The organism is Actinopolymorpha cephalotaxi, from assembly GCF_013408535.1.
Classification (GTDB): domain Bacteria; phylum Actinomycetota; class Actinomycetes; order Propionibacteriales; family Actinopolymorphaceae; genus Actinopolymorpha; species Actinopolymorpha cephalotaxi.
The window spans coordinates 2,122,675-2,179,321 of record NZ_JACBZA010000001.1 but is presented as its reverse complement, the minus strand read 5'-3'; the positions used below and the strand labels follow the sequence as shown (position 1 = coordinate 2,179,321).

The following is a 56,647-nucleotide window of genomic DNA, read 5'->3' as shown; positions in this document are numbered from 1 at the left end:
AAGTGGGTCGAGCTCCCCGTGCCCGGCGACCAGCCGGACGCGTTCGACCAGTGGGTCGAGCACATCGGGCAGGGCACCCGGCCGACTGCCAACGTCGAGATGGGCGTCGACCTCACCCGGCTGATGGAGGCCGCGAACCACTCGGTCGCCGTCGACGGGCCGGTCCGCATCGACAGCGTGACCGGCTGAGCACCCGAGCGCCTGAACCGCTGAAACCGAACCTTCCCCTGACCCCGAGCTGACCCGGACGAGAAGTCCGGACGAGCGGAGATCGGCAGCGTCGCCGAGATCCCGTACATCCCGACCGAAGGAAACCCTGTGAGAACAGACCGGCCGGGACCACGTGTCAACCCGCAGTTGCTACCAGGAGGATCTCCCCTATGACCGTGAACGTCGGGCTCATCGGCTGTGGCGGCATCTCCAACCCGCACGTCCGTGGCTACCTCGAAATCCCCGACCGGGCGAAGGTGACCGCGGTCGCCGACGTGGTCGAGGAGAACGCCCGCACCCGCGCCGAGCAGGTGGGCGGTGCGCAGGTCTTCTCCGACTACCGCGACCTGATCGCCACCGCGAATGTCGACGCGGTCGACATCTGCCTCCCCCACCACCTGCACGCGGACGCGATCCTCGCCGCCGCCGAGGCCGGCAAGCACATCCTGTGCGAGAAGCCGCTGTGCATCACCACCGACGAGGCCGCCAAGATCACCCAGGCGGTCAAGGACAACGGCGTGACGCTCATGTGCGCGCACAACCAGTTGTTCATGCCGCCGGTGGCGAAGGCCCGCGAGCTCATCCAGAGCGGTGCGCTCGGCAAGGTCTACGAGCTGCGGACCACCGACAGCTTCTTCAACCGCGGCCTGAACGCCGACATGGGCTGGCGCGGCAGCCTGCAGACCGCCGGTGGCGGCGAGCTGATCGACACCGGCTACCACCCGACGTACCTCCTGCTCCACCTGGCCACCGCCGAACCGTCGGAGGTCGTGGCGATGACCAGCCGGCACCGGCTGGAGATGGAGGGCGAGGACTCCGCCCAGGTCATGGTGCGCTTCGCCGACGGCAGCGTGGGCACCATCGTCACCAGCTGGGCCTACCAGCCGGCGGCGGTGACCGAGAAGTTCTCCGTGGTGGCGGAGAAGGGCACGCTGTGGAGCGACGGCAAGACGCTGAACCACCGCACCACCGACGGTGAGCTCACGACGGTGGAGTTCCCGGAGGTGCACGCGTTCTCCGCGGAGATCGCCGACTTCATCACCTGCGTCACCGACAAGCGCCGGCCGATCAACACCGAGGTCGAGGGTGTGCACGTGCTGAAGGTCATCCTCGGCGCGTACGCCTCGGTGAAGGAGAAGCGGGTCGTCACCCTCGCCGACCTGTGAGCCGAGGGTAAGGCGAAACGGCGTACCTAGGTACGTACGAAGGACCGAACGAGGCCCGGCCCACTGCGAAGCGGACCGGGCCTCGTCGCGTTCGGAGGCCCTGCTCAGAGCCGGGTGAGCCGGCGGGCGTACCAGTCGGTGCGGGCCTGCGGCTCGACCGGCACCACCTGCACCCGCGCGCCGAGCACCGTGAGCCCGCTGGGGCGGGACAGCACCGGCTGGAGGTAGGCGGTCACCACCTCCGGCAGGTCCTGCGCGAGGCGGGACACCCGGTGCAGCAGGTCCTCCAGCGCGGCGACGTCGGCGTGTTCGCCGCCCCGGTGGCCGAACAGCAGCGGGGCCGCGCGCACCTCCCGGACCATCTCCGCCGCGTCGACGTCGGTCAGTGGCGGGATGCGGTAGGCGAGGTCGCCGAGCAGGTCGGTGGCCACACCCGCCAGGCCGAACGACACGATCGGGCCGAACATCTGGTCCTCCGCACACCCGATCACCACGGGTACGCCCGGCGCCGCCATCTGCTGCACCACGAACCCGGCCCGCTCCGGCTCGCCGATGGTGCCGGCCATCGTCGCCCAGGCGTCCCGCATCTCCACCTCGGTGTCGATGTTGCGCCACACGTCGGCCATGTCGGGACGCTGGCGCAGGTGCGGCGCGGTCGCCTTCAGGACGACGTTCCAGCCCAGGCGTTCGGCGGTGGCCACCGCCTCGTCGGCGGACCCGACGGGGTACGCCGGCCAGATGTCGATGCCGTAGCAGGCCAGCAGGTCGTCCAGGTCCTTGCCCTCGACGTCGCCGCCGTCGGGCCGGTCGGCCAGCACGCCCGCGACGATGGACCGGGCGCGGTCGTCGTCGATTCCTTCCAGCGGAGGGATCCGGCCGCGCGGGCTGGCCCGCCACCGGGCGTACGCGGTCACCTTGGCCAGCGCGCGCACGCCGGCGTCGGGCGACGGGTAGGAGGGTACGGAGCCGCGAACGGCCACGCCGTCCTCGTCGTAGCGGCGCAGGGGTTCGGGTACGCCCTGGCTGCCGAGGAACGTCACCACCACCGGCTTGGTGCACTCCCCCGCCACCCGGGCGATCACCTCGGCCACGTCGGCGCCGTCGCGGTCGACCGGGGAGACCCACACGGCCAGGACGGAGTCGACCTCCTCGTCGTGGATCACCTCACCGAGCGCGCGCTCGAAGTCCTCCGCGGTGGCGTCGGGCGGCAGCGCACCGGCCTGCCGGACCACCGTCAGCCCGGCCTCGGCGGCGGAGTCGGCGGCCAGCATGCCGAGGGAGTCGGAGTTGCCGACGATGGCGAGGTCGCCCCCGGCGGGCAGCGGCTGGTACGCCAGCACCTGGGCGACGTCGAGCATCGCGTCCAGGGTGTCCACCAGGATCACCCCGGCCTGGCGGAACATCGCGTCGACCGCGGCCTGCGGCACGGTCGTACGGTGCACGGTGTGGCCGATCGGCACACCCTGGGTGAACCGGCCGGACCGCACCGCCACCACCGGTTTGGTCTGCGCCAACCGGCGGGCCACTCGGCTGAACTTCCGCGGGTTGCCGATCGACTCCAGGAACAGCAGCACCACCTCGGTCGCCGCGTCCTCGCCCCAGTACTGCATCAGGTCGTTGCCGGACACGTCGGCGCGGTTGCCCGCGGACACGAACGTCGACAGGCCGAGACCCCGCCGGGCCACCGTCTCCAGGATCACCGAGCCCAGCTCGCCGGACTGGCAGAAGAAGCCGACCGCACCGCGCGCCGGCACCACCGGCGACAGGGACGCGTTCAGGCACAGATCGGGCGAGGTGTTGATGATGCCGAGCGCGCTCGGGCCGATCACCCGCAGGCCGTACGCCCGCGCCAGCCGCGCAAGCTTGCGTTGACGTTCGCGCCCCTCCCGCCCGGTCTCGGCGAACCCGCTGGAGACGACCAGCAGGCCGTGCACCCCCTTGGCCGCGCAGTCGATCACCACGTCGCGGACGGCGTCCGCGGGAACAGCCACCACCGCGAGGTCGATCTCGCCGGGAACGTCGAGCAGGCTGCCGTACGCCGGCACGCCGGCCACCGCGCGCGCGGTCGGGTTCACGGCGTACACCGGTCCGGTGAAGCCGCCGAGCACGAGGTTGCGGACCAGCGCCTGGCCCACCTTGTCCCGCGACCGGCTGGCGCCGACCACCGCGATCGAAGCCGGGGTGAGCAGGCGTTCCACCGAGCGGGCCTCGGCCCGGTGTTCGCGCGCACCCATCACCGCCATGCTCATCGACGTGGGCTCGATCTCCAGGGCGAAGGTGACAACGCCGTCCTCCATGTCGCCGGTCACCTCATAGCCCGCCTCCCGGAAGACCACGGCCATCCGGCGGTTCTCCGGCAGCACCTCGGCGGTGAACTTCTCGATGCCGTTCTCCCGGGCGGCCTGGGCGAGGTGCTCCAGCAGGACGCTGCCCACTCCCCGGCCCTGGTGCGCGTCCTGCACCAGGAACGCCGCCTCCGCCTCCCGCGGACCGATCCGGTCGTAGCGGGCCACGGCGATCATCTCGTCGCCGACGGTCAGGATGAACGCCACCCGGTCGCGGTGGTCGACCTGGGTGAAGCGTTCGACGTCGCGCGCGGACAGGTGGGGGTACGGCGCGAAGAACCGGTAGTACTTCGATTCGTCGGACACGCGTGCGTAGAAGGCCACCAGCAGTTCGGCGTCGTCGGACCGGATCGGCCGCAGGAGGGCCGTACCGCCGTCGCGGAGCACGACGTCGGCCTCCCAGCGGGCGGGGTACGGCAGGTCGGCGGTCACAGGAACGAATGTAGCCGCGGTCCATTTCGCCCCGGTTCGGTCGGGGTCGGTCGGGGTCGATCGGGGTCCCGTCCGAACCGGGGTCCGGCCGGGTCGGCTCATGAACGTCCCGCTGGGGACAACGACCTCGCACCGATGGTTGCCAACTTTGGTTGACAACCATCGGACGTCAACCTAGATTGACACCGTGCCGGACACACTCGTGGACACGCTGCGGGCGAAGGACCCACTGGAAGCGCTGGGCCAGATCGCCGCGCTCGAGCGCCAACTCGACGCCGAGACCGAGATCCAGGTCCGCCGGGCCCGGGTCCAGGGCTGCTCCTGGGAGGTCATCGCCGCCGCGCTGGGCGTCAGTCGCCAGGCGGTCCACAAGCGGTTCGCCGGCCGCGCCGGTCTGCTCAGACGCAAGCACAAGTAGGGGGAACGATGCCCGGACGGCCTCGACCACGATCCCGCCGCGTGGGGCATCCGCCGCGCCGGCGAGGGGGCCTGCTCTCCCGGCTGCGCAGGCGCCGGGAGTCCTTGCCTCCGGGGCCGTCAGGGCCGGGCGGACCGCCTGACGCGGGGCCACCGCCGGCCGGGGTACGCGAGCCGCGCCGGCCGGGACCCGCCCCCTCCGCGATGAGCGCGGCAGCGGGTGAGCCGCGCGACCAGTTCGTCGACCTCGCGCCCGACCAGCGCTGACCTTCGGCACGGTCGGCCGGCCGACAGGCACCACCTCCGGCGAGCGCCCGAGGCCCGGACGAGCTTCCGTCAGACCGAACGCGGCCGCCGCGCCGGGTTGGCCACGTCGTCCTCGGTGAGGCCGGTGTTCGCCAGGATGTCGGCGAAGTGGGTCTCGATCGTCTTCTGCACCTGGGTGGCGTACTCCTGCGGTGGCGTACGGCGCTGCAGGACGTTGGTGAACAACGCCTGCAGAAGCTGGGTGGTACGCCCGCCGCCGGGGCCGTTGACCCAGAAGCTGCCGTACGCCGGGCCGGCGATGCCCTTCTGCTGGACCTTTCCGAGCAGGTCCGCGATCTCCCGGGGGTACTCGATGCCGTTCACCATCGGCGGGCCGGCCGGCGCGAGTTCGTGCGCGTCCGAGGTGCCCTGCAGAAACGCGGTGTAGCCCGGTTTGGACAACCAGAACATCAGGAAGTCCATCACCATCTCGGTGTGCTCGGGTTCCTTCTCCACCACTCCGAGGTGATAGCCCGTGGTGCCCTCGGGCGGGCGGGGCCGCGACTCGACCAGCGGGCCCTCCATCGGCGGGAACTCGAAGACGTCCCAGTCGAACGGCTCCAGCTTGCCGGCCTTGATCCCGAGCTTCTTGGCCCGGGTCTCGGTCAGCGACTGAAGGTCCTTGTGCAGCAGGGTCAGCGACCACGAGCCGTCCACGAGCATCGCGGCCTTGCCCTGGACGAACGGGAGGTACTGGTCGGTGTAGGCGAAGAAGTCGCCGTTCGAGTACTGCGGGAAGACCCTGATCAGGTTGGTGACCAGCTCGACCATCGCCGGTGTGTCGTACCGCAGCGTCTTGGCCTTCAGCGCCTGGTAGAACCGCTGGGCGCTGTAGGTGTACTTCGCGTGCAGCGCCGGGTCGTTGGCGTCGTAGTCGAAGTCGCCGTCGAGCTCGGGGTTCCAGTTCCAGTCGCCCGGCTGTGAGCGCGCGGCGGTGGACCAGGAGGGGTGGTACTGGTCGAAGTAGACCGAGCAGATCCAGCCGGGAAGGATGTAGTCGAAGTTCGTCGACAGCGGAATGTGCCCGGCCCGCTTGAGCTTCGCACTGACCTCGACGACCTCGCGCCAGTTCCTCGGCGGACTGACGTTGGCCGCGGCGAAGATCTCCTTGTTGTAGTACCACAACAGGTGCAGCTGGTCGGTGCCGAGCTGCGGCCGGGTGCCCTCGGCGGTGAGCTCGCGGTACTTTTCGAACGCGTAGTCCTTCTCCCAGGCATCACCGGTGTAGGGGTTGACCTGCGCGCGGTACTCGTTGAAGTCGACGAAGCCGCGGAAGTCCGGCGCGTAGCCGCTGGTGACGATGTCCGGCCCGACCCGGTTGGCCGACAGCTGGGTGCCCAGCCAGCGCTCGTACGCACCGGAGTCGGCGTAGTCCTTGGTCTGCCAGGAGATCCGCACGTCCGGCTGGTGCTCGCGGTAGGCCCGGGTCAGCGCCTCCTGCGCCGCCTTCGGCGGATTCTCCAACGAGGCAACGGTGATCTGGCCGCGGTAGCGCGCGGCGTCGTCGGCTCGCTGGCGGGTCGCGGGGTTACCGAACGGCCGGCCGTCGTCACCGGTGCAGCCGGCCAGGACGGACGCCACCGTGGGAGCGGACACCCCGAGGGCCAGCGAACGCAGCAAGAAGGCGCGCCTACTCGAGCCGGACATGCACTGCCTCCCTGACGGTTCCGGCGCCCACACTACCGGTGGGCTTCCGCCACCCGGCCGGAAACTCCGAGCCCGGGCGGGCGCAGGATTTGTGTCCGGCCGCGGGGCGTGGCCCGGTCCACATCTGGTATCCGTCCTCCGGCTCATACCCCGGGCGCATGCCCCCGGCTCGGTCCCCGGTTCGGTCCCTGGCTCGGGCCCGGGAATCACCGTGCGACGAGCAGCACCTCTGCGCCGACCGGACGGTAGCCGGCCGCCAGCAGCGTCCGGACCGACGCGGCGTTGCCCGGTGACACCTGCGCCCACACCGCGCCGGCGCCGGGCGGCAGCAGGTGGCGGGCCGCGAGGGCCAGCGACCGGCCGAGTCCGCGGCCCTGCCGGTCGGGCTCGACCTCGAACGCCATCTCCCACCGGCCGGCCAGCCCGCGGCCGACCAGGACGAGGCCGCCGTCCGCGGCGTACACGCGTACGTCGTCGCGGTAGCGGTGCGCCCGGCGTACGCGGGGATGGCCCGAGTCGGTGATCTCGGTCAGCTCCGGTAGCCCCGTCAGCTCCGGCGACGGCCGACCGGGCAGTGGGCCGGCCAGCATCATCTGGTCGAGCGCGCCGATCCGGCGGCCGGTGTACGCGGCCAGGGCGGACAGGAACGCCGGCTTCATCGGCGCCCCCAGGTCGGTGGCACCGGAGCCGTCGGAGCCGTCGGAGCCCTCGGAGCCCTCGGAGCCCTCGGAGCCCTCGGAGCCCTCGGAGCCGTCGAGTACACCGCGCACCCACTCGGGCGATACGTCCGCGGCGACCACCGTGTGCGCGGTGAAGGCGACCACCGCCGCGGTGCGTCCCGGTGGCTGCGGCAGCACCCGGAAGGTGCCGTCGGGCGGTGGCCACTCGGCGCGCTCGACCCGGGCGAACAGGTCGCCGAGCGAGCGACCGGCAGGGAGGCCGGTGTCTCCCGGGCCTTCCCGGGGAGGTTCCGCGCGGCGTCCGGAGGGACCTGGTGGGGGACCTGATGAGGGACCTGGTGGCCGGGTGTCCGCAGTCACGGGTCCATCCTGTCCCATGCACTCCGTCGGGTTGGGCCCCGCGACCCTCGTACTCCTCCCGGTCCTGGCCGGCCTCGCCGCGCTGCTGTCCAGGCTCGGCGGCCTGGGCCACCAGCGCGCCCTCCCGCTCGCCGTCGGCCGCGCGATCGTCCAGCTCGGTGCGGTCGGCCTCGTGGTCGGCTTCGCGCTTTCGTCGTACGCCGGGACGCTCGCCTTCCTCGTGCTGATGGCCGGGGTGGCGACCCTCACCAGCGCCCGCCGGCTGCGCGGCCTGCCGGACGCCTGGGCACGGGCCGGCGCGGCGATCGTCGTACCCGCGGTACCGGTCCTCGTCCTCCTCCTGCTGACCCGCAGCGTCCCGACGAACCCGGCCACCCTCCTCCCCCTCGGCGGCATCCTGGTCGGTGGGGCGATGTCTGCCACCACCCTCGCCGGGCGGCGGGTGCTGGCAGAGCTCCGCGGCCGCTGGGGCGAGGTCGAGGCGGCGATGACCGTCGGGCTGACCCCGCGGCAGGCGTACCGCGAGATCGCCGGGCGGGCCGGGGCGGACGCGCTGCTGCCCGCGCTCGACCAGACCCGGACGGTCGGCCTGGTGACCCTGCCCGGCACGTTCGTGGGGATGGTCCTCGGCGGCGCCCCGCCGCTGCGGGCCGCGGCGTTCCAGCTGGTCGTACTGGTGTGCCTGCTGGCGGTGGAGGCGGCCTCGATCGTGCTGGTCACCGAGCTCGTCGCGGCGGCCGCACCGTTCCCCCGGCCGGCGCCCTGACGGCAGACGCCGGCGACCGGGGCTGACGGCAGGCGCAACGAGGAGGGCCGACGACGGGGTGGGCTGACGGGGGTGGGCCGACGACGAGCGGCCGCCGCCCGCGAGTCGCTGTGTGGCACTGTCGGTGGTGGGTGGCACGATTCTTCGAGGACCCCAGCCACCTGGTTCGGCCTCACCAAACCTGAGGAGTGCACTTCCGTATGGCCCGTCGCAAAGCCACGCTGCCGCCCCCGGACGACTTCGAGGAGCAGATCAGCGACATCGACGTCGGCGACGAGATGCGGACCAGCTTCCTCGAATACGCCTATTCGGTGATCTACACCCGAGCGCTGCCCGACGCCCGCGACGGCCTCAAGCCGGTGCAGCGGCGGATCCTCTACACGATGTCCGACATGGGGCTGCGCCCCGACCGCCCGCACGTCAAGAGCGCGCGGGTGGTCGGTGAGGTGATGGGTAAGTTGCACCCGCACGGCGACTCGGCGATCTACGACGCGCTGGTCCGGATGGCCCAGTCGTTCGCGATGCGGGTGCCGCTGATCGACGGCCACGGAAACTTCGGCTCCCACGACGACAGTCCCGCCGCGATGCGCTACACCGAGTGCCGGATGGCGGCGCCGGCCCTGGCGATGACCGGATCCCTGGACGAGGACGTGGTCGACTGGAAGCCCAACTACGACGGCCAGGAGAGCGAGCCGCAGGTCCTGCCCGCGGCCATCCCCAACCTGCTGGTCAACGGCGCCTCCGGGATCGCGGTCGGCATGGCCACCAACATGGCGCCGCACAACCTGGTCGAGGTGATCCAGGCGCTCCGGCAGCTGATCAAGAAGCCGAGCTCGAGCCTCGACGACCTGATGCGCTACGTCCCCGGCCCCGACCTTCCCACCGGCGGCAAGATCGTGGGCCTGGCCGGCATCCGGGACGCCTACGAGACCGGCCGGGGCGCGTTCAAGATGCGGGCCACCGTCCGGATCGACAACGTGACGCCGCGGCGCAAGGGCCTGATCGTCACCGAGCTCCCCTACAACGTCGGCCCCGAGCGGGTGATGGAGCGCATCAAGACGCTCGTCCAGTCCAAGAAGCTGCAGGGCATCTCCGACCTGAAGGACCTCACCGACCGGGCGCACGGACTGCGGCTCGTCATCGAGATCAAGAACGGCTTCCACCCCGAGGCGATCCTCGAGCAGCTCTACAAGCTCACGCCGATGGAGGAGTCGTTCAACATCAACAACGTCGCCCTGGTCGACGGCCAGCCGCGCACGCTCGGACTCAAGCAGCTGCTGGAGGTCTACCTCGGCCACCGCTACGACGTCACCCGGCGGCGTACGACGTTCCGGTTGAACAAGGCCTCCGACCGGCTGCACCTGGTCGAGGGCCTGCTGCTGGCCATCATCGACATCGACGAGGTCATCCAGATCGTCCGCGGCAGCGACGACGCCGGGCAGGCGAAGGACCGGCTGATGACCGTCTTCGACCTCACCGAGATCCAGACGCAGTACATCCTCGACATGCAGCTGCGCCGGCTGACGAAGTTCTCCCGCATCGAGCTGGAGAAGGAGAAGTCCACGCTGGAGAAGGAGATCGAGGAGCTCACCGCGATCCTGGAGGACGAACGCCTCCTCAAGCGGCTGGTGTCGGGCGAGCTGACCGAGATGGCCAACGCCTACGGCTCCGAACGCCGCACCGTGCTGCTGGAGTCGTCCGGGCACGCCGTCACCAGCACCGTCCCGCTGGAGGTAGCCGACGACCCGTGCTGGGTGCTGTTGTCCTCCACCGGGCTGATGGCCCGCACCACCGGTGACGAACCGCTGCCGACCGAGGGCGCGCGTGCCAAGCACGACGTTGTGGTGTCCGCCGTACGCGGCACCGCCCGCGGCCAGGTCGGCCTGGTCACCAGTGGCGGACGGCTGGTACGGCTGAACGTGCTCGACATGCCGGCGCTGCCGCCGACCGCCCATGTCCCCAACCTCCAGGGTGGCGCGCCGCTGAGCGAGTTCGTCTCGCTGGACAAGGGCGAACGCGGCGTGTGCCTCACCACCCTCGACCCCGACTCCCCCGGCCTCGCGCTGGGCACCGCCGCCGGCGTGGTCAAGCGGCTCGCACCCGATCACCTGGCCAACCGTGACGCCTGGGAGGTCATCACCCTCAAGGCGGGCGACGAGGTGGTCGGTGCGACCGAGCTGCGTACCGGTGCGGAGGACCTGGTCTTCGTCACCAGTGACGCCCAGCTGCTGCGGTTCGCCGCCGACGCCGTACGCCCGCAGGGCCGGACCGCCGGCGGGGTGAGCGGGATCCGGCTCGGCGCGAAGGCCCGGGTGGTCTTCTTCGGCGCCGTGCCCGCCGACCAGGAAGCCGTCGTCGTCACCGTGGCCGGCTCGACCTCCGCGCTGCCCGGGATGGACGGCGGCTCACTCAAGGTCGCCCCCTACACCGAGTACCCCCCCAAGGGACGCGCGACCGGAGGGGTGCGCTGTCACCGGTTCCTCAAGGGCGAGGAGGTCATCCAGCTCGCCTGGGCCGGGCCGGCACCCGCGCGGGCCGCCACCGCCGCCGGTGCGGCGGTGCCGCTGCCGCCCGCGACCGGGCGGCGGGATGGCTCCGGCGAGCCGTCCACCAAGCCGATCGCCGCCATCGGCGGCCCGCTCACCTGACGCGGATCCGGCCCGGCCACTCGCCCGGGCCGGACCCACTCCTCACGCCCGGCCCGCCGAACGAGATCGGCTCGCGTGCCCGGCCCGTCCGTCAGGACCGGGCCGTGGCGCCGCTCCACCGCCGCCCCACCCAGGTGGCCAGCCACAGCACCAGACCGATCGCGAGCAGCACACCCGCGATGGCGTACTCCTGCGGGTCGCGCCCGCTCCACGGTGTGGCCAGGTAGGCGCAGCAGACGATCCCGAGCACCGGGAACACCGTCGGCGCACGGTAGTGCCGGTGCTCCACCTGGTCCCTTCGCAGGACCAGCACCGCGGCGTTGACCAGCGTGAAGACACACAGCAGGAGCAGCGCGGTGGTACCCCCGAGCTGGCTGACCCCGCCCCACGTGGCCAGGCCGATGGCAAGCACCGAGGTGAACACGATGGCCGCCCACGGCGTGCGCCGGGTGCGGTGGACGACGCCGAGCGCCCGGGGAACGATCCGCTCCCGGGACATGCCGTAGACCAGGCGGGACGCCATCAGCATGTTGATGAGCGCGGAGTTCGTCACCGCGAACAACGCGATCAGTGAGAAGACCGCGAGCGGCAGCCAGTCGGCGCCGACCCGGACCACCTCCAGCAGCGGGCCGTCGGACCCGCTCAGGGTGTCCAGCGGGACCAGGCTGGTCGCGATGAACGCCACCAGCATGTAGATGACACCGGTGATGGAGATGCCGATGAACAGCGCCCGCGGGAAGACCCGTTGCGGGTTGTGGGTCTCCTCCGCCATGTTGACCGAGTCCTCGAAACCCACCAGGGCGAAGAACGCCAGCGCCGCGCCGCTCACCACCAGGCCGAACGGGTTGCCGTCGGAGTTGAACTCGAACGACCTGCCCGGTTCGCCGACTCCCCGAAGAATCGCGATCGCTCCGATCACGATGATGAACAACAGGCCGGACACCTCGACGCAGGTCAGCACGACGTTGAGGCGTACCGACTCCGACACTCCCCGGAAGTTGATCAGCGCGAGGACGACCAGGAACGCCACCACCACCAACAGCGTCGGCACGTCGACGAACTCGGTGAGGTAGTCACCGCCGAACGTTCGGGCCGCGGCACCGGCCGAGGTCAGGCCCGAACACATCACCGCGAACGCGACCATGAACGTCAGGAAGTGAATCCCGAAGGCGCGCTGGGCGTACAACGCCGCTCCGGCCGCTCGGGGGTACTTGCCGACGAGCTCGACGTAGGACGTCGCAGTGAACATCGCCACCACGAACGACAGGCCGAACGACATCCACGCGGCTCCCCCGACCTCACCCGCGACCTTGCCGGTCAGGGCGTAGATGCCGGTGCCGAGGATGTCGCCGACGACGAAGAACAACAGAAGCTTGGGGCCGATCGCCCTGCGGAGTTCGGGCTCGGCGTCGGTGTCGGAGGTGACGCTGGCGGAGCTTGCGGAGTCCGGCACGGTGGTCCCCCTTCTCGTGGGATGACCACCGTGCCCGATCGGTCGCGCCGCGTAAAGGGCCCGTAAAGGCTTTCGCCGCCGGGTCAGGCGCCGGCGCGGCGGTGCGGCACCCGGCTCAGCCGCCGCACCGGCACGGATCAGGCGTCGATGCGGGCGTCGTCCAGCTCGTAGGCGTTCGCCACCAGGAACTCCCGCCGGGGTGCCACGTCGTTGCCCATCAGCAGGTCGAACACCCGGTCTGCCTCCTCCGCTCCCGCCATGGTGATCCGGCGCAGCGTGCGGTGCCGGGGGTCCATCGTGGTCTCGGCGAGCTGGTCGGCGTCCATCTCCCCCAGCCCCTTGTAACGCTGGGGCGGGTTCTTCCAGCGGACGCCCTTCTTCTCCAGCTGGACGCAGGTGCGTTGGTACTCCTGGTCGGAGTAGGTGTAGAGGAACTTGCTCTGCCCCTTCTTGGGGTTGGTGAGCTCGAACCGGTGCAGTGGCGGGACGGCGGTGTAGACCCGGCCGGCCTCGACCAGCGGCCGCATGTAGCGCCAGAACAACGTGGCCAGCAGGCACCGGATGTGCGCGCCGTCAGAGTCGGCGTCGGCCATGAAGATGATCTTGCCGTAGCGGGCGGCGTCCAGGTCGAACGTACGCCCCGATCCCGCACCGACCACCTGGATGATGGCCGCGCACTCGGCGTTCTTCAGCATGTCCGAGACGGACGCCTTCTGGACGTTGAGGATCTTGCCGCGGATCGGCAGCAGTGCCTGGAACTCCGCGTTGCGGGCGAGCTTCGCGGTGCCGAGCGCGGAGTCGCCCTCGACGATGAACAACTCTGTGTTGTCCGCAGAGGTCGAACGGCAGTCGGCGAGCTTGGCCGGCAGCGCCGACGACTCCAGGGCGCTCTTGCGCCGCTGGGCGTCGCGGTGCTGGCGGGCCGCGAGCCGGGCCCGGGCGGCGGAGGCGACCTTCTCCAGGACCGCGCGCGCCTGTTGCTTCTCGCCCCGCTTGGAGGAGGTGAGGAACGCCTTGAGCTCGTTGCGGACGACCTGGGACACGATCTTCGCCGCCGCCGGGGTGCCGAGCACCTCCTTGGTCTGGCCCTCGAACTGCGGCTCGGCCAACCGGACGGTCACCACCGCGGTGAGCCCCTCCAGGATGTCGTCCTTGGTGACGTCGGGCTCGCTGGCCCGCAGGACGCGGGTGGCCTTGAGGGCATCGTTGAACGTGCCGCCGAGCGCGCGCTCGAAGCCCTGCACGTGAGTGCCGCCCTTGGGCGTGGAGATGACGTTGACGAACGAACGGATCTCCGTCTCGTATCCGGTGCCCCATCGCACCGCGACGTCCACGGCGAGGTCCCGCTCGACGTCGCTCGGGGCGAGATGGCCCTGGTCGTCGAGCACAGGGACGGTCTCGGTGAAGTGACCCCCGCCCTGCAGCCGGAGCACGTCGGTCACGCCCTCGTCGGTGGCCAGGAACTCGCAGTACTCCGCGATGCCGCCGTCGTGCCGGAAGCTCTCCTCGCGGACCTCGGCCTCGCGCTCGTCCCGGACCACCACCTCCAGGCCGGGCACCAGGAAGGAGGTCTGCCGGGCCCGGGTGACGAGCTCGTCGAAGACGAACGTGGCGTCCTTGGTGAAGATCTGCCGGTCGGGCCAGAAGCGCACCCGCGTCCCCGTCGTACCCCGCTTGACCCGGCCGATCTTGGCGAGTCCGGACCCCTTGGAGAAGGACGCCCGCGGCCCGTCGTCGGAGAACGTGCCCGGCACGCCGCGACGGAAGCTCATACCCCACTTCGCGGGCGAGCGGTCGACCTCGACGTCGAGCCGGGCGGACAGCGCGTTGATCACCGACGCGCCGACGCCGTGCAGTCCGCCGGAGGCGGTGTAGGAGATACCGCCGAACTTGCCGCCGGCGTGCAGCCGAGTGAACACGACCTCGACGCCGGACAGCTTGGTCCGGGGCTCGATGTCGACCGGGATCCCCCGGCCGTCGTCGCGTACCTCCGCCGACCCGTCGGCGTGCAGGATGACGTCGATGCGGCTGCAGGCGCCGGCGAGCGCCTCGTCGACGGCGTTGTCGATCGGCTCCCAGAGACAGTGCATCAGTCCCCGGGTGTCGGTGGACCCGATGTACATCCCCGGCCGCTTGCGCACCGCCTCGAGGCCCTCGAGAACCGTGAGGTGCTGGGCGGTGTAGCCGGAGTGGTCCAGGTCCGCGGGCCGAGTCAACCGACGACTCCTCTCCGTGTCGATGCAGGTGCTTTCAGTGGCATCCGGCCGCAGTGCTGGAAATGGCCGCCGATGCGAATGTCAGGCTACCCAGGGCCTCCGACAGTGGCCCACTCCCACGCCGCCGACCGCCGGTCGTGATCTTCACGTGTCCGAATCCTCCTCCTCTCGGAGGAAAGTCCGTTCCGTGCCGCCGGACTCGTCGCCTCGGCCGCTGTGACGTTGACCACAGCACCGAGGGGCGAAACGGCCCGATGACGCTGCCAAAGGTCCCGTACCTCGCGGGACCGGGCCGGGCGCGTGCGCCGATCGCGCAGTACGTTGGCCACATGGCACATGTCCTGGCCGGCGAGGTCGTCGGACTCTGCGGGGCAAAACCCCGGGAGCGGGAACACCGTGCACCTGGTTTGATGTTGCTGGAGTGGAGTCCCCGACGGATCGGAGTGAAGATCACGTGACTGCTGCAGTTGTTACACCGCTCTCGGCCGCGGACCGCTGCGACCGCTGTGGCGCCCAGGCCTACGTCAGGGTGTCCCTCGCGTCCGGCGGTGAGCTGCTGTTCTGCGGACACCACGGACGAGAGCACTCGGAGAAGCTCCGGGAGGTCGCGTCCGACATCCACGACGAGACCAACCGGCTCGCGGCGGACAACCCCAACTAGGAACAGTGCCGTGTGCGGCGACTAGGCCGCACACCTCCCACAGATGTGAACGAGCCGGTCACCCTCCAGGGTGACCGGCCGTTTCACGTCCGGAGGCGTTTGCCGGACCACCGCCCGTCCGGGACCGGTCGCACCCGGACCCGCGTGGATCTTCTCCGGCCACGCTTTCCCGGCCATACTCGGCGTCGATCAGCGCGGAGCGTTCCGGCGGTCGGGCCGCCCGCGCGGCTCGGGGAGGACGCCGCCATGGCCCGCTGGAAGCACACCGCCGTCCCGCTCCTCCTGGCCCTGTCGATCGTGGGCGCCACTCCCGCGCTGGCCGCCGAACGGCCGGCCACCGTCCGTACCACCGCTCTGACCGCCGTGCAGCCGTCCGAGCACGCCGACGCCCAGGCCGGGGAGCAGTCCATGAGCAGCGCCACTCTCCCGGCCGAGCGGCAGACCCTCCTGCGCTACGCCCGGGACACCTGGCGGTCCTTCGACGCGATGGTCGTCCCGGCCACCGGGTTGCCGGCGGACTACATCGGCGGCGACCTGGCGCCCGGCTCCCGCAGCGGCTACACCTCTCCGACGAACATCGGCGGCTATCTCTGGAGCACCGTCGCCGCCCGGGACCTGGGCGTGGTCGGCGCCAAGGAGGCCGACGACCGGGTGCGGCAGACGCTGGACACTCTCGGCCGGTTGTCCTTCCACGAGTCGTCCGGCATGTTCTACAACTGGTACGACCCGGCCACCGGCGCCGTCCTGCGCAAGTGGCCCGAGGACGGCAACACCGTCCACCCGTTCCTGTCCTCGGTGGACAACGGCTGGCTGGCCGCCGCCCTCATGGTGGTACGCGGCGCGATGCCCGCCCGTGCCGCCCAGGCCCAGCACCTGCTGGACCGGATGGACTTCGGCTTCTTCTACGACCCGCAGGGCAGGGGCGCCGACTTCCCGGCGGGGCTGCTCCGCGGCGGCTTCTGGGACGAGGAGCCACCCGGCTGCTCGGTGACCGGCAACTACCGCGGCCGCGGCCCGGACGTCTGGTACACGTGCAACCACTACGACATCCTCAACTCCGAACCCCGGATCGCGAGCTACGTCGGCATCGCGATGGGACAGATCCCGGCGAAGCACTACTACGCCCCGTACCGCACCTTCCCGGCCTCCTGTGACTGGAGCTGGCCGGAACAGCGACCGGCAGGCTTCTCCACCAGCTACCTCGGCGTACCGGTGTTCGAGGGGTCCTACGAGTACCGCGGGCTGCGGTTCGTGCCGACCTGGGGCGGCGACATGTTCGAGGCGCTGATGCCCGCGATGTTCGTGCCGGAGGAGCGCTGGGGACCGCGCAGCTGGGGCGTCAACCACCCGGCGTACGTGCAGGGGCAGATCGAACACGGGCTGAACGACGCGAAGTACGGCTACTGGGGCTTCTCCCCCGCCAGCGACCCGCGAGGCGGATACGCGGCGTGGGGGGTGGACGCGATGGGGATGGACCCCACCGGCTACCCCTCCGACATCGAGGGCACCGACGTCGACCTCGGCTACGAGGGCTGCCGGCCCGCCCAGCCGACCAAGCCCTTCGGGGACGGCGTGGTGACCCCGCACGCGTCCTTCCTCGCCCTGCCCTACGCCCAGCACGCGGCGGTGGACAACCTCCTCCGGCTGGAGCACGACTTCGACTCCTACGGGCCGGGCGGGTTCTATGACGCGGTGGCGGTACGCAGCGGCACGGTCGCGCGGAGGTACCTCGCGCTGGACCAGGCGATGGTTCTCGGCCCGATCGGCAACGCGCTGAGCCACGACGACATCCGGGGGTACTTCTCCCGTGGGCAGGTGGAACGCGCGATCCGGCCGTTGCTGGCACGGGAACGCTTCAGCGCCGGACGATCCGCCGGCACGGGCAGGTGAGGTGACCCCACGGACGTGGGGTCACCTCAGGTGAGGTCGAGGTAGTCGCGCAGCACCTGCGAGCGCGACGGATGCCTCAGCTTCGACATCGTCTTGGACTCGATCTGGCGGATCCGCTCGCGGGTCACGCCGTAGACCTTGCCGATCTCGTCCAGCGTCTTGGGCTGGCCGTCGCCCAGGCCGAAGCGCAGCGACACCACGCCCGCCTCGCGCTCGGACAGGGTTTCGAGGACGGAGTAGACCTGCTCCTGCAACAGCCTGAACGCCACCGCGTCGGCCGGCACCACAGCTTCGGAGTCCTCGATCAGGTCACCGAACTCCGAACCCCCATCGTCACCCAGCGGGGTGTGCAGCGAGATCGGCTCCCGGCCGTACTTCTGGACCTCGATGACCTTCTCCGGGGTCATGTCCAGCTCCTTGGCCAGCTCCTCCGGAGTGGCCGCCCGGCCGAGGTCCTGCAGCATCTGCCGCTGGACCCGGGCGAGCTTGTTGATCACCTCGACCATGTGCACCGGAATGCGGATCGTGCGTGCCTGGTCGGCCATCGCGCGGGTGATCGCCTGCCGGATCCACCAGGTGGCGTACGTCGAGAACTTGTAGCCCTTGGAGTAGTCGAACTTCTCCACCGCACGGATCAACCCGAGGTTGCCCTCCTGGATCAGGTCCAGGAACCCCATGCCGCGGCCGGTGTAACGCTTGGCCAGCGACACCACGAGGCGGAGGTTGGCCTCCAGCAGGTGGTTCTTCGCGAGGCGGCCGTCCTCGGCCAGCCACTCGAACTCCGCGACGAGGTCCTCGGGAGGCGGTCCGGCCTCACCGCCGAGCTTCTCCTCGGCGAACAGGCCGGCCTCGATCCGCTTGGCCAGGTCGACCTCCTGCGCGGCGTTCAGCAGGGAGACCCGGCCGATCAGCTTGAGGTAGTCCTTCACCGGGTCGGCGGTGGCACCGGCGACCATCACCTGCTGCTCGGGCTCGTCGGCGTCGTCGTCGGCGAGAACGAAGCCCTCTTCGGGAGCCGCCTGCCCGGCTTCACCGCTGGTCCCGGCTGCAGCCTCAGGGCCGGACTCGGGACCGGCCTCGGGACCGTTCTTCGGGCCGGCCTTGGTGCTGTTCTTGACCTCGGTCCTGCTCTGCGCGGCCACGTTCCTCCTTCGGTCGAGCCGGCACCCGCGGGGGCGCGGCAATGGACTGACGCGGATACGACGGTGGCCAGTAAGCCGAACGCCCCGTACTCCTGAGCGGGTACGGGGCGGAAGAGCGTCCAAGATCGCAGAGTCTACCGGCTGGGACGCCGGAACGCACAACGCAGGACCCGGGCCGCCACCCGGCCCGGGTCCTGCGCAGCGTAGGTCGAGCGTCAGTCGAGATAGTCGCGCAGAACCTGCGAACGGGACGGATGCCGCAACTTGGACATCGTCTTGGACTCGATCTGGCGGATCCGCTCGCGGGTCACGCCGTAGACCTTGCCGATCTCGTCGAGGGTCTTGGGCTGGCCGTCGGTGAGCCCGAACCGCATGGAGACCACGCCAGCCTCACGCTCACTGAGCGTGTCCAGCACGGCGTGCAACTGCTCCTGCAGGAGCGTGAACGAGACCGCGTCGGCCGGAACGATCGCCTCGGAGTCCTCGATCAGGTCACCGAACTCGGAGTCACCGTCCTCGCCGAGCGGGGTGTGCAGCGAGATCGGCTCCCGGCCGTACTTCTGGACCTCGATGACCTTCTCCGGGGTCATGTCGAGTTCCTTGGCCAGCTCCTCCGGGGTGGGCTCGCGGCCGAGGTCCTGCAGCATCTGCCGCTGGACCCGGGCGAGCTTGTTGATCACCTCGACCATGTGCACCGGAATGCGGATCGTGCGGGCCTGGTCGGCCATCGCGCGGGTGATCGCCTGCCGGATCCACCAGGTCGCGTACGTCGAGAACTTGTAGCCCTTGGTGTAGTCGAACTTCTCCACCGCGCGGATGAGGCCGAGGTTGCCTTCCTGGATCAGGTCCAGGAAGAGCATGCCGCGGCCGGTGTAACGCTTGGCCAGCGACACCACGAGGCGGAGGTTGGCCTCCAGCAGGTGGTTCTTGGCCTTGTGGCCGTCCTCAGCGATCCACTCGAACTCGGTCACCAGGTCCGCGGGAGGCGCTCCGGCCTCGCCGCCGAGCTTCTCCTCGGCGAACAGGCCGGCCTCGATCCGCTTGGCCAGCTCGACCTCCTGCTCGGCGTTCAGCAGGGGGACCTTGCCGATCTGCTTGAGGTAGTCCTTCACCGGGTCGGCGGTGGCGCCGGCGACCATCACCTGCTGCTCGGGCTCGTCGGCGTCGTCGCCCTCGGAGAGGACGAACCCCTCCTCCTCCAGCTCAGGGTTGAACTCGGCGTCGGTGTCGGCCTCACCCTCGGTCCCGGCGTCGCCGCCGGCCTTGCCGGACACGGCCTTCTTGCCCTTGGCCCCGACGGCCTTCTTCGCGGTCTTGGCACCGGCGCGCTTGGCAGCGGGCCGGGCGGTCACCGCGGAGACCTCGGCGTCGGGGGTGCTCCCGGCGGCGAGTTCGGCCTCGGTGGGCTCGGCGGCCTCGGGCGCCTCGGTGGACAGCTCGGTGGGCTGGGCCACGTCGCCGACAGCGGCCACCTTGGCGGCGGCCGGAGGCGTGGTGGGGGCTTCCTTGACCTTGCGGGTCTTGTGGGCCGGAGCAGCGGCCGGCTTGGCTGGGGTCGCGGCGCTCTGGGTGACAGCGGCGGCCCGGCGAGAGGCGGCCGCGGCCACCCGCTTGCGGGTCGTCTGAGTTGTGGAGTCGACCGACACGGTCACACCTTCCTCACCGAGGTACCGCAGCAGGTGAGCCCATTGGGTCTTGTCGATACCGACTTCCTCACACGCGCCACGCACCTCCTCGGCGGTGACGTGCCCACGCTCGCGACCTTGGTCGACGAGTCGCTGGACTTCCGGGCTGTCAAGAAGCTGGGCATTCCGGGACGTGCGGGACGACACGACCTTCCTCTCGTCGTACTAGTGGTGAGAGTGACCGGGACACCGGGCAAGTGCGCAAGAGAGCATTCTGACATGCTCTCGGCCAGATGCACGCACGGCACCTGGTAGGGATTGTCAGGATGACTTCGCGGCACGAGTGCGCCTCACGCGGTCGGGCCCGGATGCTCGATGTTCCAGCATACGTCGGCCTCCAAATGACACATTTCCCCCGCACTCCCCGGGCCGTGTGTGCTCGCAGACTGTATGCCCGCGCCGTGGCACGGGAAATCCGCCCCGGGGTGACTCTGCTGGTGTGATGTCCGACAGCCGGAACCCGCGGCCGGGGGCCGACCAGACGAGCCTGGCCTTCGCCCCCTCAGACGTCGGGGTCGGCCTTGACCGCCAGCACCGGGCACGAGGCGTCCAGAAGAATTCGCTGGGCGTTACTGCCCAGAATCAACTTTCCTACCGGCGAACGCCTGCGGAGACCGATCACGATGAACTCGGCGGCCACCTCGTCGGCGACCGCGATCAGGTCGTCGGCCGGCTCGGCGCCCTGCCCCAGTTCGCGGTACTCGTAGCCCAGTCCGTGCGCGTCCAACTCGGCGCGGACTCCGGCAACGGCCTCGTCGGCCTCCACGGCGCCCTGGGCGCCGGCGCCCTGGGCGTTGACCACGACGAGTCTGGCCTGGCGGAGTTTGGCCTCGGTGGCGGCACGGCGGAGGGCGGCACGCCCCTCCGGTTTGTCGACGTATCCGACGACGATCGCCGACATCGGGGCACCTCCGAGGACCGGTGGGGCGGAACGGGATCTTGGAGCGGCACCGGACTGCACCAAGGCTGGGACAGGCCGGCGGGGATCACTCCTGGTGCCGGACGCTACTACAGCCGGGTTGTGGATGACGGCAACCGGGGATCATGCCGTACGGGCAAGGTTGCCACCATGACTCCCCCGCCGTCCGCCGTGCCGCCCTCGGCACCTGTTCCGGACGGTTCGGGGACGGGTTCCCCGCACCCTGATCTGGCCAGACTGGTCACCGCCTCGGTGTGGATCCTGCGGGGGCAGACGCGTAGGCAAGCGTTCGCGCCGACGGCCCGGATCCTGCCGCTGGATTCCACGGGAGCTCCCGTCGGCGACCCCTCCACCAACCTGCTGGCGGCCACCGCGGGTGAACCCGACCATGCACTCCGGGTCGACCTCGCCGTGGCCGGGCTGGACCGGGTGCTGACCGATGATCCGGGTGCCGAGGCCGCCGCGGACCCACACCGGCCGCGCCGCCGAGCCGCCCTCCTGACGGTGCGGCCCGGTCCGCTGGAGAGTCTCGACGGCGACCACGCGTGGTCGCGCGCCTGGCTGGTGGCCTGCGCGATCGTGGGGGTGCACCCGGATCCGGTCTACGTGGCGACCCGGATCGGGTGGTTCGACCTGACCACACCGTCAGCCCCGGTGGTCGTGCCGCGGCTTCGAGGGCCACAGGCACGGGACTTCGGTCGCGGCCCGCGCTGATGGAGCCGGGGTGACGGAGTGGCGGGACGAGAGGCTGTCGGTGACGCGGCCGGTGGCGTGCCGGGGGCGTCCGGGCCACCGGCCGGCGGCTCTCAGGCGGTCAGGGGCGGAGCGGCTACTCGACGGCCACGACCTGCTTCCGGCGCGGCGCCTCGGTGCCCGAGCGCCGAGCGGCGGAACGTGACGACTCGGTGGTGCCGCCCCACACGCCGTAGGATTCGGGACGCTTCAGGGCGTGTTTCTGGCATGGTGTACGGACAGGGCACTGGTTGCAGACGGCCAGGGCGCGTGCTTCGCGGGCCAGCCGCTCGTGCTGGGACTCACCCTCCGGTCCGTAGAAGAGTTCGGACGGCTCGTCACAGCACGCCGCTTGCTCGTGCCACTCCAGGAACGGCTCGACGACAATGAGGCGCCGTCCGCCTGGACGGGTGGATCGCTGTCTGATGGGCATGGTCACCTCCTTCTCGGAGTTGTGACGTCTCACAACACTCCACGGTTGCCTGCCCAGGCGAACTCATCAAATTTATGTGCGCAGCACAAAGTCGGGGTGCGCGGTGCTGGTGGTCGCCCCATCGGAACTACGGGTTCGCGGGGTGCCACGATCGACCGACCGGGCCACGGGCCCAAGACGGTTGGCGACGCGGTTTACGACTCGGGCCACGGGCCCGACACGGTTGGCGACGCGGTTTACGACTCGGGCCACGGGCGCGACACGGTTGGCGACTCGGGCCACGGGCCCGACCCGGTTGGGAACGACAGGGTTGGCCTGACGCGCCCGTGAGTCTTCGGTCAGTCGAGCGGCCAGGTGTGCACGGGTGCGTTGGAGCGCATGTGCTCGACGTACCGGGCGGTCATCGCCCGCAGGGCGTCCAGTCGGGAGAGTCCACTGCCGTCGTACAGCCGGTGGAACACCGCCGCCTGCCACTCCGCCCCGTTCCGGCCGGTACGGCAGCGCTGCTCGATCACGCCGAGCAGCCGATCGCGATCGGCGGGGTCGACCCCCCAGCGGTCCAGGCCTTCGTACGCCAGCGGCAGCAGTGTGTCCAGGGTGAGCTCGGCCGCCCCGACCTCACCGAGTCCGGGCCACTGCAGCCGGGCACCGATGCCCTCGCGCGCGCCACACAGGAAGTTGTCCTCGGCCGCCTCGAAGGAAAGCCGGGACCACACCGGCTGCTCGTCCGCGGCCAGGCGGCGGACGAGACCGAAGTAGAAGGCGGCGTTCGCCATCGTGTCGACGACGGTCGGCCCGGCGGGCAGGATGCGGTTTTCGATCCGCAGGTGCGGGCGCTCGTCGGCGACGTCGTAGACCGGGCGGTTCCAGCGGTAGATGGTGCCGCTGTGCAGGGAGAGCTCGGCCAGCCGAGGTGTACCGCCCCGGTCGAGGACCTCCAGCGGATCCTCGTCGGCGAGTTCGGGCAGCAGCGGCGAGAAGTAGCGCTGGTTCTCCTCGAAGAGGTCGGTCACGGATTCCAGCCAGCGTTCGCCGAACCACACCCGCGGGCGGACCCCCTGCTCGGTCAGCTCGACGCTGCGGGTGTCGATCGACTGCTCGAACAGCTTGATCCGGGTCTCGCGCCAGAGCTCCTTCTGGAACAGGAACGGCGAGTTGGCGCACACGGCCACCTGTGGGCCGGCGATGGCCTGGGCCGCGTTCCAGTACGCCGGGAAGGCACCCTCGCTGACCTCCACGTGCAGCTGGGTGCTCGTGCACGTCGACTCCGGCACCACCGAGTCGCTGGTCAGCTCGAGCTTCTCCACGCCCTCGAGTCCGATGCGGATGTTCTCTCCCCGCTCGGCGATGATCTGCTCGTTGAGCATCCGGTAACGGGTCTTCGGCGAAAGCGTCTCCGCGCCCATGTGGTCCGGTGTCACCGTCGGCAGGATCCCGACCATCACCAGCTCCGGGCCGACGGCCCTGGCCTTGGCGCCGGCGGTCTCCAGGCGGGTCAGCAGGTCGTCCTCGAACTCCCGCAGTGCGCTGCCGCGTAGCCGGCGCGGCTCGACGTTGATCTCGACGTTGTACTGGGCGAGCTCGGTCTGGAACGACTCGTCGTCGATCGCGGCCAGCACCTCGCTGTTGGTGAGAGAGGGGTCACCGCGCTCGTCGACGAGGTTGAACTCGATCTCGAACCCGGTGAAGGGCCGCCGGACCTCGAACCGGCCTTCTTCGGACATTCGTACGAACGCTCGCAGGCATCGCCGCAGCTTGTCGCGGAACAATGCCCGGTCCTCAGGGCTGAACGAGCGGGGCTTGATGTCCTGGCCCATCGACTTCCTCTCCCAAGGGGGCTGGCCTTGCCGGAGCCTCGTACCGAAACCTATCTGCCGCGGGGACCGATCGCTCAACCAGGAGCGAGCGAACCGCCGGTCACCGGCCGGCCCGCTCGGAGCGCTCATGGCCCTCATGGCCCGACCGGTGGAGGCTCCCACGCCTCGGGCGGGATGCCGCACCGCAGGACCTGCTCGATCAACCGCGCCATGGAGTAGTCGGGGTCGCAGGCGTGCACCCGCTCGAGGGCACAGCGAGCCAGCGCGCCCTGTCCCTGGAGCCAGGCGGCGAACGCCAGCAGCGCCGCGGCGGCGACGTCGTGGGGCGGGACCGTGCGCCGGACGACCTCGGACCAGAACTCGACATGGCGGTCCGCGGACTCCCTGGTGATCTGTGACCAGAATTCGTCTCGTACGGCGACATCGCACACCTCGACGGCGATCCGCGCCATCTCCTCGTCGGTCAGCCGCTCACCTCCCCCGGCCCTGGCGAACAGCCGGGCCACCAGGCCGGCTCCGTCGTGCCCGCCGAGGTCGGCCGCCCGGGCGGAGACGACCCGCGCGAGGGCCTGCTCGGCGGCCACCCGCGCGGCGCCCGACGGCGGCGCGACCGTTCGCCGGAACTCCTCCTGCCCGGCGAGCGCCACCTCTCCCCTGTAGATCGACCGTGCGGTCAGCGGATGGGAGGCGAGGTCGTAGGGCTTTCCCTCCGGCGGGCAGCACACGGGGTCGGCGCAGACATCGGACCACCAGCGGGTCCCGTCGGCGACGATGGCGTCCAGGACGGTCACGTCCACGTCGGCGAACGCCGCGACCGCCGCACGCAGCGCAGGGGTGGCCCGTGCTCTCGAGGCGGTGTAGGCGACCAGGAGGCAGTATCGAACCTCGCGCCCGAAGACCAGGCAGGCCAGGCGGTCACCGGCGGCTCGCAGCTCCTGCGGGGTGAGATCGGGTTCGGGCAGGTCGGCCCGGGCGGTGAGGGTCAGCTCCCGGTCCTCGTCGAAGGTCAGCGTGACCAGGCTGTCCTCCGGGTGGAACCCCACGAGGAACGGAATCTTGGCGAGGACGTCCTCCGGGCCACGCAACGTGAGCCGGTCGGTACCGGTTGGTGTTCTCATGCCGTCGAGCGTGTCAGCGGCGTCGCCACCCCGGCATTGTCGTGACCGGTCCTGGGGACATCCGCGCCGATCCGGTGGCTGTGGACGAGAACCCGGCAGCCGTTCGGAGTGTCCGCGCGGGTTGGCAGGATGGCGGAGTGCGCAGCGTGCCCAGCATCGTCCACCTCGACCTCGACGCCTTCTTCGCCGCGGTCGAGCAGCGCGACAAGCCCTCACTGCGCGGGAAGCCGGTCATCGTCGGCGGGGTGGGCACCCGCGGTGTCGTGGCCACCGCGTCGTACGAGGCCAGGGTGTTCGGAGTCCGGTCGGCCATGCGGACCGCCGAGGCCAGGGCACGCTGCCCGCACGCGGCGTACCTCACCGGGCGGTTCGCCGCCTACCGCATCACCAGCCGCGCGGTGATGGCCGTTCTCCGGGAGGTCTCCCCACTGGTCGAGCCGGTCTCCCTGGACGAGGCCTACGTCGACCTGGCCGGCGACGCGAGCCGCGACCTGTCCGTGGCCGGGGTCGAGGAGCTGGCCGCGGCCCTGAAGGAGCGGGTACGCGAGGTCACCGGCGGGGTCACCGCCTCCGTAGGGGCGGGCACGTCCAAGCTCGTCGCCAAGATCGCCAGCGACCTGCGCAAACCCGACGGCCTGCTGGTGGTGGAGCCCGGCACGGAGACCGACCTGCTCCATCCGATGCCGGTGGGGCGCATCCCCGGCGTCGGCCCGGCCACCGCCGAACGGCTCCGCCGCATCGGCGTCCACACGGTGGGCGAACTCGCCCGCGCCGGCGAGCCGGACCTGGTGGCGGCACTCGGCCGGGCACACGGGCACGCACTCGCACGGCTCGCGATGGCCGAGGACGACCGTGCCGTCGTTCCGCTGCGGGAGTCGAAGTCGATCAGCGCCGAGGACACCTTCGAACACGACATCGTCGACCCGGCCATGCTGGCGGTCATCATCGACCGGCTCGGCACCCGGGTGTCCGAACGCCTGACCCGCGAACGCCTGTCCGGGCGCACCGTGACGGTGAAGATCCGGCTGTTCGACTTCACCACCTACACGCGGTCGGCCACTCTGGCCGGGCCGACCGACGACGTACGGGTGGTCAACCGGCTCGCCCGCCGCCTGCTGGCCGAGGTGGACACCTCCGCGGGAGTACGCCTGCTCGGCGTCGGGATGTCAGGTCTCGCCGACTGGGTGCAGGAGGACCTGTTCGGCTCGGCTGCCGGTGGTGAACTGGAGGCCGACCTCGCCGCCAGAAAGGCCGACGACGCCGACCTCGTCGAGGCGGCGGGCAGGCCGCAGGTCGTCCAGGGCCCGCGCGCGGCCGAGGTCGCGGACGAGGCCGGGCTCGCGGCCACCGCCGACGGCGTTCCGCGCGAGCCGGAGCCGCCCCGCTGGTCGGCGGGGCAGGACGTCATCCACACCGAGTACGGCCCGGGCTGGGTGTGGGGCGCCGGCCTGCGCCGGGTCACGGTGCGGTTCGAGACCGCCGCGACCGGGCCGGGGCCGGTGCGCACCTTCGGCACCGACGACCCCGACCTCGCTCCCTACACCCCGCTCACCTGGGACCCCGGCCAGCGGGTCAGCCCGAAGGTCAGCGCGACAGCACGTCCTGCTTCTCCAGCACCGTGACCGGCGCCGGCCGCCCGCGGGGCACCGTGACGGGGCCGAACGGCTGACCCACCTCGCCCTGGACCGCGAACCGCCCGCTCCACTGCACGTCGACGCGCACCGTGTAGCGGCCCGGCTTCTCGAACGGGTGCGTGACGTAGGCGTCCTGCGGCAGCGACTCCGCGTACTTCTGCCCGGGCTCGTCGGTGTGCGTGACCGCGGTGCCGTCGCCCCAGTGCCAGTCGAACCCGGTCGCTTCCGCCGTCACGTGGATCCTGCGGCCGGAACCGTCCGGCACGTCGCGGGTGACGTCGTACCTGGTCGTCTGGTTGGCGTAGAAGATGGTCGGGAAGTTGAGCAACGTGTGGCCGTTGCCCGGGCTCACTCCCACGTTGGACTTCGGCAGCCAACCGTTGACCAGCCAGCGTTCCACCTGCTGCGGCGTCACCGGCGGAGGCGGGTTGTTGGGGTCGGGCTCGCCGGAGCAGGCGGTGCGCACGAGTTCCCAGGGGCCGTTCTGCTCCCACTGGACGTAGTAGCGCATCATGATGCCCTTTTCGCCTCGCGTCTGGCAGGCCATGGCGGCGTTCATGCACATCGCGTTGGGGTCGCCCGGCGGCGGTCCGTTGACCATGCACGCCGGCGTGGCGTAGGTGTCGTACGGCTGTTTCGGCGCCGGGCCCGGGTTGCCCGGACCACCCGGCCCGCCGGGCCCTCCCGGACCACCGGGTCCGGGGTCGTCGCCGTCACAGTGCCACTGTCCGTCCGAATCGAACCCGCAGTTGGCCCACGCCGTCCCGGTGAGCACCGGACCAGCGAGCAGGGTGATGCCCAGGGTGAGCAGCAGGGTGCAGGCCAACCGCAACGCCGCGCCCCCGCGACGGCCGCCCTTCGGCGGTCTCAGTTGACGACGAGGTTCTTGACCGTCCACCGGTCCTGTCCCTTCGCAAGCGTGAAGTCGAACAACATCAGGCGGCCCGGATCCGTCTTGGGACTGGCGCCGCGCTTGGAGACGACCTTGTGCGGGTTGACCTTGACGTAGGCGGACACCTTCACCGGGTTGGTCCCGGTGGGCTTGCCGACCTCGGTGACATGCCAGCTCGCGTCGCCGACGTAGGAACCGCCGTTGGCGTGGAACGTCGCGAGTGACTTCGCGGTGCTCTGGCAGAAGTTGCAGCCGGGCGCGTTCATCGCCCGCATCCTCGAGGCGTCGCCGTTCTTCACCAGCAGATTGGCGGCCGCGATGTACTGGCGGACGAAGGCCGCCGGGTCGGCAGCGGTGGTGGGAGTCGGAGAGGCGCTCGGCGTCGCCGTCGGAGTGGGTGTACTCGACTTCTTCGAGAGTTCGGACGGTTGCGGAGAGTCGCCACCGCATCCCGTGAGACCTGTCAGCCCGGCGGCGACAACCACCAACCCCGCTACGACACGTCGCACTACGACCGCCCAACCGACTGCCCGACACAACCGGCAGACGCGCGCCCACCTGACCGGGCTGCACCTGCGCGTAGAACAACCGGAAAGTACCACCTAAACCGGACACCGGTGAAGGTCGACAGGCGGGGAGGACCGGCGGGAGGATCACGCGCAGAGGGAGGTTCCAGCCTGCGAGACGGCCGGCCACGGTGAGTCACCGGAACGGTGCGAAGACGCAGTCGGCGAGCGATCCACAGGTCTCCGGGCGAACGCCGGCGTCAGCTCGCGAGCGGCTGCACGGACACGGAGTTGGCCGACATCTCGATCAGCGTCAGCCTCCCCGACAACTCACTGCAGACCACGGCCGCGCCGTCGAGCACGTGGTCGAAGCCGAAGCCACCGAACCACCGCGCCCGATCGCCGGAATGTCTGCCCGCCATCGCGCCGGTGCGCAGGAAGTGGTCGCAGAGGTACGTGAGCCAGGACGCCGCCTCCTCCGGCGGGGAGCCTTCACCGAGCGCGGGCTCGAACACCGGCACCAGGGCGTGACCGCCGTCCGACAGGCGCCACGGGCACCACAGCCCCGGCTGGCCCGGCGCCGGCTCGACGTAACGGGCAAGGTCGAGGCCGGGATCCAGGCACTCGGCCAACGGGTTGCCGGGAACGGCGTACGGGCCGTCGAAGCGGCACCAGCGACGGGACTCGGTGAACGCGGCCAGATACTCGAACTCCTCCGCGCGCAGGGGCGGATCGACAAGCACGCGCCCGACGATGCGGAACGACTCCGGTCCGTCCGCGTCCTTGCCGACCGTGCCGGACCTGCCGGACCTGCCGGCCGTGCCGAGTGGGTCCGCCGTGCCATCCGTGCCGCCGCCACGCTTCATTCGTCGTCGCTCCTCCGCGCTGGGTCCGGGGTGATCGGGACTACCTCAGGTCTGGGCCGTCATCCGCGAGCATGCCGAAGATCGACACGGCGTGCGACCGGTCATCCACAGGGCGCCACCTGTGGACAACCACGGCGCGCCACGACCCGAGCACGGCACGCTGTGGCGATGACCCCCGTCACCGACCACGAACCGGCCGTCCCGGCGCCGGCGACCACTCCGGACGCCCCGGGCGTCCGTCCAGGCACCACTGTCACTCGCGGCACCGCGCGCGACCCCGCCACGCTGTTGCGCCGGCTCGGCCGGCACGTCCCGTTCGGCACCGACCGGGTGCTGGTCGGCGTCATCCGCCTCTCCCGGGGCTACGTCGAACGCGCCGGCTGGTTCGCCGCCGCTCCCGGTCCGGTCCCCGCCGCCGATCTGCACGCGGCCGTCCTGGCCTGCCTGGCTCCGCTGGCTCCGCCACGACCGACCATCCCGCCCACCCACGCGGTGGCGATGGTCCGCTGCCGCCGCGGCCGGGTCGTCTGGCTGCCCACCGACGACGCGTGGGTGTCCGCCCTGACCGCAGAGGCCGGGCGGCACCGGCTTCCGGTCGCCGAGACGTTCCTGCTCACCGAGCACGGCTGGCGCTGCCGGACAGGCACGGCGGCGGGCTGCGAGCCGGCTCTGAACCGAACCTGAGATCCGCCCTGAAATCGGCCCTGAAATCGGCCCTGACCGCCTGGGCGACCGGCCGGCACGGCAAGCTGGGGCCATGTCCGCTTCGGTCCCCTCCGCCCGTGTCCGGGTCGTCGTCCACGGCGCCGTCCAGGGCGTCTTCTTCCGCGACACCTGCCGGCGTACCGCCGACGAGCACGACGTCGCCGGGTGGGTACGCAACCAGCCCGACGGGTCGGTGGAGGCCGCCTTCGAGGGCGGTCCCGAGGGGGTGCGTGCCCTGGTCGACTGGTGCCGGTCAGGTCCGCCCGCGGCCCGGGTGGACAAGGTGGAGGAGTTTCCCGAATCACCCGAAGGGCTCACCGGCTTCGAGATCCGCCGTTGACCTCGGTGGACGTGTCGTGAGCGCGCGCTCAGCCTCTGTTCAGGTGAGCGGGGCAGACTGATCCCGTGCGAATTCTCGTGGTGGACGACGACCAGGGTGTCCGTGACTCCCTGCGGCGCTCGCTGGTCTTCAACGGCTACGACGTCGACCTCGCCGAGAACGGCGAGCAGGCGCTCCGGCGGGTGGCTGCCTCCAGCCCCGACGCGGTCGTGCTGGACGTGATGATGCCCCGGCTGGACGGGATCGCCACCTGCCGTGCGCTGCGCGCCACCGGCAACGACGTACCCGTACTCGTGCTCACCGCGAGGGATGCCGTCGCCGACCGGGTGGCCGGTCTGGACGCCGGAGCCGACGACTACCTCAGCAAGCCGTTCGCGCTGGAGGAACTGCTGGCCCGGCTGCGGGCCCTGATGCGCCGCTCCACCCCGGGCGCGGACAGTTCGCTGCTGTCGTACGCCGACCTCACCCTCGACCCGGCGACGCGGGAGGTACGCCGCGGCGACCGGCAGATCAGCCTGACCCGCACGGAGTTCTCCCTGCTCGAACTCTTCCTGCGTCATCCCCGGCAGGTCCTGGAGCGGTCCCAGATCCTCGAGGATGTCTGGGGATTCGACTTCCCCACCTCCGCCAACTCCCTCGAGGTCTACGTCGGCTACCTCCGCCGCAAGACCGAGGCCGGCGACGAGCCCCGGCTGCTGCACACCGTGCGTGGCGTGGGCTACGTACTCCGCGACACCCCACCATGAGCCTGAACGAACCGAGAACGCCTCCGGCCGCCGGCGGTGGAAGCGGCGGCCCGGGCGGAAGCACCGCACGGACCTCGACCCAGAACCGTCTGCGCTCGGTCAGCCTGCGCAACCGGGTCGGGCTGCTGGCGGCGTTCGGGGTGGGCATCATCGTGGTCCTCATCTCGCTCGCGGCGTACATCACCGTGCGGGTGTCGCTGCTCGACCAGGTGGACGCCAACCTGCTCGACCGCGCCCGCGCCGCGGCGGCCGGTCCGCTGGCCGAGCAGGGCTTTCTCGCCCGGGTGCCGTCGGAGGCGCTCGGCGCAGCCGACATCCGGATCGCGCTCCTCAACGCGAACGACAGGTTCATCTCGGCCAGCGACCACGACGGCAACCCGATCGCGCCGCCGCTCGGCGCACCGGAGCGGGCAGTGGCGAGGGGCGAGGTACCCGAAAGCGTGCGCACCGCGGCGATGGGCGGTCAGAGCTACCGCGTGGTGGCGGTGCCGGCCGGACGGGGTCCGGGCTGGGCGCTCGTTCTCGGCCAGTCCCGCGCCGGCACCGAGGACCTCCTGTCCCGGCTGGGGTTCGTCCTGTTCCTCGTCGGTGCGGGTGGGGTTGCGGCCGCGGCGTACGCCGGTGTCGCCGTCGCCCGGACCGGCCTGCGCCCGGTGGAGCGGCTCACCGCCGGCGCCGAGCACGTCGCCCGTACCGGCGAGCTGCGCCCCATCCCGGTGCAGGGCGACGACGAGCTCGCCCGGCTGGCGCACGCCTTCAACTCGATGCTGTCCGCGCTGGCCGCGGCCCGCGCTCGGGAACGCCGGCTGATCGCCGACGCCGGCCACGAGTTGCGTACGCCACTCACCAGTCTGCGTACCAACCTCGACCTGCTCGCCCAGAGCGAGGCCCGGCCCGGGCTCTCCCGGGAGGACCGGTTCGCGCTGCTGGCCGACGTGCGCGCCCAGATGGCCGAGCTCTCCGTCCTGGTGGGCGACCTTGTGGAGCTGTCCCGCGAGGACCCGCCCGCCACCGCGCACGCGCCCGTGGACCTCGCCGACGTCGTGGCCGGCGCGGCCGAGCGGGTACGCCGCCGGGCCCCCGCCGTGCGCTTCGACGTCGAGACCCAGCCCTGGACCGTCTTCGGCGACTCCCAGGCCCTCGAACGGGCGGTGACCAACCTGCTCGACAACGCCGCGAAGTGGAGCCCGCCGAACGCCGCCGTGACGGTACGCCTGCGCGACGGGGTCCTCACCGTGGCCGACCAGGGTCCCGGAATCGCCGAAGCCGACGCTCCACACGTCTTCGAGCGGTTCTACCGGTCCACCGAGGCGCGGACGATGCCGGGATCGGGCCTCGGCCTGGCGATCGTCAAGCAGGCCGCCGACCGGCACGGGGGTACGGTCAGTGTCGGGCGCGGCCAGCACGGCGGGACGCTGATGACTCTTGTGCTGCCCGGGATGAACGCGCCGGCGCAGGCCCCACCCGTCAACCCGCCCCCACAGACCTCTCCGCCCGTCGACCACCCCCGCCGAAACCGCTGAGACCCGGCATTTCTTCGCCCGCTCACGGGGGGCTCTCAGTCGGCTCTCAGCTACCGGGACAAACCTAGGGACCATGAACGAGACGACACCCACGCCGGGCCGGCCGGACCGCACCGACGGGACGGCTCCCGCATCTTCCGCGCACGAGCCGGCTGCAGCGCGCCCGGACGGCCAGCCGGTCTCGTCCACAGGCGGGCGCGAGGACACCGCTCCGCTGCCCCCGTACGCCGCGCAGCCGCAGGGCCAGGACCCCGCGCAGCCGCCAGGCCAGGGCGCCCGTGACCAGGAGAGCCACGCCGAGGGCACCCAGACGCAGGGCGGTTCGACGCAGGGCTCCCAGACGCAGGGCGGTTCGTCGTACGGACAGTCGTACGCCGGCCACACCGCGTACGGCCCGAACCCCTACGGCCAGGCGTACAGCCCCTCTCCCCAACCCGGCTCGTACGCGGGTTCGTACTCCGGAGGCTTCGGCGGACCGCCCACCGACCAGGGCCGGACGACCGGAACCGACTCGGGCCGTCCGCGACGGCGCTCGGCCGCCGGGGTCGCCGCCCTCGCGCTCGTCGCCGGGCTGCTCGGCGGCGGAGTCGGAGCGGCCGCGACCGACTACTTCGGTCACGACCAGCCGGGCAGCTCCTCCACTGCTCTGGACGAGCCGGCGGCGCGGTCGCAGAACGCCGCCTCGGCCCCGGTGGGCAGTGTGCAGCAGGTGGCCGACAAGGTGCTGCCGAGCGTGGTGTCGATCACGATCGCGACCTCACAGGGCACCGGCAACGGCAGCGGCATCGTCCTCAGCGACGACGGGCTGATCCTCACCAACAACCACGTCGCGGCGGCCGGCAGCCAGGGCGGCCGGCTCAGCGTCACGTTCAACGACGGGAAGACCGTGAAGGCGTCCGTCGTCGGCACGGACCCGACCACCGACCTCGCCGTGATCCGGGCCAACCGGAAGTCCGGCCTGCATCCGGCCCAGCTCGGCCGGTCCTCCGACCTGAGCGTCGGCCAGAACGTCGTCGCGATCGGATCTCCGCTGGGCCTGTCGGGCACCGTGACCTCCGGCATCGTCAGCGCGAAGAACCGCCCGGTTCGCAGCAGTGACTCCGGCAGCGACCAGTCCAGCTCGAACACCGTCATCGACGCGATCCAGACCGACGCGGCGATCAACCCCGGCAACTCCGGCGGTGCGCTGGTCAACATGGCCGGCCAGGTGGTGGGCATCAACAGCGCCATCGCCACGCTCGGCAGCTCGATGGGCGGTCAGAGCGGCAGCATCGGGGTGGGCTTCGCCATCCCGATCGACGAGGCCAGGCCGATCGCGAAGGAACTCATCGCCAACGGCCGCGCCGAACACGCCCAGCTCGCCGTCTCGGTGACGGCAACCTCCGGCAACGACGGCGTGGGCAACGGCGCCTCCCTGCAGGCGGTGAACGCCGGCGGCGCGGCCGACAAGGCGGGGCTGCGGAAGGGCGACGTCATCACCAAGGTGGACGACCGCCAGATCTCCGACCCGGACAGCCTGATCGCGGCGGTGCGCTCCTACCGGCCCGGCGACAAGGTGACGGTGACCTACGTCCGCGGCGGCACGTCGAAGACCGTCGACGTGACGCTGGGTACCGACGGCGGCAAGACCCCGCAGCCGCAGCAGAACCAGCAACAGGACCAGAACAACCAGGCCCCTGGCGACCAGGGCAACGGACAGGACAACGGGCAGGGCAACGGACTGCCCTTCCCCTGGTCCCGCTGAGCGTCCGGGGCCGCCACCTCGAACCCCCGGCGGCGGCCCCTCCGGTCACTCCCTTCCGGAAGCGACTCAGCGGTGTGGCCCCGGGCCCGGTCGGCCGGACGTGCCTACGGCTTCGGCAACGGAGCCGTAGCCGGCCGCCCGGGCTCGCCGGGCTATCCCCCGGTGGACCTTCCGCGGCCAGGCCGGACCGCCGTAGATGAAGCCGGTGTACGCCTGCACCAGGGTCGCGCCCGCAAGGATGCGTTCCCACGCGTCGTCGGCGTTCTCGATGCCACCCACCGCCACCAGCACCAGCCGGTCGCCCACCCGTGCGTGCAACCGGCGGATCACCTCCAGCGCACGCTCCTTCAGCGGAGCGCCGGACAGCCCGCCGGCTCCGAGGCCCGCGACCTCGCTCGCGTCGGTGCGCAGGCCTTCGCGGCCGATGGTGGTGTTGGTGGCGATGATGCCGTCCAGCCCGAGGTCGAGTGCCAGGTCGGCCACCGCGTCCACGTCCGCGTTGCTCAGGTCGGGCGCGATCTTCACCAGCAGCGGCACCCGCTTCGCCGCCGGTGTGCCGGCGTCGCCTTCCCGGGCCACGTCGTCCAGCGTCCGGCGTACGGCAGTCAACAGGGGGCGCAGCCGCTCCACCGCCTGCAGGTCCCGCAGCCCGGGCGTGTTGGGCGAGCTGACGTTGACCACGAGGTAGTCGGCGTGCGGCGCCAGCCGCCGGGCGCTGGCTTCGTAGTCACCGACCGCCTCCGCCTCGGGGACGGCCTTCGTCTTGCCGATGTTGACGCCGACGTACGCCGACCGGCTGCCGCCCGGCCCGATCTCCCCGGCCGTGCCGCGCGGGTTCACCGTGCCCCGCCGCGAGAGGGCACGGATGCCGGTCCGGCCGCTCTCCGCCCGGCGGCGCAGCCGGTCCGCCGCGGCCGCCGCTCCGTGGTTGTTGAAGCCCATCCGGTTGACCAGGGCCCGGTCGGCGGGCAGCCGGAACATCCGCGGCCGCGGGTTGCCCGGCTGGGGCTGGTCGGTGACAGTGCCGATCTCGACGTACGCGAACCCCAGCGCGGTCAGCCCGTCCACGCCCTCCGCGTCCTTGTCGAACCCCGCCGCCAGGCCCAGCGGGCCCGGCAGGTCCATCCCGAGCGCCCGCACCCGCAGCACCGGGTCCGCCGGACCGAGGACGCGCCGCATCCCGGCGCCCATCCCGGGCACGGCACCGGCGAACCGGATGGCCGCGAAGGCCAGCCGGTGGGCGGTCTCGGCCGGGATGTGCTGGAGCACCCTTCTGTACAGCAGTTCGTACATGTCCGTCCCGGCGTCGTGTCCGGCCCTCGAGCGCAGACGTGCGAAAGGTGTGCGATGGCGTACGGGCCAACGGGTCCTACGGCCTGTCGGTGGTCGCCGTCAGAATGCTTTCATGCTCCTCGACGACCTCGCGCAGGCCTCCGCGGCGGTCTCCGGCACGTCCTCGCGGCTGGAGAAGGTACGCCGGATCGCCGACTGCCTGCGGGCAGCCGACCCCGACGAAGTGCCGCTGGTGGTGTCCTACCTCGCCGGTGAGCTCCGCCAGCGCCGCACCGGTGTGGGCTACGCCGCCCTGCGCGAGCTGCCTGCGGCGGCCGACCGGCCGACGCTCGGCGTGAGCGAGGTCGACGCCGCCTTCGCCGAGATCGCCGAGGTGGCGGGCAGCGGATCCCAGCAACGCCGGCGCGACCTGCTCACCGCACTGTGGTCGCGGGCGACCGGCGCCGAGCAAGGCCTGCTGGCCGGGCTGGTGACCGGAGAGCTCCGCCAGGGCGCGCTGGACGGCGTGATGGTCGACGCGGTGATCCGCGCCAGTGACCTGCCCGCGGCGCAGGTACGCCGGGCGATCATGGTCGCCGGCGCGATCGCCCCGGTGGCCCGGGCAGCCGTCTCCGGCGGTGGCGACGTCGCCGTGCTCGACGCGTTCCGGCTGGAAGTGGGCCGGCCGCTGCGCCCGATGCTCGCCTCCCCCGCACCCGGCGTGCCCGAGGCACTCGGCAAGCTGGCCGGGCCCGCCGCGCTGGAATGGAAGCTCGACGGGATTCGCATCCAGGTGCACCGCACCGGAGACGTCGTACGCATCTTCACCCGCACCCTGGACGACGTGACCGACCGGCTGCCCGAGGTCGTCGCCACGGTGCGCGCCCTCCCCGCAGGGTCGCTCGTCCTCGACGGCGAGGTGCTCGCCCTGGACGAGGCCCGGCGGCCCCGGCCGTTCCAGGTCACCGCCAGCCGGGTCGGCACGCGCGGTGGCACCGGGCAGTCACGGGCCAGGGTGCCGTTGAGCGCGTTCTTCTTCGACGTCCTCCACCACGACGGCACCGACCTGCTCACCGCACCGGGTGCGGAGCGATGGTCGGTGCTGGAGAGTGTCCTTCCGGACGAGCTGGTCGTGCCGCGCCTGGTCACCGCCGATCCGGGCGAGGCGGATGCGTTCTTCGCCGACGCCGTACGCCGCGGTCACGAGGGCGTCGTGGTCAAGTCGCTGAGCGCGCCCTACGACGCCGGCCGCAGGGGCTCCGCATGGATCAAGGTCAAGCCGCGGCACACCCTCGATCTGGTGGTGCTGGCCGTCGAGTGGGGGCACGGGCGGCGCACCGGCCTTCTTTCCAACCTCCACCTCGGCGCGCGCGATCCGGAGACCGGCGGGTTCGTGATGCTGGGCAAGACGTTCAAGGGCCTCACCGACGAGTTGCTGCGGTGGCAGACCGAGCGGCTGCTGGAGCTGGAGACCCACCGTGACCGCTGGACGGTCCACGTGCGGCCGGAGCTGGTGATCGAGATCGCCTTCGACGGCATCCAAACCTCGTCCCGCTATCCGGGAGGGATGGCGTTGCGGTTCGCCCGGGTCCTGCGCTACCGCGAGGACAAGCCCGCGGCGGAGGCCGACACCGTGCAGGCCGTACGCGACATCCACGCCGGATCCGGGGCGAGCGACGCGAACGCGCCGTGACCGGGAGAAAGCAGCCCGCCTCCCCGCGATGAACACTCCCCGTGCCGGGAATTCGTCCGACCGTCCGGGACGTTGACCTGGGTGAGCGAGATCTCGGGCGTCTCACGGGCCTGCCACCGGGTCCGCGTCCCGAGCCGGGAGGGAAGTCATCTTGCCAGTGCGCCGCCGCCACGCCGAAGACCTTGTCGAAGATCGCGACCTCGTCGGTCGCTACCTCGACGAGATCTCTCGAACGCCGCTGCTCGACGCGGCGCAGGAAGTCGAGCTTGCGAAGGCCATCGAGGCCGGTCAGCTTGCCGAGCAACTCCTCGACGGAGGCCGCACGGGAATTCCGGCCCAGAGGTCGGCCGGTGCGACCCAGGACGAGCTGACCTGGATCGGCGACGAGGGCCGCCGGGCCAAGCGCCACTTCCTCGAGGCGAACCTTCGACTTGTCGTCTCCATCGCACGCCGTTACGGACGATCCGGGCTGCCGTTGCTCGACCTCGTACAGGAGGGCAACACCGGCCTGATCCGCGCGATCGAGAAGTTCGACTACACCAAGGGTTACAAGTTCTCCACCTACGCCACCTGGTGGATCCGTCAGGCCATCACGCGAGGAATCGCCCAGCAGGCGCGGGTCGTCCGGCTTCCGGTGCATGTGGTCGAGGACCTGAACGCGCTCGGCGCGGCCCGCCGAGCGCTGGAGCGCGAGCTCGGGCGCGACCCCGAGACCGCCGAGCTCGCCGCCCAGCTCGGTGTCGGGGAGCACCGAGTGGAGGAGCTCGTCAGCTGGGGACGTGACCACGTGTCGCTGGACGTCACCGTCGACGACGACGGCGAGACCTCGCTCGGCGACCTGGTCGCCCGTGACGTCATGCCGGGTCCGGACGAGACGGTCGTCGCCGCCGAGTCCAGCTCGCGGCTCGCCGCCCTGATCGAGACCCTCGACGACCGGTCCGCGGAGATCGTCCGGCTGCGGTACGGCCTGGACGACGGCAGGCCGTGGAAGCTCGCGGAGATCGCCGACCGGTTCGGGCTCTCCCGCGAGCGGGTTCGCCAGCTTGAGCGCGACGCCCTGCACCGCCTCCGCAAGATCGCCGAGCCCGACCTGGTCGGGCCGAACGCGGCCTGACCCTCCGTAGCCGGCCGCGTGGGGCCCGACCCCGGGCGGCCCGGCTCGAAGCACCATCCCCTCGTGCCCCGGACGCCCCGGTCGTCCGGGGCACAACCACGTCCGCACCCGCCCGGCTTCGCGAGCCCGCAGCCGGGCAGCCGCTCACGCCACGGCGCCCGGTGCCCGCACTCCGGAACATTGTCATGACATCCGTACGACTGACCGGCCCCGGACAGCCGACACCGCCGGTTCGCGCGCTACGGTAAGTCCCCACATCCGGTTGCCCGGAGAAGACGCCCAGAGAAGTACGCCCGGACGGGTACGCCCGGGCAAGAGCGAGGGAGAAACCCATGGACACGGCGGAAGGCAGGCCGGGTCCGGACGCGGCCGCCCACCCCACCGGCCCGAACGCCGGCTCCAGCGACCCCAGCAGCACCCCGTGGGAGCTGGGCCGGGTCGTCGGTCGTGGGCCGGCCCACGACCCGATGGCCGCCGTACGCCGCCCCGACGACCCGCCGTTCGACGTCTTCCTGTCCGGCACGGTGTTCCTGGACATCATCTTCACCGGCCTGGCCGGCCCGCCCACCAGCGGAACCGAGATCTACACCGACGGCATGGGCTGCTCCCCCGGCGGCGTCGCCAACCTCGCGATCGCACTGTCCCGGCTCGGGCTGCGCACCTCCCTCGCCGCCGCGTTCGGCCACGACGTGTACGGCACGTTCTGCCGGCGCACCCTCGAACAGCAGGAGGACGTCGACCTGACGGCGTCGCGGGAGTTCCCCCACTGGCACTCGCCGGTCACGGTGTCTCTTGCCTACCAGGCCGACCGCAGCCTGATCACCCACGCGCACGAGCCGCCACTGTCCGCCGACGAGATGATCGCCACCAGCGGGCTGCCGCGCAGCCGGGCCTGCTTCGTCGATCTCGGCCCGGAGATGGAGGACTGGACCCGCAAGGCGGCCGCCGAGGGCACCCGGGTCTTCGCCGACGTCGGCTGGGACCCGACCGAACAGTGGTCGCAGGAGCTGCTGGAACGCCTCAGCTCCTGCTACGCGTTCATGCCCAACACTCCGGAGGCCCTCGCCTACACCCGCACCGACACCCCCGAGGCGGCTCTGTCGAAGCTCGGCAACCTGGTCCCGGTGGCGGTGGTCACCCGGGGCAGCAAGGGTGCGCTGGCCGTCGACAACGAGACCGGGGAGCACGCCGACGTGCCCGCCCTTCCGGTCGAGGCGATGGACGCGACCGGTGCCGGCGACGTCTTCGCCGCCGGGTTCGTCACGTCCACGCTGTCCGGCTGGCCGTTGCTGCACCGGCTGCGGTTCGCCAACCTGTGCGCCGCGCTGTCAGTCCAGCACTTCGGCGGCTCGTTGTCGGCGCCGGGCTGGGCCGACATCGCCGGCTGGTGGCAGGTCGCCAAGCGGGTTCCGGGGCTCGGTGACGTCGCCAAGGACTACGCGTTCCTCGACGAGGTGGTGCCGCACGACCCGGTCGGTGCTGTGCGCCGTGCCAGCGCGACCATCGGCTTCCAGACCGACGGTGTGGAGCCGTAAGCCGAGCTGTAAGCCCAGCCCTGAGCCCGGCCGCCGGCCCAGCACACAAGCTCGGCCGACAGTCCGTACGTCATGCCTGAGGATAGGTCCGGAGACAAGTCTGCCCGCCGGGCGGTGGGCCGGCGGGCAGACGTTCGTGACGGGCGTCAGCAGTTGGTCGCGCCGCTGCCGGCCTTGGTCCAACGGCAGGTGTCCTGCGTCGCGCCCGAGCCGGACCGCAACGTGGCGGTGTCGCCGGTGTTGTTCCAGATGTAGGCACCCGAACCCCAGTAGCGGTGGCTCGCGGTGTTGGTCCCCCGCCCGGTGTGCAGGGTGACCGAGGTGCCGTGCTTCAGCGTGAAGGTGCCGAAGGTGTACACGTGGCGCTGCGCGTCGCGCACGGTCCACCCGCGAAGGTTTACCGACGTCGTGCCGATGTTGCGGACCACGACGTACTCCGCGTTCAGGCTCTTGTTGCTGCGGTTGTCGGTGCCGGGCGAGTCGTACTGGATCCGGCCGAACCGGATCGCGGTGGCGGCGTCCGCACTGCCCACGAACGGGCCCGGCGCGCCGAGCACCGCCACGCCCGTCATCGCCACACTCAGCGCCGCCACGAAGGCGGCCACGGTCGACCGAAGTCGCATCTGGATTGTCCCCCCATTGGACATGCCGGCGCCCCGCCCCGGTGAGAAGCACACGGAGCTCGTACGGACGAGACCGCTGTGTGCACGTCGAAACCGGACCGATGCCGGTGCCCAGGACGCTAGGGGGACGACGACAAACGAACGTCAACTCCGGCTTGCAGGCGGGTCGATCGGCTCGTGGGCGGGCGGTGAGAGGAAGGTGAACGCGACGACGCGGTGGCGACGACCGGATGTCGTCACCACCGCGTCGGTACGCCGCCCGGGTTCCGGTCCGTCACGGCAGGAAATCCTTGCCGCGGCGGCCGGACCTTCAGGTGGTCCGCAAGCTCACGTCAGCTTGCGGAGTTGCGCTTGACCCATCCCCACGCAGCCGTGGCGAGGAACAGCACGAGTGCGACGAAGCCCAACCACAGCAGGCCCTTGACCAGGAAGCCGAGGATGCTGAGTACCAGCCAGACGATCGCGATGATCAGCAAGATCCGAAGCATGGTTACCTCCTGCGCACACCTTACGCTCGGCAGTCGGCCCGGGCGCTTCGGCGACATCCCCTAGCCGACCCCGAAATGTCCCTGAGGAACACCCGGTCAGGAGGTCTCGATCCGGCTGGACCTCGCCCACAGGTTGATACCGGCCTCCACCGCGTGCTTGTCGATCTCGTCCAGCTCGGCCGCGGTGAAGTCGAGCCGGTTGAGCGCGGCCACGTTGTCCTCGAGCTGCCCGATGCTGCTGGCGCCGACGAGGACCGACGTCATCCGCGGGTCGCGCAGCGCCCACGACAGCGCCATCTGAGCCAGCGACTGCCCCCTGCGCTCCGCGATCGCGTTCAGGGCGCGGATGTGGCCGAGGTTCTTCTCCGACAGCTGGTCCGGTGACAGGGACTTGCCCTGCGAGGCCCGCGAACCCTCCGGAATGCCGTTGAGGTACTTGTCGGTGAGCATTCCCTGCGCCAGCGGGGAGAAGGCGATGCAGCCGGCTCCGGCGTCCTCCAGCGCGTCCAGCAGCGCCTCCTCGATCCAGCGGTTGAGCATGCTGTACGACGGCTGGTGGATGAGCATCGGCGTACCGAGGTCCGCGAGGATCGCGGCAGCCCTGCGGGTGTCCTCCGGGGAGTAGGACGAGATCCCGGCGTACAGCGCCTTGCCCTGGCGCACCGCGGTGTCCAGCGCGCCCATCGTCTCCTCCAGCGGAGTGTCCGGGTCGAACCGGTGGGAGTAGAAGACGTCGACGTAGTCCAGGCCCATCCGCGAGAGGCTCTGGTCGAGGCTGGCGAGGAGGTACTTGCGCGAGCCCCACTCGCCGTACGGGCCCGGCCACATGAGGTAACCCGCCTTGGTGGAGATGAGGAGTTCGTCGCGGTAGGGCGTGAAGTCCTGCTTGAACAGCTTGCCGAAGTTGAGCTCGGCCGACCCCGCGGGCGGACCGTAGTTGTTGGCCAGGTCGAAGTGGTTGATCCCGAGGTCGAAGGCCCGCCTGAGGATCCCCCGCTGCCGCTCCAGCGGCACGTCGTCACCGAAGTTGTGCCACAGGCCGAGTGAGACGGCGGGCAGGTGCAGGCCGCTGGCACCGGAGCGGCGGTATTGCATCGTGTCGTAACGATCGTCGGCAGCGTTGTATCCCATGTCAGCGGAGTCTTCCACGACCGTCTGACAGTCCGGCGGCGAGCTACCGGTGGTGGTCACCGCACCTCCTATGCTGGGGGCGACCCTGACCCACGCATCACGACCACTCACGCATCACGACCCATCACGCATGACGACCTGGACGGGGACCGGACCATGCTCCTGGCGGAGGACCTGCTGCTGTTACTCCTGGACGACAGCACCGGACTGCCGGTGACCGACGGCACCAAACTGGACCACGCCCTCGCCGGCGCGGTCCTGCTCGAACTGACGCTGCGGGGGAAGGTCGACGTCGCGGGTCCGGGCGAGGACGTACGCAAGGGGCGCCTGGTCGTACGCGACGAGAGCCCCACCGGCGAGCCGGTCCTCGACCACGGTCTGTCGATCCTGGACGCGCGGGAGGGCAGCAAGCCCGCGAACGTCCTCGGCAAACTCGCCAAGGGACTGCGGGAACGGCTGCTCGCCGACCTCGCCGGCCGCGGCGTACTCCGGCAGGAGAAGGGCCGGGTGCTCGGGATCTTCCCCACCACGCGCTGGCCCGCCGAGGACTCCTCGCACGAGAACTCCCTGCGCACGACGCTGTCGGGTGTGCTGGTCCAGGGCCTCACCCCGGACGACCGGACCGGCGCGCTGGTGTCACTGCTGGCGGCGATCGACGTCGTGCCGAAGGTGGTCGAGGCGCCCGACAGGCGCGCGGTCCGGCGGCGGGCCAAGGAGATCTCCGAAGGCGCCTGGGCCGCGGACGCGGTGAAGAAGGCGGTCGCCGCGGTGAACGCCGCCACGATGGCTGCCGTCACCGCCGCCACCACGGCCTCCACGACGTCGAGCTGACAGGCCACCGATGGCACCGGGATCGCTGCGAGTGGGCCCTGTCGACCTGGACCCGGGCGAGCTGACCTGGCGTTTCTCCCGGGCCGGCGGCCCCGGCGGGCAGGGCGTCAACACCACCGACTCCCGGGTCAGCCTGTCGTTCGACCTGGCGCGTTCGCCCGCGCTGAGCGAGGCGGCACGGTCACGGGCCACGTCCCGGCTCGGTGACCGGCTGGTGGACGGCGTACTCACCGTCACCGCGTCCGAGCACCGATCCCAGCTCGCCAACCGGCGGGCGGCGCTGGCCCGGCTCGGGATGCTGCTGGACCAGGCACTCGCACCCCCGCCGAGAGCGCGCCGGCGTACCCGCCCGTCCCGGGGGTCGGTGGAGCGCCGGCTGTCGTCGAAGAAGCGGCAGGGCGACGTCAAGCGGATGCGCCGCCGGCCCGACTACTGACGGACCGGCGGGTTGGCACGGGCCCGCCGAGTGAGCCGGTGGGTCAGGTGCGCCGGCGCGGAAGGAGTTTGCGTACGGCGTCCGGCACCCGTCCGGGGAGCCCGGCCGGCAGTCGCGGCGACGACTCCTCACCCGGCCGGACGCGTTGGTTCAGGTCGGCGTGCTCGAGCAGCTCGGGCAGCGGCCGGTCGACGCCCGGGTAGGCCGCGATCGGGGTCTCCGCGGCGAACACCACCCACACCTGCTCGCCCCGGTGGAAGACCCGGAGGACCGAGCCGTCGACGACGGTCCCGGCGTGCCGCAGGGCCTGCCGGCGGTTGCCCTGGCGGGCGAGCGCGTTGGTGACGGCGCGCTGGGCGGGTTCGCGTCCGTGCTTGACCGCCTCGTAGGCCAGCGGGCCGTACTTCACGGCGTAGTTGATCACGCTCCTGCTGAACTTTCCCTTGCCGGCCACGTGGCCCACCTCCGCTGATCGGCTACCGGCAGTGTCCCACGGCCGGCGGCCTCAGTCCTGCGCCTGTGCCCGGCCCGCCAGCGCCTCCACCATCGTCTCGGTGAACCGGGCGGCGAGAGTGCCGCCGGGGTCGAGGTCGGGGTCGAAGACGGTGACGTCCAGGCCGCGGCAGCGTGGGTCGGCCAGCATCGGACCGAGCAGCGCGGCGAGCTCGGAGTGTTCCAGCCCGCCCGGGCAGGGCGAGTCGACCGCCGGCATCACCAGGGGGTCGAGGACGTCGGCGTCCACGTGCACCCAGAAGCCGTCGAGTTCGCGGAGGTAGCGCACCGTCTGGCTGGCGATCCGGCGGGCGCCCTCGGCCCGGATGGCAAGGGCGGTTCGGACCGGAATGCCGAGGTCGGCAAGCTCGGTGAGGTGGACGTCGTTGTCCCGGATCCCGAGCACCACGGCGTCCCGGTCGTGGACGTACGGAGCCAGGCCGTCGATGTCGGCCAGGTCGTCCTGCCCCCGCCCGGTCACCAGCGCGAGGTCCTCCCCCGCCGCGGCACCCACGTAGTCCGCGTTGCCGCCCAGGTGGCGGAAGTCGGAGTGGCCGTCGACGAACACCAGGCCGTACCGGCCGTGCCGGCGCAGGGCGAGCGCGGGACCGAGCAGGATGCTGCAGTCACCGCCGAGCACCACGAGGAAGTCGCCGCCGGCCAGTCGTACGCTCACCCGGTCGGCCAGCCGGCGGGTGAAGTCGGCGATGGCGGCGGCGTTGATCACTCCGTCGCCGGGCTCCCAGCCCGCGGCGTCGTAGCGCGGCGCAACGACACAGCCGACGTCGGTGGCGCGGCTGCGGGTCACCAGGCCGTTGTCGCGCAGGGCACCGGCCAGCTTGTGGCAGCCGGGCACGACACCGGGCGAGGGCATCGCCAGACCGAGGTTGGACGGCGCGTCCAGGACGCAGATCCTGCCCATGGCGCGATCGTAACCGTCCGGCAGAGCTGTCAAGGTCGGGTTGCGTTCGAACGCCGGCGGCTGTCGCGGCCCCCTCCGGCGGGCCGCCGGGCGGCGTGCGAGGCTGAGGTGTGCCCGACCGCCGACCACCCGCCCGGACCCGGCGGGCCACCAACCGCGGCCCCGCCGATTCCGCACAGTCCGCCGTACCCGCCGGAACCCACCCCATCGACACCGGCGAGGTCACCCTCACCGCCGACCCGGGCGACCCGGGTGGGTGGTTCGTGATCGTCAACGGCGTCCCGAGCTCCTACGTCCATCTCGGCGACCCGACCCGGCTGGACTTCGAGTACGTCCGCTGGACCGGCGACATCCTCGACCACCTGCCTCCCGGTCCGCTGCGGGTCGCGCACCTCGGCGGCGCCGGCTGCACCCTCGCCCGCTACGTCACCGCCACCCGGCCGGGCTCACGGCAGGTGGTGTTCGAGATCGACGGGGCTCTGGTCGACCTGGTGCGGGAGGGCTTCGGTCTGGTACGCGGCCGCGGCATCGGTGTCCGCATCGGTGACGCCCGCGCCGGCCTGGCGTCACTGCGCGACGGCTCCCAGGACGTGGTGATCCGGGACGCGTTCACCGGAAACCGGGTGCCGGAACACCTGACCACCCTGGAGTTCGCGCACGACCTGGTGCGGGTGCTGGACCCATCGGGGGTGTACGTCGCCAACGTCGCCGACCGCACCGAGCAACGCCACGCCCGCGCGGAGGCGGCCACCCTACGGGAGGTGTTCGCGCACGTGGCGCTGATCGCCGAGCCGTCGCAGCTACGCGGCCGCAGGTACGGCAACGTGCTGCTGCTGGCCTCCAACGCCGACCTGCCGCTGGACGGGCTGACCCGCCGGCTCGCCTCCGGTGCGGTCCGGGCCCGGCTGGTGCTGCCGGACCGGGTGGCCGAACTCGTGGCCGGTCTGCGGCCGCTGCGCGACCCGGCCGAACCCGACGACGGGCGGCCGCGAGGACGTACCGAGGACACGTCGGCATGACGGCACCGGACGTACGACTGCGAGCCGTCGAGGACGCCGACCTGCCGGTCTTCTTCGGGCACCTGCAGGACCCGGAGGCGATCCGGATGGCGGCGTTCACCCCCGCCGACCCGAGCGACGGTGACGCGTTCGCCGCCCGCTGGCAGCGCATCCGTACCCACCCGACCGGGATCGTGCGGACGATCCTTGCCGACGGGCAGGTCGCCGGGCACGTGGCGAGCTACGAGTCCGGCGGCGACACCGAGGTGACGTACTGGCTCGGCCGCGAGCACTGGGGCCGTGGCGTCGCGACCCTCGCGCTCCGGGCGTTCCTGACCGAGGTGACACTGCGACCACTGCGCGCCCGCGCGGTGCAGGACAACGCCGCCTCGCTGCGGGTGCTGCAGCGGTGCGGGTTCCGGGTGTGCGGGCAGGACCGGGGGTTCGCCAACGGCCGCGGCGCGGAGGTCGCGGAGTTCGTCCTGGTGCTCGACGAGTAGTCGCCGCGCGCGGGGTCCAGGGCGTACGTCAGTCGGCGAGCAGGCGCTCGACGCGTTCGACCTTGCCGGTGAGCTCGCCGGTGTGGCCGGGACGAATGTCGGCCTTGAGGACCAGGCCGACGCGGGGCGAGGTCGCGGCCACGACGTCGACCGCCCGCTTGACCACCGCCATCACCTCGTCCCACTCCCCCTCGATGTTGGTGAACATCGCGTTGGTCTCGTTCGGCAGCCCGGACTCGCGGACGACCCGGACCGCCTCGGCGACCGCCTCGCTCACACTGCCGTCGTCGGCTCCGCTGGTGGGACTGATGCTGAAGGCCACGATCATGGGTCCTACCTTTCCGTACGCGGAACCTGCCGGATCAGCCCCTCCTGCACGACGGAGGCGACGAGTGAGCCGTCCGGGGTGAACAGCCGCCCGGTCGCCAGGCCGCGCGAGTCCGCCGCCGACGGGGAAACCTGGTCGTAGAGCAGCCAGTCGTCGGCCCGGAACGCCCGGTGGAACCAGATCGCGTGGTCCAGCGACACGGTTTGCAGGTCGGGTGCGCCGATGTGGGTGCCGTGCGGCACCAGCGTGGCGCCGAGCAGGGTGAGGTCGCTGGCGTACGCGAGCACACAGCTGTGCAGCACCGGATCGTCGGGCAGGGTGCCGGCGGCCCGCAGCCACACCCGGGCGCGGGCCGGGTGCTCGGGGTCGGCGGGCACGCCGCCACGTGCGGAGTCCCCGGCGTACCGCACGTCCAGCGCCGCCCACTCCTCCGCCCAGGCGGCACTGGGCCGGCCGGACACCTTCTCCAGCACCTCGCCCAGGGTCGGGCAGCGCTCGGGGTCGGGTACGTCCGGCATGGCGTCCTGGTGCTCGTAACCGGGCTCGGGCACGTGGAACGACGCGCTCATGTAGAAGATCGTCCGGCCGTGCTGGCGGGCCACCACCCGCCGGGTGCTGAACGACCGGCCGTCGCGGGTGCACTCGACGTCGTAGACGATCGGGACGCTGGTGTCGCCCGGGCGCAGGAAGTACGCGTGCAGCGAGTGCACCATCCGGTCCGGTCCCATGGTGCGGCTGGCCGCCACCAGGGCCTGGCCCGCGACCTGGCCGCCGAACACCCGCTGGAGCCTGGTCTCGGGCTGCCGGCCACGGAAGAGGTTGTCCTCGATCTTCTCGAGGTCGAGCAGGTCGCGGAGTTCGTCGAGGGATCGGGGCACGGCCACATCGTGCCAGTTGCCCGAGGGGCACTCCCACCTCGGGCGGCCGCCGAGGGCCCGCCGGTCGGACCGGTGAGCGGCGCGGGATCCGCAGAGGTCACCCGGGCGTGGAAGCCGCCCGGTCCGCGGATGTCGCCCGGTCCGGGGAAGCCGCGGGCAGGCGGGCGTGCGGGCGCGGAGCCGGAGTCAGCGGGACTCGGAGACGGCCGTCACCAGCCGCCGGACGCGATCGCGCAGGTCGGCGAAGTGGTTCAGCAACGCCTGCCGGGCCTGCGCCGGGTCGCCCGAGCGGAGCGCCTCCACCACCCGGCGGTGCCCCTGGACCACCCGGTCACGATCGACCGGCGTGCGTTCCAGTTCGCCGGCCACCTGGTGGTAGATGTCCCAGAACACCGAGATCAGCTGAATGGCGAGCTCGTTGGCCACCGGTGCGTACAGCGCCTCGTGGAAACGGCGGTCGGCGGCGGCGAGATCGCCCTCGGCCATCGCCTCGACCGCGCGGTCCAGGGTCTCGAGCTGGGCTTCGTCGACGCTGGTGGCGACGTGTTCGATCAGGCCGAGCTCGAGGAGTTCGCGGACCTCCACCAGGTCGGCGAGGGCGCCGGGGTCGTCACGCACCCGCAGCCGGGTACGGAACAGCAGGCCCGGCGTCACCGCGGTCAGCGGCGCGCTCCCCACGAACGTGCCGTAGCCGTGCCGGATGTCCACGATGCCCAGCGTGTGCAGCGCGCGCAGAGCCTCCCGCACGGAGTTGCGGCTCACGCCCAGCGTGTCGACCAGAGCCGGCTCGGACGGGAGCGGCGCACCGGCCGGCAGGCCCTGCTCGAGGATCAGGTCGACGACGCGTTCCTCCAGGTGCCTGCGCCGGCCACTTTCCGCCATGGAGTACACACCTTTCGGATCGGAACGAACCTCGGCTAGCGTAACGCTCGGCCGTCCAGACATCCCATGTCCCATGTCTTCGAGGAGTTTCGTGCCCGGTCAACCCGCACCCCACCACCCGCAGTCGGCCCGGCCCGTCGCGGGCGGCGTGATCCCGCCCGTGTGCACGCCACTCACCCCGGACCGCGAACTCGATCTCGCCTCCCTCGAGCGCCTCTGCGGCTTCCTGCTCGACGCCGGCGTGGCGGGACTCTTCGTGGGCGGCTCGACCGGCGAGACGGCGTACCTCACCGACGACCGTCGCGCCCGCGTGCTGTCCGCGGTCGTGGGTCTCGTCGCGGGCCAGGTCCCGGTGGTCGCGGGCACCATCGACCTGACCACCGAGCGGGTGCTCGGCCACGCCCGCACCGCGGCCCGGCTCGGCGCCGACGCCCTGGTCGCCACGGCGCCGTTCTACGCCCCCACCCACCCGGCCGAGATCGCGGTCCACTTCCGGTCCGTCCGCGAGGCGGTGGACCTCCCGCTGCTGGCGTACGACATCCCGAGTGCGGTGCACACCAAACTGCCCACCGGTCTGGTGGCCGAACTCGCCGCGGACGGCGTACTGGCCGGGCTGAAGGACTCCAGCGGCGACGTCGACGGGTTCCGCGCGGCGTGCGGCGCCACCGCGCTGGTGCCCGGGTTCGTCGCGTTCACCGGCTCGGAGACCCACGCCGACCTCGCCCTGCTGGCGGGCGGGGCCGGGATCGTCCCCGGACTCGGCAACGTCGATCCGCACGGGTACGTCCGGCTGTACGACGCCGCGCGCCGTGGGGACTGGGCCGCCGCGACCGCGGAGCAGGAACGCCTGCGTGCGCTGTTCGGGATGATCGACGCCGGCGACCCGGCCCGGATGGGGCGCTACTCCGCGGCGATCGGCGCGTTCAAGGCGGCGCTGGTCCACCGCGGCGTGATCGCCTCCGGCACCACCAGCCGGCCGATGATCGGGCTGAACGACACCGAGAACGCCGCCGTGCTCGGCCACCTCGAACGCGCCGGGCTGTGCTGACCGGGACCACCGCGGGGGACACGACGGTGTTCGCGGCCGGGACCGACGGCTACCACACGTTCCGGATCCCGGCGCTCGTGCTCGCGGGCGACGGGACGCTGCTGGCGTTCGCCGAGGGCCGCCGGGACGGCGCGGGGGACACCGGCCGGATCGATCTCGTACTCCGCCGGTCGGCCGACGGCGGTCGCACGTGGGGTCCCCTGGCGGTGGTCGCCACCGGCACCGACCTGACCGTCGGAAACCCCTGTCCGGTGGTGGATCCGGCCACCGGCGACGTGGTTCTGCTCAGCACCTGCGCGGCGGCGGACGCGAGCGAGGAGCGCATCCTGACCGGTCGGGTCGGGCCGGCGGACGGCCGCCGGGTACGCGTTCGGCGCAGCACCGACGCGGGCCGGACGTGGAGCGAGCCGGTCGACGTCACCGAGACGGCGAAGCGTCCGGACTGGCGGTGGTACGCCACCGGCCCAGGACACGGGGTGGCGCTGCGGATGGGCTCGTTCCCCGGCCGCCTGGTCGTACCCGCGAACCACTCCGCACCCGGCACCGGCTACGGCGGGCACCTGTTGCTGAGCGACGACGGCGGCCGGTCGTGGCGGATCGGGGCGGTCGACCCCGGTGGGCCCGGTGGGCCCGGTGGGCCCGACAGTGCGGCGGGTGAGGAGATCAGGCCTAACGAGACCGCCGTCGCCGAACTCCCCGACGGCCGGGCCTACGCCGCCACCCGCAACCAGGCCGACGGTGCCGTGACCACCCGGGCGCACACGTGGAGCTCGTCCGGTGGGGAGACCTTCGATCGGCCGTACGCCTCGGTGTCCGGCCTGGTCGCCCCGGTCGTGCAGTGCTCGGTGCTGTCGGTCCCGAGCCCGCCGGCCCTGCTGGTGTTCGCCGGTCCGGATGACGCGGGCGAGCGGCGCAACCTCACCTTGCGGGTGAGCGCCGACGCGGGCCACACCTGGGCACGTTCGCTGGTGGTGTGGCCCGGGCCGGCGGCCTACTCCGATCTTGTCGACCTCTCCCACCTCGACCAGCCCGACCACCCCGACCACCTCGGCAGCGGCTCCGACCCCGGGCACGCCGGGATCGGGGTGCTGCACGAGGCGGGCGAGCGGTCGGCGTACGAACGCATCAGGTTCGTCAGCGTGTCCGTGTGGGAGCTGTGACGGACGGCACGACGGGACTCAGGCGGTGGCGACCGGGCTGCCGGGCTTGAGGTCCGCCGGGGTCAGCGCGCCCTCGCCGAACACTCGGGAGTACTCCTCGCGGCCCTTCGTGTGCTGGGTGCGCGCGTCCATGTAGCAGACGCTGAAGGCGCGGCGGGGAATGTCGGTGGAGTTGACGTCGGAGGAGTGCACCAGCCAGTTGTGCAGCAGGACGGCCTCGCCCGGCTGGAGTTCGAGGTGGTGCACCTTCTCCGGCAGGCAGTACTCCTTCGCCTGCTCCTCCTTGAGGAAACCGGAGCCGTGCTCGGGGTTGATCAGGCCGTACTTGTGGCTGCCCGGGATCACCTGGACGCAGCCGTTCGCGACCGTCGCCGGGTCGAGCGCGGTCCACACCGTGATCAGCGGGTCGCGGTCGAGGAACGCCCAGCGGTCCTGGTGCCACGGGAGGAACGTCCCCTGGCGGGCCGGCTTGTTCATGAACATCGCCCGGAACGCCGAGACCGGCGCGTCGCCATAGGTCTGCCGGCAGATCTCCTCGAACAGCGGCTGCCGGAGGTAGGACAGGAACAGCGGGTCGAACTCGAGGTCCTGGATCTTGCGGTAGTCCAGCGTCGCGCCCTTCCAGCCCTTGGACTGCTTTCCGGCGTCGCCGTACGCGCCGTTGCGACTGTCGAGCTGCATCAGCAGCCGGTCGTAGTCGATGGCGGCGCGGCCGAGCATGATGTCGTCGATGCGGTCGCGCAGTCCGGACAGGTCGTCGTCGGACAGGACGCGGCCGAGGACGACGTAGCCGTTCTCCTCGTAGAAGTCCCACTGCTCCGCGGTGACCGTGGTGACCAGGCCAGTCATTGCACTCATTGCACTCCTTGGCATCGTTTCCGGATCTCCGGCACTTCCGTCACGCTAGGTCCGCGTCGCGCGGGACGGAATGGATGCGGTGAACGCCGGGATGGACAATCTGAATCCCGGGTACGGGGTGGGCTCAGTCGAACGGGCTCACCGGGTCGAGGTCGCGCCGGTACTCCGACGGGCTGCGGCCGAACCGCGCCCGGAACGCCCGGCTGAAGTAGTAGGGGTCGTCGTAGCCCACCTCCCGGGCGACCGCCCTGATCGTCAGCTGCCGGTCGATCAGCATCGCCGCGGCCCGGTCCAGTCGCAGCCGGGTGAGGTACTGCAGCGGAGTGACGCCGAGCACCCGGCCGAAGACGCGGTTCAGATGCTGCCCGCTGAACCCGAACCTGCCGGCCAGGTCGTCCAGAGTCGTCCGCCGCCCGACGCGTTCGGTGAGCTCGTCCAGCACCCAGGCGACCACCGGGTCGACCGGGCGGGGCCGCAGCAGGCCGAGTTCGGCGTCGTGCACCAGCAGCTCCAGGGTCACCAGCTGCGCCCAGGCGGGCAGCGTGAGGCGGGTCAGCCGGGGGTCGCGATCCCACTCGGCCACCGCCGAACGCAGGTGCCCGGCGAGGCGGGTGCCGGACCGCACCGTGCGGACGCGAGGCGGCCGGAGCAGGTCGAAGACGTCCTGACCGCCGGCCAGCGTGGCCTCCACGTGCAGCGACCCCAGCACCACGCGCCTGCTCACCGGAGTGGCGTGGTGCGGAACGCCGGGTGGGACCACCAGCAGATCGCCGGCGGCCAGCGGAACGGGTTCGTCGCCGAGGACCCAGGTCACCCGGCCCTGCCGCAGGAAGATCAGGTTGTAGTCGGGCACGGTACGCCGCACGAGCGTGTAGCCGTTGTCGCGGACCTGCCGCGAGCCCATGGCCCCCACGGCCCGGATCTGCGCGTTCGCGAGTACGAAGTCCAGCAGCGGAGGGGTCACGCGCGGATCACCCGGATCACGCGGGTCGCGTGGGTCCTGCGGTTCGCCCGGGTCGTGCGGGTCGTTCTCGGCGTTCATGTCGCGACCGATCCTCGCCGGTGGCCGCGGCAGCCTCCGGGGACGGGGGTGGTCGGTGGTTGACTGGACGGCGTCGAGTGCGAGGAGAAGCAGATGTGCCGAAGCATCAAGACCCTGCGGGCGCCGTACGTCGAGTCCGCCACGTCCACCGACGTGCACGCCGCCGCGCTGCAGTACGTCCGGAAGATCTCCGGGTTCCGCGCCCCGGCCGCGCACAACGCCGAGGCGTTCGACGCGGCGGTGGAGGCGGTCGCCCGGGCGACACAGGACCTGCTGGACGGGCTGGTCGTCCGCGGCCGGGCCTGAGCCGAGACCCGAGCCGGGTCCTGAGCCGGAGCCCTGGGACGCCGGATCACCGCTCGGACGCCCCGCCGTCGAATGGCGCCCCGAACGACTCGGCGCCGAACGTCTCGGCGCCGAACGTCTCGGCGCCGAACTCCTCGATCCGCGCCCGGGCCGGCATGGAGGTGCTCGCGCCCTCCTGTCCCACCGACAGCGCGGCTGCGGCGGTCGCCCACCGCAGGGCCTGCTCCATCGGCCGGCCCTCGCCGAGCGCGACCGCCAGGGTGCCCACGAACGTGTCCCCGGCCGCGGTGGTGTCGCGCACCTGGACCGACGGCGCGGGCACGTGCTCGCCGGCGCCGTCCCGGCGTAGCCAGCGCGCACCGTCCGCGCCGAGGGTGACCACGACCTCCGGCACCGTCTCCGCCAGCGCCCGCGCGGCCGACTCCGCGTCGTCCTTCCCGGTCAGCACCCGCGCCTCGGACTCGTTGGGCACCAGCAGGTCGACACACGCCAGCAGGTCCGCCGGCAACGGCCGGGCCGGCGCCGGTGTCAGGACGACCTTGACACCGCGTTCCCGCGCCGCCCTCGCCCCCGCGAGCACCGCGTCCAGCGGCAACTCCAGCTGGAGCAACAGCAGGTGTGCGCCGCTCAACGCGTCCTCCAGACCCGGGGCCGGGCCGTGCACCGTGCCGTTCGCGCCGGGTACGACCACGATCGAGTTGTCGCCGCCGTCCTCGACCAGGATGTGCGCCGTACCCGTGGCCTCGGCCACCTCGGCCAGCGCACGGGTGTCCACGCCGGCGTCGTCCAGCACCGCGCGCAACTGCCGGCCGTAGGGGTCGCCGCCGACCGAACCGACCATGGTGACGGCACCGCCGGCGCGCGCGGCCGCGATCGCCTGGTTGGCGCCCTTGCCCCCGGGCACGGTGACGAACCGCCGGCCGGTGACCGTCTCCCCCAGCTCCGGCGCGCGTTCGGCGTACACCACCAGGTCCATGTTGGCGCTGCCGAGCACGCACACCCGCGCCCTGCCCATCCGGCCTCCCCGCGCGACCACAGCCGGTCGCATCGCTGCCGAGCCTTGCCGCTCGCCGTCGGTGCCCACCATTCTGGGGGTGGCACCCGCGACGGGACACCCGCGCGTCCGGGAGTGCCCGTCTCTTGGCAACGGAGGAGCCGACATGGCGACCGCCTCGACCACCTCGTCCGTCGCGACCTCGGAGCTGCCGCCGCTGCGCGCCCAGGACCGCACCCTGCAACCGAGTCCGGACGCGCTCGGCCCACTGCGGCGTTCCGACGACGCGGTGAACGACCCGGACGAACTCTGGCGCCGGCTGGACACCGACGGCTATCTGTACCTTCCCGGGTACCTCGACCGGGAGGAGGTGCTGGCCGCCCGGCGCGACATCGCCACCTCACTGGCGGGCGAGGGCATCCTCGACCCCGAAGCCGACCCGATGCTCGCCGTGCCCGGTCCGAGCGAGCACAACCGCATCTTCGACGACCTGGCGAAGGCGAGCGAACCGCTGCGGCGGGTGCTGTACGCGGGCGCGATGGTCCGGCTGTACGAGCGGCTGTTCGGCGAGCCGGTCCGCCACTACGACTACACCTGGCTGCGGGCGGTCCGCCCGGGCCGGGGCACCGCACCACACGGCGACAGCGTGTTCATGAATCGCGGTACGCCGAACCTGCTCACTGCGTGGGTGCCGCTCGGTGACGTCGACCTTCGGCTCGGCGGCCTGATGCTGCTGGAGGGGTCGAACCGGCTGGAGAGCGTACGCCGCGACTACCACACCCGCGACGTCGACGCGTACTGCGAGAACGACGAGGAGGAGGCCGAGCTCGCGCGGGAGGGGCGCTGGGGCTGGAACGGCGTCTTCTCCCCCGACCCGGTGGCGCTGCGCGCCGACCTCGGCCTGCGCTGGGTCACCGGGGAGTACGCCGCAGGCGATGTGGTGACGTTCCCGATGTACACGCTGCACGGGAGTCTGGACAACACCTCGACCCGGGTGCGGCTCTCCTGCGACCTGAGGTACCAACGGGCGAGTGAGCCCGCCGACCCGCGCTGGGTGGGCGCCAGCCCGACCGCGCACGGAATCGCCAGCAAGCGTGGCCTGATCTGCTGAACGCCCTGCTCCGCTGTGGCTCTCAGCCGCGCTCGGCGGCCTGGTCGGCGCCGAGCTCACGCGGCGCCTGGGGGAAGTGCATCCGGGCGTGCGAGGCGATCCGGTGCATCAGCATCGCGTCGAAGGCGCCGCCGACGACGCCACCCACCACCGGCACCGCGCGACCTAGCCGAGCCAGGCTCTTCTGGCCGACCTGCGCGAACAACCGGAACGCCACCGCCTTGTTGACCATCATCAACGCCGCCGGGGACACGCCCTGCAGGGCGGCCGCGGCGATGCCGTTCACACCGATGCCCGCCTTCGACAACACGGTGCTGGAGTCGTTGCCGGTGAGGGTGAGGAGCACGGTCGTACGGACGGCGTCGTGACTGACGTCGTGGCCGCGCACCGCGGCGATCGCCGCGACCATCCGGGTGGCCACGACGTAGAAGCCCACCACGTTGGCCGAGAGCGCCACCGGAAGCGTCAGGAACCCACCCAGACCGGTGACGAACCCACCGGCGGCGGCGAGCCTGGTGTGCATGGCGACGATCCGGTCGATGGCCTGCTCCGGGTCGTCGGTGGCGGCCAGCGCCCGCTCCGCGGCCTTGCTCGCCGAGGCGAGGTCGCCGCCGCCGTCGATACCGGCGCGCATGAGGTAGCCGATCGCGACGTCGGAGGCCTTGCCGGCGGCACTGTTTCTGAGGAGCTTCACAGCACCCGAGTATGCCTGATCGCCGGACGGTCGCCAGTCGGCCGCGATCCCGGCACCCGGTCACGGGCCGCCTTGGTCCCGCCCCGTTCGCCCTGGTTCGGCCCCCTTCGGCCGGGTGTCGGTGGCGGCGGCGATGATGAGCGCATGGGTTCACCGTCCTGGACTGCCGACCAGATTCCCGACCTCACCGGCCGCACCGCGGTGGTGACCGGAGCCAACGCCGGCCTCGGCTACCACGTCGCGCTCGAGCTGGCGAGGTACGGCGCCGCCGTGGTGCTGGCCTGCCGCGACCTCCGGCGCGGCGAGGCCGCGCTGGCCCGGATCCGGCGCGAGCTCGCCCGCCCGGCCGTCGAGCTGCGCCCGCTCGACCTGGGCGACCTGAGCAGCGTGCGCGGGTTCGCCGCCGACGTCACCGCCGAGCACCCCTCGCTCGACCTGCTGGTCAACAACGCGGGCATCATGGCCCTGCCACGCGCGCTGACCGTCGACGGCTTCGAGCGCCAGCTCGGCGTCAACCACCTCGGCCACTTCGCCCTGACCGGGCTGCTGCTGCCCGCCCTTCTCGCCGCTCCGGAGCCGCGGGTCGTCACCGTCTCCAGCCAGATGCACGCGATGGGCACCATCGACTTCGACGACCTGATGTCCGAACGCAGGTACGGCCCGTGGAAGGCGTACGGGCAGAGCAAGCTGGCCAACCTGCTGTTCACGTTCGAGCTGCAGCGCCGGGCCGATCGGGCGGGCATGCCGCTGACCAGCGTGGCCACCCACCCCGGATACGCCGCCACCAACCTGCAGAACGCCGCCGCGCAGACCCGGCGCCGGGCCTGGGTGCGGCACGCGAGCGCTGCCGTCACCCGGCTCGTCGCCCAGCCCGCCGCCCAGGGCGCGCTGACCACGTTGTACGCCGCGACGATGCCCGACGTGCGCGGCGGGGAGTTCTTCGGCCCGGACTCCTTCGGCGGTTCCCGCGGCCATCCCACCAGGGTGAAGGCCACGGCCAAGGCATACGACCCCGAGACCGCCGCCCGGCTGTGGGAGCGGTCCGAGCAGCTCACCGGCGTGGCGGTCGAGGGGCTGGATTCGTCGCCGTGAACGATAGACGCGTCACGACTCTCACCGGCACAATTCCTTCGAAACGCCGTCGTCCGAGGGGGTACCCGTGGTCCACGAGTCCGGTTTCGCAGAGTCGTCCGATGAGTCGTCCGCACAGTCGCCGGCACAGTGGTCAGAGGGGCACGGTCCGCAGCGACCGCACGCGTTGTCCCGCCGCGGCGTTCTGGGCGTGGGCCTGGGCGCCGCGTTCGCGTCGGTG

53 protein-coding genes and 1 pseudogene (2 of these 54 running past the window's edge) are annotated in these 56,647 nt (G+C 71.7%); 27 read left to right on the top strand and 27 right to left on the bottom strand.

The window, feature by feature from the left end; genetic code table 11:
• Both FHR37_RS09690 and FHR37_RS09685 read left to right on the top strand, forming a co-directional pair.
• Positions 1-189: the end of a Gfo/Idh/MocA family protein gene (locus FHR37_RS09690; RefSeq protein WP_092883696.1), read on the top strand. The gene continues 813 nt to the left of window position 1, outside the view; only the last 189 of its 1,002 coding nucleotides appear in the window; the start codon falls outside the window, past its left edge; it ends in the stop codon at positions 187-189.
• Positions 190-380: 191 nt separating this feature from the next.
• The gene (locus FHR37_RS09685; RefSeq protein ID WP_092883695.1) at positions 381-1,376 is read left to right on the top strand and encodes a Gfo/Idh/MocA family protein; all 996 of its coding nucleotides are present in this window, start codon (positions 381-383) and stop codon (positions 1,374-1,376) included.
• A 104-nt stretch (positions 1,377-1,480) separates the two neighbouring features.
• Here FHR37_RS09685 and FHR37_RS09680 read toward each other — a convergent pair whose 3' ends face one another.
• Complete coding sequence (locus FHR37_RS09680) at positions 1,481-4,153, bottom strand: bifunctional acetate--CoA ligase family protein/GNAT family N-acetyltransferase (RefSeq protein WP_237768817.1); 2,673 nt, start codon at positions 4,151-4,153, stop codon at positions 1,481-1,483.
• A 187-nt stretch (positions 4,154-4,340) separates the two neighbouring features.
• Here FHR37_RS09680 and FHR37_RS09675 point away from each other — a divergent pair, with 187 nt between their 5' ends.
• Positions 4,341-4,571, top strand: coding sequence for a hypothetical protein (locus FHR37_RS09675; protein ID WP_237768816.1), 231 nt, complete (start codon positions 4,341-4,343; stop codon positions 4,569-4,571).
• 335 nt (positions 4,572-4,906) lie between these two features.
• On the opposite strand, the gene FHR37_RS09670 is transcribed toward FHR37_RS09675, so the two are convergent.
• Both FHR37_RS09670 and FHR37_RS09665 read right to left on the bottom strand, forming a co-directional pair.
• On the bottom strand, positions 4,907-6,523 hold the full coding sequence (locus tag FHR37_RS09670; protein ID WP_175542532.1) for an ABC transporter substrate-binding protein: 1,617 nt from the start codon (positions 6,521-6,523) through the stop codon (positions 4,907-4,909).
• A 206-nt stretch (positions 6,524-6,729) separates the two neighbouring features.
• Positions 6,730-7,563, bottom strand: coding sequence for a GNAT family N-acetyltransferase (locus FHR37_RS09665; protein WP_237768815.1), 834 nt, complete (start codon positions 7,561-7,563; stop codon positions 6,730-6,732).
• Positions 7,564-7,594: 31 nt separating this feature from the next.
• Here FHR37_RS09665 and FHR37_RS09660 point away from each other — a divergent pair, with 31 nt between their 5' ends.
• A complete protein-coding gene (locus tag FHR37_RS09660) occupies positions 7,595-8,329 on the top strand; it encodes an ABC transporter permease (RefSeq protein ID WP_237768814.1) in 735 nt (244 codons plus the stop codon).
• A 200-nt stretch (positions 8,330-8,529) separates the two neighbouring features.
• Positions 8,530-10,977, top strand: coding sequence for a DNA gyrase/topoisomerase IV subunit A (locus FHR37_RS09655; RefSeq protein ID WP_092883690.1), 2,448 nt, complete (start codon positions 8,530-8,532; stop codon positions 10,975-10,977).
• 91 nt (positions 10,978-11,068) lie between these two features.
• Here the strand turns inward: FHR37_RS09655 and FHR37_RS09650 are convergent, their stop codons facing one another.
• A complete protein-coding gene (locus tag FHR37_RS09650) occupies positions 11,069-12,430 on the bottom strand; it encodes an APC family permease (RefSeq protein WP_092883689.1) in 1,362 nt (453 codons plus the stop codon).
• Positions 12,431-12,567: 137 nt separating this feature from the next.
• On the bottom strand, positions 12,568-14,646 hold the full coding sequence (locus FHR37_RS09645) for a DNA gyrase/topoisomerase IV subunit B (protein ID WP_237768813.1): 2,079 nt from the start codon (positions 14,644-14,646) through the stop codon (positions 12,568-12,570).
• A gap of 454 nt (positions 14,647-15,100) precedes the next feature.
• Here FHR37_RS09645 and FHR37_RS09640 point away from each other — a divergent pair, with 454 nt between their 5' ends.
• Together FHR37_RS09640 and FHR37_RS09635 are read left to right on the top strand one after the other, a co-directional pair.
• Positions 15,101-15,307: a DUF7455 domain-containing protein gene (locus tag FHR37_RS09640; RefSeq protein WP_092883687.1), complete on the top strand. Its 207-nt coding sequence runs from the start codon at positions 15,101-15,103 to the stop codon at positions 15,305-15,307.
• Positions 15,308-15,553: 246 nt separating this feature from the next.
• Positions 15,554-17,197, top strand: coding sequence for a DUF3131 domain-containing protein (locus FHR37_RS09635; RefSeq protein ID WP_092883686.1), 1,644 nt, complete (start codon positions 15,554-15,556; stop codon positions 17,195-17,197).
• Between the two features lie 26 nt (positions 17,198-17,223).
• Here the strand turns inward: FHR37_RS09635 and FHR37_RS09630 are convergent.
• From FHR37_RS09630 to FHR37_RS09620, 3 genes and pseudogenes are all read right to left on the bottom strand, one after another.
• Positions 17,224-18,204 (bottom strand): annotated as a pseudogene (locus FHR37_RS09630) (RNA polymerase sigma factor); the annotation flags it as partial.
• A 350-nt stretch (positions 18,205-18,554) separates the two neighbouring features.
• Positions 18,555-20,171: an RNA polymerase sigma factor gene (locus FHR37_RS09625; RefSeq protein ID WP_092883684.1), complete on the bottom strand. Its 1,617-nt coding sequence runs from the start codon at positions 20,169-20,171 to the stop codon at positions 18,555-18,557.
• 355 nt (positions 20,172-20,526) lie between these two features.
• A complete protein-coding gene (locus tag FHR37_RS09620) occupies positions 20,527-20,925 on the bottom strand; it encodes a universal stress protein (protein WP_092883683.1) in 399 nt (132 codons plus the stop codon).
• Positions 20,926-21,093: 168 nt separating this feature from the next.
• On the opposite strand from FHR37_RS09620, the gene FHR37_RS09615 reads away from it, so the two are divergent.
• Positions 21,094-21,657, top strand: coding sequence for a hypothetical protein (locus FHR37_RS09615; RefSeq protein ID WP_139238974.1), 564 nt, complete (start codon positions 21,094-21,096; stop codon positions 21,655-21,657).
• 115 nt (positions 21,658-21,772) lie between these two features.
• Here the strand turns inward: FHR37_RS09615 and FHR37_RS09610 are convergent, their stop codons facing one another.
• From FHR37_RS09610 to FHR37_RS09600, 3 genes are all read right to left on the bottom strand, one after another.
• Complete coding sequence (locus tag FHR37_RS09610; protein WP_092883800.1) at positions 21,773-22,108, bottom strand: WhiB family transcriptional regulator; 336 nt, start codon at positions 22,106-22,108, stop codon at positions 21,773-21,775.
• Positions 22,109-22,446: 338 nt separating this feature from the next.
• Positions 22,447-23,925 carry a glutamate--cysteine ligase family protein gene (locus tag FHR37_RS09605; protein WP_092883681.1) on the bottom strand — a complete coding sequence of 493 codons (1,479 nt, stop codon included), beginning with the start codon at positions 23,923-23,925 and terminating at the stop codon, positions 22,447-22,449.
• A gap of 134 nt (positions 23,926-24,059) precedes the next feature.
• Positions 24,060-25,043 carry a DUF4192 domain-containing protein gene (locus tag FHR37_RS09600; protein WP_092883680.1) on the bottom strand — a complete coding sequence of 328 codons (984 nt, stop codon included), beginning with the start codon at positions 25,041-25,043 and terminating at the stop codon, positions 24,060-24,062.
• 137 nt (positions 25,044-25,180) lie between these two features.
• Here FHR37_RS09600 and FHR37_RS09595 point away from each other — a divergent pair, with 137 nt between their 5' ends.
• Positions 25,181-26,665 carry a DNA polymerase IV gene (locus FHR37_RS09595; RefSeq protein ID WP_092883679.1) on the top strand — a complete coding sequence of 495 codons (1,485 nt, stop codon included), beginning with the start codon at positions 25,181-25,183 and terminating at the stop codon, positions 26,663-26,665.
• On the opposite strand, the gene FHR37_RS09590 is transcribed toward FHR37_RS09595, so the two are convergent.
• The 3 genes from FHR37_RS09590 to FHR37_RS09580 form a co-directional block, all read right to left on the bottom strand.
• A complete protein-coding gene (locus tag FHR37_RS09590; RefSeq protein ID WP_175542531.1) occupies positions 26,628-27,575 on the bottom strand; it encodes a hypothetical protein in 948 nt (315 codons plus the stop codon). The genes FHR37_RS09595 and FHR37_RS09590 overlap by 38 nt on opposite strands.
• Positions 27,545-28,078: a hypothetical protein gene (locus FHR37_RS09585; RefSeq protein WP_139238971.1), complete on the bottom strand. Its 534-nt coding sequence runs from the start codon at positions 28,076-28,078 to the stop codon at positions 27,545-27,547. Before FHR37_RS09585 ends, FHR37_RS09590 begins: the two co-directional genes overlap by 31 nt.
• A 257-nt stretch (positions 28,079-28,335) precedes the next feature.
• A complete protein-coding gene (locus tag FHR37_RS09580; protein ID WP_092883676.1) occupies positions 28,336-28,941 on the bottom strand; it encodes a hypothetical protein in 606 nt (201 codons plus the stop codon).
• A 168-nt stretch (positions 28,942-29,109) separates the two neighbouring features.
• Here FHR37_RS09580 and FHR37_RS09575 point away from each other — a divergent pair, with 168 nt between their 5' ends.
• The 5 genes from FHR37_RS09575 (at position 29,110) to FHR37_RS09555 (ending at position 33,999) form a co-directional block, all read left to right on the top strand.
• A complete protein-coding gene (locus FHR37_RS09575; protein WP_139238970.1) occupies positions 29,110-29,625 on the top strand; it encodes a hypothetical protein in 516 nt (171 codons plus the stop codon).
• Positions 29,626-29,698: 73 nt separating this feature from the next.
• Positions 29,699-29,986 carry an acylphosphatase gene (locus FHR37_RS09570; protein WP_092883674.1) on the top strand — a complete coding sequence of 96 codons (288 nt, stop codon included), beginning with the start codon at positions 29,699-29,701 and terminating at the stop codon, positions 29,984-29,986.
• Between the two features lie 65 nt (positions 29,987-30,051).
• Positions 30,052-30,732, top strand: coding sequence for a response regulator transcription factor (locus FHR37_RS09565; RefSeq protein ID WP_092883673.1), 681 nt, complete (start codon positions 30,052-30,054; stop codon positions 30,730-30,732).
• On the top strand, positions 30,729-32,255 hold the full coding sequence (locus tag FHR37_RS09560) for a HAMP domain-containing sensor histidine kinase (protein WP_092883672.1): 1,527 nt from the start codon (positions 30,729-30,731) through the stop codon (positions 32,253-32,255). The genes FHR37_RS09565 and FHR37_RS09560 overlap by 4 nt, the downstream gene beginning before the upstream one ends.
• Before the next feature lie 73 nt (positions 32,256-32,328).
• Positions 32,329-33,999, top strand: coding sequence for a trypsin-like peptidase domain-containing protein (locus FHR37_RS09555; protein ID WP_092883671.1), 1,671 nt, complete (start codon positions 32,329-32,331; stop codon positions 33,997-33,999).
• Between the two features lie 66 nt (positions 34,000-34,065).
• Here the strand turns inward: FHR37_RS09555 and FHR37_RS09550 are convergent, their stop codons facing one another.
• A complete protein-coding gene (locus FHR37_RS09550; RefSeq protein ID WP_092883670.1) occupies positions 34,066-35,292 on the bottom strand; it encodes a quinone-dependent dihydroorotate dehydrogenase in 1,227 nt (408 codons plus the stop codon).
• A gap of 112 nt (positions 35,293-35,404) precedes the next feature.
• On the opposite strand from FHR37_RS09550, the gene FHR37_RS09545 reads away from it, so the two are divergent.
• The 3 genes from FHR37_RS09545 to FHR37_RS09535 all read left to right on the top strand — a co-directional run bounded on the left by FHR37_RS09545 (position 35,405) and on the right by FHR37_RS09535 (position 39,613).
• On the top strand, positions 35,405-36,964 hold the full coding sequence (locus FHR37_RS09545) for an ATP-dependent DNA ligase (protein WP_092883669.1): 1,560 nt from the start codon (positions 35,405-35,407) through the stop codon (positions 36,962-36,964).
• Between the two features lie 157 nt (positions 36,965-37,121).
• Positions 37,122-38,078 carry a sigma-70 family RNA polymerase sigma factor gene (locus tag FHR37_RS09540; protein ID WP_092883668.1) on the top strand — a complete coding sequence of 319 codons (957 nt, stop codon included), beginning with the start codon at positions 37,122-37,124 and terminating at the stop codon, positions 38,076-38,078.
• 332 nt (positions 38,079-38,410) lie between these two features.
• Positions 38,411-39,613, top strand: a complete 1,203-nt coding sequence (locus tag FHR37_RS09535; protein WP_092883667.1) for a carbohydrate kinase family protein — start codon at positions 38,411-38,413, stop codon at positions 39,611-39,613.
• 146 nt (positions 39,614-39,759) lie between these two features.
• Here FHR37_RS09535 and FHR37_RS09530 read toward each other — a convergent pair whose 3' ends face one another.
• The 3 genes from FHR37_RS09530 to mgrA all read right to left on the bottom strand — a co-directional run bounded on the left by FHR37_RS09530 (position 39,760) and on the right by mgrA (position 41,855).
• The gene (locus tag FHR37_RS09530; RefSeq protein WP_092883666.1) at positions 39,760-40,236 is read right to left on the bottom strand and encodes a lamin tail domain-containing protein; all 477 of its coding nucleotides are present in this window, start codon (positions 40,234-40,236) and stop codon (positions 39,760-39,762) included.
• 332 nt (positions 40,237-40,568) lie between these two features.
• Entirely contained in the window at positions 40,569-40,724 is a 156-nt protein-coding gene (locus FHR37_RS09525; RefSeq protein ID WP_175542530.1) for a hypothetical protein, read from the bottom strand.
• A gap of 96 nt (positions 40,725-40,820) precedes the next feature.
• Positions 40,821-41,855, bottom strand: coding sequence for an L-glyceraldehyde 3-phosphate reductase (gene mgrA, locus FHR37_RS09520; protein ID WP_092883665.1), 1,035 nt, complete (start codon positions 41,853-41,855; stop codon positions 40,821-40,823).
• A 156-nt stretch (positions 41,856-42,011) separates the two neighbouring features.
• Here mgrA and FHR37_RS09515 point away from each other — a divergent pair, with 156 nt between their 5' ends.
• Together FHR37_RS09515 and arfB are read left to right on the top strand one after the other, a co-directional pair.
• Complete coding sequence (locus FHR37_RS09515) at positions 42,012-42,686, top strand: GOLPH3/VPS74 family protein (RefSeq protein WP_092883664.1); 675 nt, start codon at positions 42,012-42,014, stop codon at positions 42,684-42,686.
• 25 nt (positions 42,687-42,711) lie between these two features.
• On the top strand, positions 42,712-43,122 hold the full coding sequence (arfB, locus tag FHR37_RS09510; RefSeq protein ID WP_202818114.1) for an alternative ribosome rescue aminoacyl-tRNA hydrolase ArfB: 411 nt from the start codon (positions 42,712-42,714) through the stop codon (positions 43,120-43,122).
• Between the two features lie 43 nt (positions 43,123-43,165).
• Here arfB and FHR37_RS09505 read toward each other — a convergent pair whose 3' ends face one another.
• Both FHR37_RS09505 and FHR37_RS09500 read right to left on the bottom strand, forming a co-directional pair.
• Positions 43,166-43,576, bottom strand: coding sequence for a hypothetical protein (locus tag FHR37_RS09505; RefSeq protein WP_139238969.1), 411 nt, complete (start codon positions 43,574-43,576; stop codon positions 43,166-43,168).
• 51 nt (positions 43,577-43,627) lie between these two features.
• Positions 43,628-44,536: an arginase family protein gene (locus FHR37_RS09500; protein WP_092883661.1), complete on the bottom strand. Its 909-nt coding sequence runs from the start codon at positions 44,534-44,536 to the stop codon at positions 43,628-43,630.
• A gap of 110 nt (positions 44,537-44,646) precedes the next feature.
• Here FHR37_RS09500 and FHR37_RS09495 point away from each other — a divergent pair, with 110 nt between their 5' ends.
• Positions 44,647-45,555 (top strand): spermidine synthase, encoded by a 909-nt coding sequence (locus FHR37_RS09495; RefSeq protein ID WP_237768812.1) that lies wholly within the window; start codon positions 44,647-44,649, stop codon positions 45,553-45,555.
• Complete coding sequence (locus tag FHR37_RS09490) at positions 45,552-46,034, top strand: GNAT family N-acetyltransferase (RefSeq protein ID WP_092883660.1); 483 nt, start codon at positions 45,552-45,554, stop codon at positions 46,032-46,034. The genes FHR37_RS09495 and FHR37_RS09490 overlap by 4 nt, the downstream gene beginning before the upstream one ends.
• Before the next feature lie 28 nt (positions 46,035-46,062).
• On the opposite strand, the gene FHR37_RS09485 is transcribed toward FHR37_RS09490, so the two are convergent.
• The 3 genes from FHR37_RS09485 to FHR37_RS09475 form a co-directional block, all read right to left on the bottom strand.
• Positions 46,063-46,362 carry a thiamine-binding protein gene (locus tag FHR37_RS09485; RefSeq protein WP_092655575.1) on the bottom strand — a complete coding sequence of 100 codons (300 nt, stop codon included), beginning with the start codon at positions 46,360-46,362 and terminating at the stop codon, positions 46,063-46,065.
• A gap of 5 nt (positions 46,363-46,367) precedes the next feature.
• Positions 46,368-47,240: an acyl-CoA thioesterase II gene (gene tesB / locus FHR37_RS09480; RefSeq protein WP_092883798.1), complete on the bottom strand. Its 873-nt coding sequence runs from the start codon at positions 47,238-47,240 to the stop codon at positions 46,368-46,370.
• A 186-nt stretch (positions 47,241-47,426) separates the two neighbouring features.
• Entirely contained in the window at positions 47,427-48,122 is a 696-nt protein-coding gene (locus tag FHR37_RS09475) for a FadR/GntR family transcriptional regulator (protein ID WP_092883797.1), read from the bottom strand.
• 91 nt (positions 48,123-48,213) lie between these two features.
• Here FHR37_RS09475 and FHR37_RS09470 point away from each other — a divergent pair, with 91 nt between their 5' ends.
• Both FHR37_RS09470 and FHR37_RS09465 read left to right on the top strand, forming a co-directional pair.
• A complete protein-coding gene (locus tag FHR37_RS09470) occupies positions 48,214-49,170 on the top strand; it encodes a dihydrodipicolinate synthase family protein (protein WP_237768811.1) in 957 nt (318 codons plus the stop codon).
• The gene (locus FHR37_RS09465) at positions 49,164-50,330 is read left to right on the top strand and encodes a sialidase family protein (protein WP_092883658.1); all 1,167 of its coding nucleotides are present in this window, start codon (positions 49,164-49,166) and stop codon (positions 50,328-50,330) included. Before FHR37_RS09470 ends, FHR37_RS09465 begins: the two co-directional genes overlap by 7 nt.
• Positions 50,331-50,348: 18 nt before the next feature.
• Here the strand turns inward: FHR37_RS09465 and FHR37_RS09460 are convergent, their stop codons facing one another.
• Positions 50,349-51,188: a phytanoyl-CoA dioxygenase family protein gene (locus FHR37_RS09460; protein ID WP_175542529.1), complete on the bottom strand. Its 840-nt coding sequence runs from the start codon at positions 51,186-51,188 to the stop codon at positions 50,349-50,351.
• Between the two features lie 124 nt (positions 51,189-51,312).
• Entirely contained in the window at positions 51,313-52,230 is a 918-nt protein-coding gene (locus FHR37_RS09455) for a helix-turn-helix transcriptional regulator (RefSeq protein WP_092883656.1), read from the bottom strand.
• A gap of 93 nt (positions 52,231-52,323) precedes the next feature.
• Here FHR37_RS09455 and FHR37_RS09450 point away from each other — a divergent pair, with 93 nt between their 5' ends.
• Positions 52,324-52,536: a DUF2277 domain-containing protein gene (locus FHR37_RS09450; protein WP_092883655.1), complete on the top strand. Its 213-nt coding sequence runs from the start codon at positions 52,324-52,326 to the stop codon at positions 52,534-52,536.
• A gap of 46 nt (positions 52,537-52,582) precedes the next feature.
• On the opposite strand, the gene rbsK is transcribed toward FHR37_RS09450, so the two are convergent.
• Positions 52,583-53,551: a ribokinase gene (gene rbsK / locus FHR37_RS09445; RefSeq protein WP_092883796.1), complete on the bottom strand. Its 969-nt coding sequence runs from the start codon at positions 53,549-53,551 to the stop codon at positions 52,583-52,585.
• A gap of 145 nt (positions 53,552-53,696) precedes the next feature.
• Between rbsK and FHR37_RS09440 the strand changes: the two genes are divergently transcribed.
• Entirely contained in the window at positions 53,697-54,641 is a 945-nt protein-coding gene (locus tag FHR37_RS09440; protein WP_092883654.1) for a phytanoyl-CoA dioxygenase family protein, read from the top strand.
• Between the two features lie 22 nt (positions 54,642-54,663).
• Here FHR37_RS09440 and FHR37_RS09435 read toward each other — a convergent pair whose 3' ends face one another.
• The gene (locus FHR37_RS09435) at positions 54,664-55,335 is read right to left on the bottom strand and encodes an EcsC family protein (protein WP_237768810.1); all 672 of its coding nucleotides are present in this window, start codon (positions 55,333-55,335) and stop codon (positions 54,664-54,666) included.
• A 144-nt stretch (positions 55,336-55,479) separates the two neighbouring features.
• On the opposite strand from FHR37_RS09435, the gene FHR37_RS09430 reads away from it, so the two are divergent.
• Positions 55,480-56,427: an oxidoreductase gene (locus FHR37_RS09430; protein ID WP_092883653.1), complete on the top strand. Its 948-nt coding sequence runs from the start codon at positions 55,480-55,482 to the stop codon at positions 56,425-56,427.
• 190 nt (positions 56,428-56,617) lie between these two features.
• On the top strand, positions 56,618-56,647 hold the start of the coding sequence (locus FHR37_RS09425) for a glycoside hydrolase family 10 protein (RefSeq protein ID WP_237768809.1). Its footprint extends 1,566 nt past the window's final position; 30 of the gene's 1,596 nt are visible here — the first part of the coding sequence; the start codon lies at positions 56,618-56,620; the stop codon falls past the right edge of the window.

Bases quoted from the DNA above. Each gene is read 5' to 3' on its own strand.
- FHR37_RS09550 (WP_092883670.1), bottom strand. From the start codon at position 35,292: ATGTACGAACTGCTGTACAGAAGGGTGCTCCAGCACATCCCGGCCGAG.
- FHR37_RS09635 (WP_092883686.1), top strand. From the start codon at position 15,554: ATGGCCCGCTGGAAGCACACCGCCGTCCCGCTCCTCCTGGCCCTGTCG.
- FHR37_RS09670 (WP_175542532.1), bottom strand. From the start codon at position 6,523: ATGTCCGGCTCGAGTAGGCGCGCCTTCTTGCTGCGTTCGCTGGCCCTC.
- FHR37_RS09530 (WP_092883666.1), bottom strand. From the start codon at position 40,236: ATGCGACTTCGGTCGACCGTGGCCGCCTTCGTGGCGGCGCTGAGTGTG.
- FHR37_RS09655 (WP_092883690.1), top strand. From the start codon at position 8,530: ATGGCCCGTCGCAAAGCCACGCTGCCGCCCCCGGACGACTTCGAGGAG.
- FHR37_RS09450 (WP_092883655.1), top strand. From the start codon at position 52,324: ATGTGCCGAAGCATCAAGACCCTGCGGGCGCCGTACGTCGAGTCCGCC.
- rbsK (WP_092883796.1), bottom strand. From the start codon at position 53,551: ATGGGCAGGGCGCGGGTGTGCGTGCTCGGCAGCGCCAACATGGACCTG.
- FHR37_RS09525 (WP_175542530.1), bottom strand. From the start codon at position 40,724: ATGCTTCGGATCTTGCTGATCATCGCGATCGTCTGGCTGGTACTCAGC.
- FHR37_RS09570 (WP_092883674.1), top strand. From the start codon at position 29,699: ATGTCCGCTTCGGTCCCCTCCGCCCGTGTCCGGGTCGTCGTCCACGGC.
- FHR37_RS09610 (WP_092883800.1), bottom strand. From the start codon at position 22,108: ATGCCCATCAGACAGCGATCCACCCGTCCAGGCGGACGGCGCCTCATT.
- mgrA (WP_092883665.1), bottom strand. From the start codon at position 41,855: ATGGGATACAACGCTGCCGACGATCGTTACGACACGATGCAATACCGC.
- FHR37_RS09615 (WP_139238974.1), top strand. From the start codon at position 21,094: ATGACTCCCCCGCCGTCCGCCGTGCCGCCCTCGGCACCTGTTCCGGAC.
- FHR37_RS09440 (WP_092883654.1), top strand. From the start codon at position 53,697: ATGGCGACCGCCTCGACCACCTCGTCCGTCGCGACCTCGGAGCTGCCG.
- FHR37_RS09485 (WP_092655575.1), bottom strand. From the start codon at position 46,362: ATGATCGTGGCCTTCAGCATCAGTCCCACCAGCGGAGCCGACGACGGC.
- FHR37_RS09575 (WP_139238970.1), top strand. From the start codon at position 29,110: ATGACCCCCGTCACCGACCACGAACCGGCCGTCCCGGCGCCGGCGACC.
- FHR37_RS09545 (WP_092883669.1), top strand. From the start codon at position 35,405: ATGCTCCTCGACGACCTCGCGCAGGCCTCCGCGGCGGTCTCCGGCACG.
- FHR37_RS09515 (WP_092883664.1), top strand. From the start codon at position 42,012: ATGCTCCTGGCGGAGGACCTGCTGCTGTTACTCCTGGACGACAGCACC.
- FHR37_RS09500 (WP_092883661.1), bottom strand. From the start codon at position 44,536: ATGGGCAGGATCTGCGTCCTGGACGCGCCGTCCAACCTCGGTCTGGCG.
- FHR37_RS09535 (WP_092883667.1), top strand. From the start codon at position 38,411: ATGGACACGGCGGAAGGCAGGCCGGGTCCGGACGCGGCCGCCCACCCC.
- FHR37_RS09620 (WP_092883683.1), bottom strand. From the start codon at position 20,925: ATGTCGGCGATCGTCGTCGGATACGTCGACAAACCGGAGGGGCGTGCC.
- FHR37_RS09490 (WP_092883660.1), top strand. From the start codon at position 45,552: ATGACGGCACCGGACGTACGACTGCGAGCCGTCGAGGACGCCGACCTG.
- FHR37_RS09460 (WP_175542529.1), bottom strand. From the start codon at position 51,188: ATGAGTGCAATGACTGGCCTGGTCACCACGGTCACCGCGGAGCAGTGG.
- FHR37_RS09475 (WP_092883797.1), bottom strand. From the start codon at position 48,122: ATGGCGGAAAGTGGCCGGCGCAGGCACCTGGAGGAACGCGTCGTCGAC.
- FHR37_RS09555 (WP_092883671.1), top strand. From the start codon at position 32,329: ATGAACGAGACGACACCCACGCCGGGCCGGCCGGACCGCACCGACGGG.
- FHR37_RS09580 (WP_092883676.1), bottom strand. From the start codon at position 28,941: ATGAAGCGTGGCGGCGGCACGGATGGCACGGCGGACCCACTCGGCACG.
- FHR37_RS09455 (WP_092883656.1), bottom strand. From the start codon at position 52,230: ATGAACGCCGAGAACGACCCGCACGACCCGGGCGAACCGCAGGACCCA.
- FHR37_RS09560 (WP_092883672.1), top strand. From the start codon at position 30,729: ATGAGCCTGAACGAACCGAGAACGCCTCCGGCCGCCGGCGGTGGAAGC.
- FHR37_RS09600 (WP_092883680.1), bottom strand. From the start codon at position 25,043: ATGAGAACACCAACCGGTACCGACCGGCTCACGTTGCGTGGCCCGGAG.
- FHR37_RS09685 (WP_092883695.1), top strand. From the start codon at position 381: ATGACCGTGAACGTCGGGCTCATCGGCTGTGGCGGCATCTCCAACCCG.
- FHR37_RS09605 (WP_092883681.1), bottom strand. From the start codon at position 23,925: ATGGGCCAGGACATCAAGCCCCGCTCGTTCAGCCCTGAGGACCGGGCA.
- FHR37_RS09430 (WP_092883653.1), top strand. From the start codon at position 55,480: ATGGGTTCACCGTCCTGGACTGCCGACCAGATTCCCGACCTCACCGGC.